Raw genomic sequence first — 56455 nt, 5'->3', positions numbered from 1 at the left:
CGAAGGTCCAGGAAACCGTCAAGCAGCTGTTCGGCAAGGAGCCGCACAAGGGCGTCAACCCGGATGAGGTGGTCGCCATGGGTGCCGCGATCCAGGCCGGCGTTCTGCAAGGCGACGTCAAGGACGTTCTGCTTCTCGACGTGACTCCGCTGTCGCTCGGCATCGAAACGCTCGGTGGCGTCTTCACCCGCCTGATCGAACGCAACACGACGATCCCGACCAAGAAGTCGCAAACCTTCTCGACGGCTGACGACAACCAGTCTGCTGTGACGATCCGCGTCTCGCAGGGCGAGCGTGAAATGGCGGCCGACAACAAGCTGCTCGGCCAGTTCGACCTCGTCGGCATCCCGCCGGCGCCGCGCGGCGTGCCGCAGATCGAAGTCACCTTCGACATCGACGCCAACGGCATCGTGCAGGTTTCCGCCAAGGACAAGGGCACCGGCAAGGAACACCAGATCCGCATCCAGGCATCCGGTGGTCTCTCCGATGCCGACATCGAGAAGATGGTCAAGGACGCCGAAGCCAATGCCGAGGCCGACAAGAAGCGCCGCGAGACCGTCGAAGCCCGGAACCAGGCGGAGAGCCTGATCCATTCTTCGGAGAAGTCGCTGAAGGAATACGGCGATAAGGTTTCGGAAACCGACCGCAAGGCAATCAGCGACGCGATCGCTGCCCTGAAGGCCGCAACCGAGGTTTCCGAGCCCGACGCCGAGGACATCAAGGCCAAGACCAATACGCTCATGGAAGTTTCCATGAAGCTCGGTCAGGCGATCTATGAGGCACAGCAGGCCGAAGCCGCCCATGCGGATGCCGCAGCGGACGCCGCCCGCGACGACGACGTCGTCGACGCCGACTTCGAAGAGGTCAAGGACGAAGACGGCCGCAAGCGGTCGGCATAAGGCATCTTTCGATCGTGACATCACAGGAGCCCGGGAGCGATCCCGGGCTTTTTTGATGCCCGATCGACCGCCGGCATGCGGTCGATCAGATGCCGGCGACGACGCAACAGGCCGCACCAGCGCCTTTTTCGACAAAAAACCACGCGTACCCCGAGTTGGCTATGGTATCGCGCTTCAAGGTTTACTAAATCCTGTGGCAAGATAATCAGGCAGCCGCCGGATCCCCGCGCTGGCACGCCTTGTCAATGGGACATTCTTTGAAGCATGAAACGTGATCTTTACGAAACGCTCGGCGTTGCAAGAAGTGCGGATGAGAAGGAGCTGAAAAGCGCCTTCCGCAAACTGGCGATGAAATATCATCCGGACAAGAACCCGGGCGACGCTGAAGCGGAAAAGTCTTTCAAAGAGATCAACGAAGCCTATGAGACGCTGAAGGACCCGCAGAAGCGCGCGGCCTATGACCGCTACGGTCACGCTGCATTCGAGCAGGGCGGCATGGGCGGCGGCTTCGGCAACGGATTTGCGGGCGGCGGTGCCGGGGGCTTCTCCGACATCTTCGAGGACATCTTCGGCGAGATGATGGGCGGCGGCCGCCAGCGGCGCTCCGCCGGCGGGCGCGAGCGCGGCGCCGATCTTCGCTACAACATGGAAATCTCGCTCGAAGAGGCCTATTCCGGCAAGACGGCGCAGATCCGCGTGCCAACGTCGATCACCTGTGACGTCTGCAGCGGCAGCGGCGCCAAGCCCGGCACGAGCCCGAAAACCTGCGCGACCTGTCAGGGCTCCGGCCGCGTACGCGCAGCGCAGGGCTTCTTCTCGATCGAGCGCACCTGCCCGACCTGCGGCGGCCGCGGCCAGACGATCACCGATCCCTGCACCAAATGTCACGGCCAGGGCCGGGTCATGGAGGAGCGTACGCTTTCGGTCAACATTCCGGCCGGTATCGAGGACGGGACGCGCATTCGCCTCTCGGGCGAAGGTGAAGCCGGCCTTCGCGGCGGCCCGGCGGGCGACCTCTATATTTTCCTCTCGGTCAAACCGCATGAATTCTACCAGCGCGACGGCGCCGACCTTTATTGCAGCGTGCCGATCTCGATGACGACGGCGGCGCTCGGCGGCAAATTCGACGTGGCAACGCTCGATGGTACCAAGTCCCGCGTCACCGTGCCGGAAGGCACGCAGGCCGGTAAGCAGTTCCGTCTAAAGGGCAAGGGCATGCCGGTGCTGCGCTCCAGCCAGAGCGGCGACCTCTACATCCAGATCCAGATCGAGACGCCGCAGAAGCTGACCAAGCGTCAGCGCGAGCTCTTGCAGGAGTTCGAGCAGATCTCGTCCAAGGAGAACAATCCGGAGTCGACGGGCTTCTTCGCCCGGATGAAGGATTTCTTCGACACGCTCAGCGACTGATATCGGTTCGAACACGACGCACCGCCGTCCCCCGACCTGAAAACCCTTGGGGCGTTTCGCAGTCTCGTTGAGACAGCGAAGCGCCCCACTCTTTTGAGCAGCCTCAATGCCGGGTGGAAAACTGTCACATGTCCTGGAGCCGATCAGCCGAACAGGCCTGCGGCGTAGTAGGAAAGCGCGGCAATCCCGGCAGCCGCCGGCATGGTGATCACCCAGGCGATGACGATGTTGCCGGCCAGACCCCAGCGCACGGCCGAGACGCGCCGTGCCGATCCGACGCCAATGATGGCGCCGGTGATCGTGTGGGTGGTCGAGACCGGAATGCCGAGCCAGGTGGCGCCGAACAGCGTGATGGCACCACCCGTTTCGGCGCAGAAGCCCTGCATCGGGTTGAGCTTGGTGATCTTCGATCCCATCGTGTGGACGATCCTCCAGCCGCCGAACAGCGTGCCAAGGGCGATCGCCGCCTGGCAGGTGATGACCACCCAGAAGGGCACGTAGAATTCAGACCCGAGATAGCCCTGGGAGAAGAGAAGCACGGCGATGATGCCCATGGTCTTCTGCGCGTCGTTGCCGCCGTGCCCCAGCGAATAAAGCGAGGCGGAAACGAACTGCAGCACCCGAAACGTGCTGTCGACGGCAAAAGGCGTCTGGCGCACGAAGAGCCAGGACACGATCAGGACGAGAAGCAGCGCCAGGAAGAACCCGATGGCAGGCGACATGACGATCGCCCCGGCAGTTTTGAGAAGGCCGTTCCACACGATGGAACTGAAGCCGGCCCTGGCGAGGCCCGCTCCGACGAGGCCGCCGACGAGTGCGTGCGAGGAACTCGACGGAATCCCGAACAGCCAGGTGACGATGTTCCAGACGATCGCGCCCATCAGCGCCGCGAAGATGACCTGCGGCGTAACTATCCCGGGATCGATGATGCCCTTCCCGAGCGTTTCGGCCACGTGTAGGCCGAAAAAGAGAAAAGCGATGAAGTTGAAGAAGGCTGCCCAGAGGACCGCATATTGCGGCCTCAGCACGCGGGTCGAGACGATGGTCGCGATCGAGTTGGCCGCGTCGTGCAGTCCGTTGAGGAAATCGAAGAACAGCGCGACGGCGATGAGCCCCACGAGCAGCGGGAAGGCGAGCGTCGCATCCATCAGACGTTCTCGATCACGATGCCGCTGATTTCGTTTGCCACATCCTCGAAGCGATCGACGACTTTCTCCAGTTCGCCGTAGATTTCGCTGCCGATGATGTAAGCCATGGGGTTGGTGGCGCCGTGGCGCTGGAACAGATCCTTGAGCCCCTGCTCGTGCAAGTCATCGGAGCGACCTTCGACACGGGTCACTTCCTCGGCAATGGTGCTGAGGCGATGGGCATTCGCACCGATCCGGTTGAGCAAGGGTATCGCCTCGGCAACGAGATGGGCCGCCTGTACCACTGCGGCACCCATTTCCTGCATGCCGGGATCGAAGCTTTTCTGCTCGTAGAGCCGGATTGTCTTCACCGTCTTGTGCATCATGTCGATCGCGTCATCCATCGACTGGATGAGATCCTTGATGTCGCCACGGTCGAAGGGGGTGATGAAACTCCGGCGAACCGCCAGCAAAACTTCGCGGGTGATCTCGTCGGCTTCATGCTCGAGTGCGACGATGCGATCGCAATGGCGATCGATGTCTGGTCCCCCGGCGAGCAAGGCATTCAGCGCTTCGGCTGCTCCCATGACTGTGCGCGAGTGCTGTGCGAAGAGATCAAAGAATCTATCCTCGCGGGGAAGAAGCTTGCGAAACAAAGCGATCATTATCGATGCATCCAACCGTCGATTGTCATAAAACTGTCATATTGTACCCGCGATCCCAAGGAAAGTTCCGGGGCGAAAGAAAACAAAGGCTTCCCCCAGGGGATTCAGGGCCGGGCTCGAACATCCTTTCGCCTTGCCTTGGCGTCGCTTTCATCCTACCTGACAGCAACGTCGAATCCGGACCCGAGATGCCGCACAAGGTCTTCGTCAACCGCCTGAAACTGACCGACTTTCGCAATTACGCGACGCTGGCGCTCGACCTCGACGCACGCCATGTCGTGCTGACCGGCGAGAACGGCACAGGCAAGACGAACCTTATGGAAGCGGTCTCGTTCCTCTCCCCCGGCCGCGGCCTGCGCCGTGCGGCCTATGCCGACATCGCGCGCGTTGGAGCGGCCGACGGCTTCTCGGTCTTTGCGGCAGTCGAGGGCATGGAAGGGCCCGTGGAAATCGGCACGGGCACCGCCGGCACCGAGGATGGCCAAGCGCGCCGCCTGCGGCTCAACGGCACGCCGGCCAGGACCGTGGATGAATTGACCGACCACCTGCGGGTGCTCTGGCTGACCCCGGCGATGGATGGCCTCTTCACCGGCCCGTCCGCCGATCGCCGGCGTTTTCTCGACCGGCTGGTGCTCTCGCTCGACCCCGAGCACGGTCGGCGCGCCAGCGAGTTCGAGCGCGCGATGCGCAGCCGCAATCGGCTGCTGACGGAGTTTCGGCCGGACCCTGCCTGGCTTTCGGCAATCGAGCGAGAAATGGCCGGGCTCGGGGTGTCCATGGCATTGGCGCGCCTTGAAATGCTGGGCCTGCTGACGGCGCTGGTCGAAAGAAGCCAGGTCGAGCGAAGTCAAAGCGAGGGTACATTTCCTTCCGCGACGCTGTCGCTCTCGGGCTTTCTCGACGATTTGCACGGCCTGCCGGCCTACGATCTCGAAGAGCGCTATCTGGCAATGCTGCTGGAAGGCCGCGGCCGCGATGCCGCGGCCGGCCGCACGCTTGATGGTCCGCATCGCAGCGATCTTCTCATTCGCCACCGGGAAAAGAACATGGAGGCCGAACGGTGTTCGACCGGCGAGCAGAAAGCGCTGCTGGTCGGCCTTGTGCTCGCCCATGCCCGTCTTGTCGGCGACATGACCGGCCATGCGCCCGTGCTGCTGCTCGACGAAATCGCTGCCCATCTCGACGAGGGGCGGCGGGCAGCACTCTTCGATCTCGTCGACGGCCTTGGTGGTCAGGCCTTCATGACCGGAACCGACCGGACCATGTTTGCAGCGCTTGGCGAACGCGGCCGCTTCCTGACCGTTGCCAACGGACAGGTTTCCGGGTGAGACTCGCGCTGCAAAGCATGCGGAGAAGAATCGGTCACGCCTGTGATTTTCGGTCGGTCCGTCCCTAAATCAACGTGATCCAACGGAAAGGTTCCCGAATGACGATCGACGCAAAGCTCGACACCGCGGAAATCGCCCGCTACGCGCGCCACATCGTCTTGCCGGAAGTGGGCGGCGCGGGACAGCAGAAGCTGAAGGCGGCGCGCGTTCTCGTCATCGGCGCGGGCGGCCTCGGCGCGCCCGTGCTCCAGTACCTCGCCGCGGCCGGTGTAGGAACACTCGGCGTCATCGACGACGATGTCGTGTCACTGTCGAACCTGCAGCGGCAGGTCATTCACGCAACCGCGGATATCGGTCGCCCTAAGGTCGAGAGCGCCGTGATGGCGATCAATGCGCTCAATCCCCACGTGACGGCCACGATGCATCACACCCGGCTCGAGGCCGGAAATGCCGAGGAAATCTTCCGCCACTACCATCTCGTCATCGATGGCTCTGATAATTTCGATACGCGTTATCTGGCGGCAGACACGGCCGAAGCGGTGCAGGTTCCGCTGGTCACCGGCGCCGTCGGCCGCTTCGACGGGTCGGTCACCGTGCTGAAGCCATTCGAAACCGATGTCGAGGGCCATCCGAACCCGTCCTATCGCGACCTCTTTCCCGCCCCTCCCCCGCCGGGCGTGGTTCCCTCCTGCGCCGAGGCCGGCGTGCTCGGCGCCTTGACCGGGGTTATCGGCACGCTGCAAGCAATGGAGGCGATCAAGCTCATTACCGGGATCGGCGTGCCTCTCGTTGGTCGGCTGCTGCTCTACGATGCGCTCGCGGCCGAGTTCAGCACGATCCGCTATCGTCGTGGCGCGGCTTGAGGACACCATGAAGGTGATTCGCATCAACAGTCGCTTCGATCGCATCGAAGAATTGCTGGCACTGATCCTCGCATCCTTCGCCTATATGGATGGACGGATCGAGCCCCCTTCTTCGGCGCATGCGCTGACGGCGGAAACGCTCCGTCGAAAGACCGAAGACGAGATTGCCTTTGTTGCCCTCGCCGAGCGCGATCTCGTCGGCTGCGTGTTCTGCAAGCCGGAAGCGGATTGCCTCTACATCGGCAAGCTCGCCGTCGCGCCCTCGGCACAGCGCAGGGGCGCGGGGCGGCTGCTTCTCGCCGTAGCGGAAGAAACGGCGCGCGAATTGAAACTTCCCGCGCTCCGGCTGCAGACACGCATCGAGCTTTCCGAGAATCACGCGACTTTCGCGGCTTGGGGTTTCGCCGAGACCGGCCGTTCGGCCCATCCCGGCTTCGCCCGTCCGACGTCGATCGAAATGCGGAAGGTGCTTTAAAGACCCGCAGCGAGCGAAGGAGCCATGCGGCAGCATTTCGACGCAAAACGAAGAGCCCCTCCCCGCCCCCGCCCCACAGGTGGGAGGGACTTACCCGCGGCAGCCTTCGCACTGAAATGAACCGTTGCCGCTTGTGGAGACGCAGCACTGGGCGCGAGCAAGCCCCTCCCCCTTGTGGGGAGGGGTTGGGGAGGGGTATCCGGACAGAAATGCCGCTCTAATCCCGCCCCGGCAGCACGCGGTCCGGCGGGCGGTGGCCGTCGAAGAAGGTGCGGATGTTGATCACGACCTTTTCACCCATGTCGATACGGCCTTCGAGCGTCGCGGAACTCATGTGGGGCAGAAGCACCACCTTGCCTTCGCCGGCGAGCTTGACGAGCTTGGGGCTGACCGCCGGCTCGTTTTCGAAAACATCGAGCCCGGCCCCGGCAATCTTGCCTTCCCTGATGCACTTGATCAGCGCCGTCTCGTCGATGATGCCGCCGCGCGCGGTGTTGACGATGTAGCTGTCCGGCCGCATCAGCGCGAGCCGGCGCGCCGACAGCAGATGGAAGGTCGCGGGCGTCGAGGGGCAGTTCACCGAGACGATATCGACGCGCGCGAGCATCTGGTCGAGGCTGTCCCAGTACGTCGCCTCGAGCATTTCCTCGGTCTCTGGCTTTACCCGGTGGCGGTTGTGGTAGTGGATCGACAGGCCGAAGGCCTTGGCGCGGCGGGCGACAGCGGTGCCGATCCGGCCCATGCCGACGATACCGATGCGTTTACCGGCGATACGGCGGCCAAGCATCCAGGTCGGCGACCAGCCCGCCCATTCTCCCTTGCGATCGGTCAGGATCTGCGCACCCTCGGCGAGCCGCCGCGGCACCGCAAGGATGAGCGCCATCGTCATGTCGGCCGTGTCTTCGGTAAGCACATTCGGGGTGTTGGTGACGGTAATGCCCCTTCGAGCGGCCGCGTCGACATCGATGTTGTCGACCCCGTTCGAGAAGGCGGCAATCAGCCGCAACTGCGGCCCCGCCTGCTCGATGAGCGCGGCATCGATGCGGTCCGTCACCGTCGGCACGAGCACATCGACCCGCTTGACCGCGGCAACCAGCTCCGGCTGCGTGCGCGGCATGTCGTCGACATTCAGCTCTGCGTCGAAGAGTTCGCGCATGCGGGTTTCGACGACATCCGGCAGTTTGCGGGTGATGTAGACCGTTGGCTTCTTCTTGCTTGTCATCGCTATGCGCGGGCCTCGTTCACGGGTCCTTAACCAAGTTGGGTGATAGTTTCTCCCTGTAGTCGCAATTTCTACCAGACCCGGTGGCGAAGACAATTGAAAGTCACTGCCTGACACCGGATTTGCACCCCAAGCCGACGGGCCAGATCAAAGTGCGCCTCCAAGGCTTCACTGCTATCGGAACATGAGCTTCGTCATGCGTGATGTCGTTTCCAGCTTCTCGACCGTGTTGGTAGCCGCCTGCATCGGGATTGCCGTGATGACCTCCGGCGCCTTTGCCCAGGCGGCGAAAGGCGCGAGCGGCCTGCCGCTGCCGCGCTTCGTCAGCCTGAAGTCGAAGAGCGTCAACTTGCGAATCGGTCCAAGCCTCGATTACGCGGTAGCCTTCCGCTACCTCAAATCGGGCGTGCCGGTGGAAATCATCCAGGAATATGACAACTGGCGCCGCATCCGCGACGCGGACGGGACGGAGGGCTGGGTGAACCAGGCGCTGCTTTCCGGCGACCGGACTGCGCTTGCCGCCCCGTGGATGCGCGGCAAGGGCGAAGGCATATTCGTCAACCTCCGCCGAGATCCGCAAAGCACCGCGCCGATCATCGCGCGGATGGAACCGGGCGTCATGCTGCAGATCGGCGAATGCAATGGCGACTGGTGCCATGCCGAGACGCAGGGCGTCGAAGGCTGGATCGCTCAAGGCGAGATCTGGGGCGCCTATCCGGGCGAAGCCTTCAAGTAAGCGGCGGCAAGCGAAAGCCCTCATCCGCCTGCCGGCACCTTCGCCCCGCCTGCGGGGCGAAGGGACTCGCAGCGCCCGCTCAGCCCCACTCCCGCATGCGTGGAGTGGGTTAGGGTGAGCGGCACGTCCCGTTTAAAACGGCCTGAATCCTTTAGACGAGAGCGGCTTGCCTGGCTGCATTGGCAAGCGAGACCATCGGGCGCGGACCGATCTGGCCGATTACGATGCCCGCGGCCAGGTTCCCGAGCCGGCTGCAATCTTCAAGCGAGCGACCGGCCGTATAGCCAAAGAGGAAGCCGGCGGCGTAGAGATCGCCGGCGCCGGTGGTGTCGACCACCTCCTCGATAACGCTCGCGCCGACGCGCACGCGCTCGGCGCCGCGCACGATGACGGAGCCTTCCTCGCTCAACGTGACGGCAGCCAATTTGCAGTCCCTCGCCAGGCTGTCGAGCGCGAGATCGAAATCCTCCGTCTCGTAAAGCGCCAAGGCCTCCTGCCTGTTGGCAAAGACGATGTCCACGGTGCCGGAACGCATGAGGTCCAGGAACTCGTCGCGATAGCGATGGACGCAGAAGCTGTCCGAGAGCGTCATGGCCACTTCGCGGCCGTTGGCATGGGCGATTCGAGCCGCCTCGCGGATCGCATCCTTGGCGCGCGGCGGGTCCCACAGATAACCTTCGAAATAGGTGACCTTGGCCTGCGCGACCACATCCGCCTCGACGTCTTCGGGGCCGAGTTCGACGCAGGCGCCAAGATAGGTGTTCATCGACCGCTCGCCGTCCTCTGTCACAAAGATCATCGAGCGTGCGGTCGGCGGCATAGTTTCGAGCGGCTTGGTCTGGAAATAGACGCCCTGCGCCCGGATATCGTGGGTGAAAATGTCACCGAGCTGGTCACTGGCGATCTTGCCAAAATAGGCCGCGCGCCCGCCAAAGCTCGCGACACCGGCCGCCGTGTTGCCGGCGCTGCCGCCGGATGCTTCAACCGCCGGGCCCATCCGCGAATAGAGCAGCTCGGCCCGATCCGCGTCGATGAGGTTCATCGCGCCCTTGATGATACCGTTCTCCACAAGAAAGCTGTCATCGCAGCGCGCAATGATATCGACGATCGCGTTGCCGATCGTCAGCACATCGTATTTTGTCATGAACTCCGTCCGGTTTCCTGAAATGACCGGTCTCCGTTAATACCGGTTTTCCGGCCATTTGGAAGCCACTAAGGCGCCGCGCGTCTTTTCAGACGCACAAAGCTCGCTGTAGAACTTCGGACGCGATATGTTCCGCCCTTAAATCGGCTTCGATTTTAGGCACAGGAGGCGAAAATGCATGCGATCAGGCCGGCAGCGCCCCGGCGTCATAGGCGGCAGCAAATTCCGCGCTCGGCGGAATGGGCTTGATGACATCGATCATGACGCCGTTTGGGTCGGCGGTGATGAAATGACGTTGGCCGAAGTCCTCGTCGCAAATCTGCTTGAGTATGGGAAGCCCTGCGGCCTGCGCCTCCGCATAGACCTGGTCGGGATCGTCCACCTCGAAGTTCAGGAGCAAGCCACGAACCGGCGCTCGCGACGCTTCCGGTATGGTTTCATGGCGATAGTCTAGAACGGCGAGGGTCACATGCTCGTCCTCTGTCGATTGGAGATGCATGTACCAGTCGCTCGTGAAAAGCGCCTTGAAGCGGAAGTGCCTCATATAGAAGTCCGATGTCGCCTGAACGTCGTTCGTCATGATGACCGGGTAATAGCTCGTCGTTTTCATGCTTTCCCTCCTCAACTCTTTTTCATACAATCTGTCTGTATCTAATTAACATACAGGCTGCATGTATGCAACAAACGCGACGCTCGAACCGAGATCGATCCGACGCCACGCGAACCGCAATTCTCGACGCGGCCCGCGAGCTCTTTGTCGTCCGCGGATACGCAGACACCGCAACACCTGACGTCGTTGCCGCAGCGGGGCTGACGCGCGGCGCGCTCTATCACCACTTCAAGGACAAGAAGGCGTTGTTTCGGGCTGTCGTCGAGCGGGAGGCACGGGAGGTCGCCGCGGCTATCGAACAATCCGGCGACACCCGTCTCTCGCCGCGCGACGCGCTCGTCTCCGGGGCCGGCGCCTATTTCGACGCGATGGCGATACCGGGCAGAGTGCGCCTGCTGCTGCTCGACGGCCCTGCCATTCTCGGAGCGAACGAGGCGGCGGCGATCGACGCGGCCCACGCGCGGCGCACGCTGGAGGACGGTCTGAAGGCCGCGATTGCGCCGCGCCGCGTCGACAGCGCGGTCCTGACCGCGACGGCAATCCTGCTTTCCGCTGCCTTCGATCGCGCCGCAGTCGAGATCGAGGGGGGCGCCGCCCGTGCGGTCTATATGAAAGCAATCACCGATCTGGTCGACAGTCTGATCGCGCCCTGAAATCTCTGCCCCGCCGCCGTGACATATCAGCCGGCGACAGGCACGACCTGCGGCGGCAGCTCGACCAGTGGGGCAGGTATATCGCACGTTTTTTCCGGAAACTTGCAGAGGTCCGCGATGACACAGCGCTCGCATTCCGGCCGGCGCGCCTTGCAGACGTAGCGGCCGTGCAGGATCAGCCAATGGTGCGCGTGGTAAAGGTAGGCCTCCGGGATAACGCGCGAGAGATGCGCTTCCACTTCGTCCGGCGTCCTGCCCGGTGCCAGGCGAATGCGATTGGCGATGCGGAAGATATGGGTGTCGACGGCGATCGTCGGTTGGCCGAAAGCCATCGACAGAACGACATTGGCGGTCTTGCGCCCGACGCCCGGCAGGGTCACCAGTTCTTCCCGCGTGCGGGGTACTTCACCGCCGAAATCGGCGATCAGTTTCTCCGAGAGCGCGATGACGTTTTTCGCCTTGTTGCGGTAGAGCCCGATCGTCTTGATATAGTCCCTGAGCTTTTCCTCCCCCAGCGCCAGCATCTTTTGCGGCGTATCGGCCACTGCAAAGAGCGCGCGTGTCGCCTTGTTGACGCCGGCATCGGTTGCCTGGGCCGAGAGCGCGACTGCCACCACCAGAGTGAACGGATTGACGTGTTCGAGTTCGCCCCTCGGTTCCGGGCGCTGCACGGAGAAACGGCGGAAAATCTCCTCGGCCTCGGCAGCGCTGTAGGCACTGCGCTGCCGCGCCGGGACCAGGCGGACCGTCGCAGCATTCGATTTTGACGATTGTTTCGGCGATTTCGGCTTCACGTTTTTCATGCCGCATCTATAGTCATTGGTTATGACCGAAGGCAACGCCGAGACCTCCATCAACGACCAGACGATCTTTGCCGCCGAGCTTACGCCCTACCGTTCGCTTGGTCTCAGGGGATTCAAGGTCCTTCTGATGATCGCGGGCGCGATGAGCCTCGTGCACATATTCGTCTTCCTGGTCATCGGTGCATGGCCAATCGTCTTCTTTTTCGGCCTGGACTTCGTCCTGCTCTTCGGCGCCTTCTGGCTCAACTACCGTTCCGCACAGGCCCGGGAAGAGGTGAGCGTCTCGCGAACCGACGTGTCTGTGAGGAAATTCACCCCATCGGGGAGAATGACCGAGCATCGCTTCAATCCCTTCTGGGCGCGGTTCAGCATCAAGCGGCACCAGGAGATCGGCATCGTCTCGATGTGGATCATCGGCGGCGGTCGCCAGACCGATATTGGCTCCTTCCTCAATCGCGACGACCGCGAAACCTTCGCGCTGGCCTTTGCCCGTGCGCTCGCGACTGTCCGCCGGCGCTGATTCTTGAAACGACCGATGCTCAACAAGAATCGGGTGGTTATCCGCTCGCTACAGGCTTACCTGTAGGCTGACAGGAGGCGATCATGAACGTTGTTACATCCATTCCGACCGACATCACTCCCGAAGGCACCGATTACGACACGGTCAGCCGCGTGATCGAGATGCTGACGGAGGATTACCGCGATCAGCCGTCGCTTGAAACCGTCGCCCGACGCCTCGGCCAGTCGCCAACGCAATTGCAGAAGACCTTCACCCGCTGGGCAGGACTTTCGCCCAAGGCCTTTCTCCAGGCGGTGACGCTCGATCACGCGAAACGCTTGCTGCGGCAGGAGGACATGCCGTTGCTGGAGACAAGCATCGAGGTGGGTCTGTCCGGTCCGAGCCGCCTGCACGATCTCTTCGTAACGCACGAGGCAATGTCGCCCGGCGAATGGAAGGCGCGCGGCGCCGGGTTGACCATTCGCTACGGCTTCCATCCCTCGCCGTTCGGAACCGCCCTCGTGATGGTCACCGAGCGGGGCCTTGCCGGACTTGCCTTTGCCGATTCCGGCGAGGAGCGGTCGAGCTTCGACGACATGGCCCGGCGCTGGCCGAAGGCGAGCTATGTCGAGGACAGTGCGGCAACGGCGCGCTATGCCGCCCGCATCTTCGATCCCGAGCGCTGGTGCGCGGAGGAGCCGCTGCAGATCTTCCTGATCGGCTCGGACTTCCAGATCCGGGTATGGCAGGCTCTCTTGAATATCCCCCTCGGAAAGGCGACCACCTATTCGAAGATCGCCGACGAGATCGGCCAGCCGACCGCGTCACGCGCCGTCGGCGCGGCCGTCGGACGCAACCCGATTTCCTTCGTCGTGCCCTGCCACCGCGCGCTCGGCAAGAGCGGCGATCTCACCGGCTACCACTGGGGCCTGACGCGCAAGCGGGCGATCCTCGGCTGGGAAGCGGGCAAGGGCTGACACAAAAAAGGGACGCCGCGGCGTCCCTTTTACCGATGCGAAGGCGCGTTAATGCGCGCTGGACATGTCACCCAGCACTTCCTTCGAAGCGACGGTGGAATCCGCATTCAGCTTGTAGACCATCGGAACACCGGTCGCGAGGTTGAGCTTGAGGATCTGTTCCTTGGTCAACTTGTCGAGCACCATGACGAGCGAGCGCAGCGAGTTGCCATGCGCGGCGATCAGCACCTTCTGGCCCGAAAGCACGCGCGGCAGGATGTCGGTAAGATAATAGGGCCAGACACGCGCGCCGGTGTCGCGCAGGCTCTCGCCGCCGGGCGGCGGGACGTCGTAGGAGCGGCGCCAGATATGCACTTGCTCTTCGCCCCATTTGGCACGCGCGTCGTCCTTGTTGAGCCCGGAAAGATCGCCGTAGTCACGCTCGTTCAGCGCCTGATCGCGAATGGTTTCAAGCGAGGACTGGCCGACGGCGTCGAGCACGAACTGGCAAGTGCGCTGGGCGCGGACAAGGGAAGAGGTAAAAGCAATGTCGAACTTGATGCCATACTCGGCGAGTGCCTTGCCGCCAGCCTTCGCTTCTTCGACGCCAAGTTCTGTCAGGTCCGGGTCGCGCCAGCCGGTGAACAGGTTCTTCAGGTTCCAATCGCTCTGGCCATGCCGAACGAGAACCAGGGTGCCGCTCATTTCAATTCCTCTTGAAAGATTTGAGTGTCAGTTGAGCCCGAGAACGTCGAGCATGGAATAGAAGCCGGGCTTCTGGCTGCGACCCCAAAGGGCGGCCGTGACCGCGCCACGCGCGAAGATCGAGCGATCCGTGGCGCTGTGGGAAAGGGTGATCTCTTCGCCCTCGCCCGCGATAATGACGGAATGTTCGCCGACGACGGAACCGCCGCGCAGCGTCGCAAAGCCAATCGCCCCTTCCGGGCGTGCCCCGGTGTGGCCGTCCCTCACCCGCACGGAATGGTCCGCAAGCGCGATGCCGCGGCCCCTGGCCGCCGCCTCTCCAAGCAGGAGCGCCGTGCCCGACGGCGCGTCGACCTTGTGCTTATGGTGCATTTCCAGGACTTCGATGTCCCAATCCGCCGCCTTGAGCGCGCGTGCAGCCTGCTGCACCAGCACGCCAAGAAGATTGACGCCCAGGCTCATATTGCCCGACTTGATGACCCGCGCGTGCCGCGCCGCAGCGCGGATCTTTGCCTCGTCGTCAGCCGAGCAGCCGGTGGTACCGATGACGTGGACGATGCGTGCCTGCGCTGCCAGGCCGGCGAATTCGACCGTACCCGCCGGCGACGTGAAATCGAGAACGCCTTCCGCCTCTACGAATGCCTCGAGCGGCTTGTCGGTGATGGCGACACCGATCGGCCCGAGCCCGGCGAGTTCGCCGGCGTCACGCCCGAGAAACGGCGAACCCGGCCGCTCCACCGCGGCGTGCAGGCGCACGCCGGCCATGCCGTGAACGAGCCGGATCAGTGTCTGGCCCATTCGGCCAGCCGCGCCGACCACCACGAGCTTCATGTCCGTTTCGCTCATCGTCGAATTCCCCTGATGCTATAGGATTGCGTCTTCCGCCGTCATGTCCGAGGCGCTGCCCTGAAGATTGTGCAGCCGAGCGTAGAGGCCGTCCGGACGCTGTGCAAGCTCCTCATGCGTGCCCTCTTCCACGACACCGCCGTCCTTCATGACGATGATCTTGTCGGCATTGACGACGGTCGAAAGCCGGTGCGCAATGACGATGACCGTGCGGCCGCTCATCGCTTGATCGAGTGCCTTCTGAACCGCAGCCTCGGACTCGGTGTCGAGGGCGGAGGTTGCTTCGTCGAGAAGGAGGATCGGCGCATTGCGCACAAGTGCGCGGGCAATCGACAGCCGCTGGCGCTGTCCGCCCGACAGTGTCACGCCGTTTTCGCCGACCGGCGTGTCGTAGCCCTGCGGCTGCGCCAGGATGAAATCATGGGCATAGGCGAGTCGTGCCGCCTCCTCGATTTCTGCGTCCGTGGCGTCCGGCCGCCCATAGCGAATGTTGTCGCGGATCGAGCCTTCGAAGAGGTACGGTTGCTGCGAGACATAGGCAAGGCCGTTGCGCAGCGACTGCTTGGTGACTCCGGCGATATCCTGCCCGTCGATGAGGATCTGCCCTGACTTGGGGTCGTAAAAGCGCGGGATCAGGCTGATGATGGTCGACTTTCCGGCACCCGAAGGGCCGACCAGCGCGGTCGTCTTGCCGCCCTCGGCGCGGAAGCTCACGCCTTTGAGGATCTCGTCGCCGCTGCTGTAGGCGAAGCGCACGTCACGCAGCTCGATCGTCGCTTCGCCGAACTTGATCTCGGTTGCATTGGGACGGTCGCGCTGATGCGGAACAGTGTCGAGAATCTCGTAGATCATGCGCGCGTTGACAGCCGCGCGCTCAAGCGAAACCTGCAGGCGCGCAAGACGCCGCGCCGGGTCATAGGCCATCAGAAGGGCGGTGACGAAGGCGAAGAAAGCGCCCGGCGGGACGTTACTGTAGATCGTGCGGAAGGCCGAGTAAGCGAGCACCGACGATATCGCCAGGCCGGCGAAGGTTTCCGTCATCGGCGCGGTGCGTTCGCTGAGCCGGGCGATGCGGTTTGCCCGGTTTTCCGCCCGGTCGATGATCGTCTCGACCTTGCGGCGCAGTTCGTTTTCCATCGTGAAAGCCTTGACGATGGAAATGCCCTGGATCGTTTCCTGCATGGCGCCAAGGACGCGGCTGTTGACCTCGACGGCCTCGCGCGTCGCCAGGCGCAGGCGCTTCGAGATATAACGCAGGCCGAGAAGCAGCGGCGGCGCGACGAAGAAGACGATGAGCGAGAGCAGCCAGTCCTTGCTGAACATGACGCCGATGAGCCCGATCAGGGTCAGAAAATCGCGCGCGATCGACGTCACCGTCATGTTGAGCACGTCGCGGATGCCGCTGACATTCTGGCTGATCTTGGCGGCAAGCTGCGCCGAGCGCATGTCATGGAAATAACCGACGCTCAGCGCCATCAGATGGGCGTAAAGCCGGCGCTGATAGCGGGCGACGATATTGTTGCCGATCTTCGAGAGCGCGACCGCCTGACCATAGGTCGCGAGACCGCGAAGCACGAAGGCCGCGAAGATGGCGGCACAGATCCACAGCACGATATCGGCGCGCCTGTTGGCAAAGGCCTCGTTGATCACGGATTCCATGATCCAGGCCGTGAAGCCGGTCGTCGCCGCCACGACCGCCAGGCAGGCGATGGCAAAGGCATAACCCCGGATGTGGTCGCGGCCGTTTTCGGCAATGACGCGCCTCAGGATTCCGGTAATCGTGTCGGAATCGACTGCGCGCTGTTTTCTATTCTTGGCGTCCAATAAGCCCGTCTTTCCTGAGCTCGCTCTAGATCACGACGATTTTAGGTCGAATCGACCTAGAACGTGATCGATTTCAATAAGTTAGAGCGGGATGCGGGCGGAAAACCGCGCACACTTTTCCTCATCCCGCTCTAGCATTCCGTGTACCGGCATCGCCCATCCGGGGCTCTATAGTGCCTTGATGCCGTTTTGGCGAGTCCTTGCGAACATGTGGCCGGTCAGCTTCTCCAGCGCCGTCCCTCCATTGCAACACCAAAATCTCTCGGCGTGCGCGCGAAGGCCGCGAGACCGGAAAGTGCCGCCATCGGATGGACGACGGCGAAAGTCGGGATCGTTCGCATCAATGCGGAATGCGGCGCCTTGTCCTCGAAGGCTGCGCGAAATTCCGGCCGCATCAAAGCCGGCAATATCTTCTGCGAGATGCCGCCCGCCAGGAACACGCCGCCGCGTGCCATGAAGATCAGCGCCATGTCGCCGGCAACCCGACCAAGATAGGTGCTGAAGAGCGATACCGTCTCAATGGCCACCGGATCCGAGCCGGAAAGCGCGCTGGTCGTCACCGCCGCCTGGTCGGCGAGCACCGGCTCCTCGCCATTGGCGGCGCAGACAGCGCGGTAAAGGTTCATGATGCCGCGGCCGCACAGGATCTGCTCGCCGGCCATGCGGCCTTCGATCGGCTCCAGGAACGGCCAGATCCGGAAATCGCGCTCGGTGCGTGGACCGATATCGACATGGCCACCCTCGCCGGGCACGGGAATCCAGGTGTGCTGCGCGAAAACGAGGCCGGCGACGCCGAGGCCCGTTCCGGGACCGAGCACGACGCGCGATGTCGACGGGCGGACGCTGCCGCCGCCGATCTGGACGAGATCCTCGTCAGCGGGTGTGGCGACCGCGAGCGCCTGCGCCTCGAAGTCGTTGATGATCAGCACGTCGGCGAGACCAAGGCTCGCCAGCATGTCCTTCGGCCGAATCACCCAGCCGGCATTCGTCAGCGGAATTTCGTCGCCCTTGATCGGGCCTGCGACCGCAAGGATCGCAGAGCGCGGCTGAACGGACGTCTTGTCGAGGATGCACTTCTGCATCGCCTCCTCGATCGTCGCGAAATCGCCCGTCTTGATCGGCGGCAGTTGCTTCGGTTCGGCATAGGTATCGATCAGCAGCGCGAAACGCGCGTTCGTTCCACCGATGTCGCCGATCAATATCGGAAAGGGAAAGCCGTGGTCACTCGCACTGAGCATTGCAAAATCCGTCCTGATCGCGGTCATGGAAACTTCGAGACTGTGTATCAGTTGCGCCGGAAGGCGATCAACTCTTCCGCCGTGGCGCGGTTCAGCGCCATCGGGATGTCGTAGACGATCGCCAGGCGCATCAGTGCCTTGACGTCGACATCATGCGGCATGGCGGTCAGCGGATCGACGAAAAAGATGAGGAAATCCACGTCGCCGGTGGCGATCATCGCTCCGATCTGCTGGTCGCCGCCGAGCGGTCCGCTCTTGAGGCGCGTGATATCGAGCCCGGGACAGGCCTCGAGAACGCGGCCTCCGGTCGTGCCGGTGGCGACGATCTTCCACTTGGACAACACCGTCTCGTTTGCCTTGGCAAAGGCGGCGAGATCATCCTTCTTCTGATCGTGGGCAATCAGGGCAAGACATTTGCGATCGGCCATGCAGCCTCCCCAGCGTCGATCTTAAATCGATTTGAACGCCCTATACATGAGCCTCGCGCAATTGGGAAGGCAGCAGGGCCGGCGGAAGCCGGCCTGTCGAGCGCGCGCCGCCGGAGGGTTATTGCAACGCCGGGCGCGGCAGGGGTACCGGAATGTTTCCCAATGGCGCCGCGGCCGCGGCACCGATGACGGCTTCGATGCTCGTCGCGGCGGCGGGAACAGCGGTCGCGGGAGTTGAAGCGGTGGTTGCGGAGCGGTACGCTGTGCCGTAAGTCACTTCCTGCTCGGAAGCCGGTGCAGGACCGTCGAGTACCAGGGCGCAGGCCTTCGGCAGATCCGAAAGCTTCGCAAATTTCGGCTTCACGGGCTTTTCCGGCTTCTTCTTCGGCTTTGCCCATGGCTCGTCGGTGAACCACCAGGCGAGCGACTTGTCGCAGCCGTCACCCGCCGGAACGCGCGCCTGGCCCTTGCAGCCGACGGAGCCCTCGGGGCACTTGATGCGAATGTGGAAATGATAATCATGACCGTAGATCGGCCGGACCTTGCCGAGCGCCGAACGATCGCCCTTCCAGGTGTCGCATAACTTCTTCTTGATCGCCGGATTGACGAAGACGCGCTCCACCTGGGGATAGCTTGCCGCCATCATGATCAACCGCGCGTGAGCGGGGGTCCATATGGACGGATCGACTGTCAGGAACTTGTTCTTCTGCAGCATTGAGGTCGCGGAAATCGATTCGCGCTCCTCAAGGCTCAGCGTCCTTTGCGGCATTGGTGTCAGCCAGATGTCGGCGTCGAGACCGATCTGGTGCGATGCGTGACCGGAGGTCATCGGGCCGCCGCGCGGCTGTGATATGTCGCCAAGCAAGAGGCCTGGCCAGCCGATCTTCTCCGCTGCATCGTGCGAGAAGCGCTCGATCAGCGCGATCATTTCCGGGTGGCCCCAGCGTCGATTGCGCGAAAGACGCATTGCCTGCCAGGTCGGTCCGTCCGTCGGGATCGCGACACCGCCCGCCAGGCAACCCTTCGCATAGAAGCCGAGGGACGAAGGCGCCATCGCCGCCGGCAATGCTTTGGCGCCAAAGAGTTCCTTCGCAGGCGTTCCATCAGCCGAAGCCGCGTCAGTGGCCAGAAGGCTCGCCCCCACGATCAAGCCTAAAATTGCCGAACCGCAGCGTCGAATGGCAGCAGCTATTTCAAATCCCATTCCAGTCCCCCGATCGGCGGCAGCACCGGTATCCCACGCGGTCTGCCTTCACCCCTATTCCGAATCACCGCACTCGCCGAGCCTACAGCCCCGCGCGTCCGACGCGCAAAGGTCGCTGTAGCGCTCTGAATTGCTGCATGATTTTTTCGTTAAATCGATCCCGATTTAAGGAATCATGCAGTAGCGGTTCACCCGGATGTGACTCAAAAATTTCGCCTGATTTTGGGCAAGTCCTGTCAATTGCCCCGATTTCGCCTATTCTGGCTCGAAAGATCATCGAACGATAAGGGACGCAACTGGATGCTGGAATTGAGCGGTATTGTGAAGACGAAACTGGCGACCGCACTTCTGGCAATGCCCCTACTCTTACCGCTCGGCTCGGTCGGCGCGCGTGCCCAGGAACAGCCCACCTGGCACCATGGCCTTTCGCTCGTTGGCGAGCTCAAATATCCGCCGGGCTTCGAACGTTTCGACTATGTGAACCCCGATGCGCCGAAAGGCGGCGACGTCCGGCTCTCGCAGACGGGAACCTTCGACACATTCAATCCGCTGCTCGAAAAAGGTGAGGCGGCCGTTGGCCTGTCGCTCGTCTTCGACACGCTGTTGAAGCCCGCCGATGATGAAATTTCAACCGCCTATGGCCTGATTGCCGAAAGCGTTTCGTTTCCGGACGACATCTCTTCCGCCACATTCCGCTTGAGAAAGGAAGCGAAGTGGTCGGACGGCAAACCGGTGACACCGGAAGACGTGATCTTCAGCTTCGAGAAGGGCAAGGAGCTCAATCCGCTTTACCAGAGCTATTACAAGCACGTCGTCGGAGCTGAAAAGACCGGCGAGCAGGAAGTCACATTCCGCTTCGACGAGAAGAACAATCGCGAACTGCCGCACATTCTCGGCCAGCTCCTGATTGTCCCGAAGCACTGGTGGGAAGCGCCCGGTCCGGACGGCAAGCCGCGCGACATCACGCGCACGACGCTGGAGCCGGTGATCGGCTCGGGGCCCTACCGAATCGCTTCGTTTTCGGCCGGATCGCAGATCCGTTACGAACGGAGGGATGACTATTGGGGTGCAAATCTCAACGTCAATGTCGGGCAGAACAATTTCGGCTCCATCACCTACACCTTCTTCGGTGACAGCGGCGTCGAATTCGAGGCCTTCCGGGCCGGCGACATCGATTTCTGGCGCGAGACCCAGGCGCGCCGGTGGGCGACCGGCTATGACTTTCCGGCCGTCAAGGAGGGACACGTAAAACGCGAGCAGGTGCCATTCAGGGCGACCGGCGTGATGCAGGCGCTGGTGCCGAACATCCGCCGCAAGCCGTTCGATGACGAGCGTGTGCGCGAGGCCCTCAACTATGCGCTCGACTTCGAGGAATTGAATCGCACCGTCTTCTTCGATCAATACACGCGTGTGAACAGCTATTTTTTCCTGACGGAACTGGCCTCCACCGGCCTGCCGGAGGGTCTCGAGCTCGAAATCCTGAACGAGGTCAAGGAGCAGGTTCCGCCCGAGGTCTTCACCACGCCCTATGCGAACCCGGTCGGCGGCACGCCGCAGAACGCGCGAGACAACCTGCGCAAGGCGATCGGGCTCCTGAAGGAGGCCGGCTTCGAGCTCAAAGGCAGCCGCATGGTCAATACGGCGACCGGCAGGCCGTTTTCCTTCGAGATTCTCTTGAGCAGTCCGATGCTGGAGCGGGTGGTGCTGCCCTACGCGCAGAACCTCAAGCGGATCGGCATCGAGGCGAGTGTGCGTACCGTCGACCCGTCTCAATATACCAACCGCGAGCGGGCCTTCGACTATGACATGACCTGGGAAGTCTGGGGGCAGACCTTGAGCCCGGGAAACGAACAGGAGGACTTCTGGGGGTCGAAATCGGCGTCACGCCAGGGTTCGAGAAATTATGCCGGTATCTCCGATCCGGGCGTCGACGCCCTGATCAATCGCGTCATATTCGCCAAGGACCGAGAGACGCTCGTTGCCGCCACGAAGGCGCTCGACCGGGTGCTGCTCGCCCACCATTATGTCGTGCCGCTCTACTACCCGAAGGCAGCAAATATCGCCTATCGCGATACGGTCGGCAGGCCGCCGGAATTGCCGAAATACGCGATCGGCTTTCCGGACATCTGGTGGTGGTCGGCCGCCGCCAACCAATGAAACCCTTGCGCTCGAGCTGGCTCTCGATTCCAAATGTAAAGAGCGAATCACTTAAATACGGCAGTGGCCGGGGCCGAAATGCACGGCAAGGAGTATCAGGCATTGAGACGAAATAGACGGCAACCCGAAGCACCGCGGATCGACGCGATCGGCGGCAATACAATGCCGAGGTTCGCCTGATGGGTGCCTATATCCTGCGTCGGCTGCTCCTGATGATCCCGACGATCGTCGGGATCATGGCCATCTCCTTCGCCGTCGTGCAGTTCGCGCCGGGCGGTCCGGTGGAGCAGGTAATTTCGGAGCTGACGAACGCGGCCGGATCGGACCGGCTCACCGGCGGCGGTGGCGATCTGCTCCAGGGTGGCGGCGACGAAGGCGGCCGATATCGCGGGGCGCAGGGCCTCGATCCCGAATTCATCGCAAAGCTCGAGAAGCAGTTCGGCTTCGACAAGCCGCCGCTCGAGCGCTTCCTGTCGATGATGTGGAACTATGCCCGCTTCGATTTCGGCGAAAGCTTCTTCCGCAATACGTCCGTCGTCGACCTCATCATCGACAAGATGCCGGTCTCCATCTCGCTCGGCCTCTGGATCCTCATCTTTTCCTATGCCATCTCGATCCCGCTCGGCATCAGGAAAGCCGTCACCGACGGGTCCACCTTCGATGTCTGGACATCCGGCATCATCATTGTCGGCTATGCCGTACCGGGTTTCCTGTTCGCCATCCTCCTGATCGTGGTTTTCGCCGGCGGATCCTTCTTCGACTGGTTCCCGCTGCGCGGCCTCGTCTCGGACAATTTTTATGAACTCCCCTGGTGGCAGAAGATCCTCGACTACTTCTGGCACATGACGCTGCCGCTCATCACGCTGCTGCTTTCGGCCTTCGCGACGACGACGCTGCTCACCAAGAACTCCTTCATCGACGAGATCAAGAAGCAGTATGTCACGACAGCGCGCGCCAAGGGCTTGAGCGAGCGGCGGGTGCTTTACGGTCACGTCTTCCGCAACGCCATGCTGATCGTCATCGCCGGCTTTCCCGGCGCGTTCATCTCCGCCTTCTTCACAGGCTCGCTGTTGATCGAATACATCTTCTCCCTCGATGGACTCGGCCGGCTCGGCTACGACGCCGTCGTCAAACGCGACTATCCGATCGTCTTTGCGACGCTCTACATCTTCTCGCTGATGGGCCTCTTCGTCGGTCTGATCTCCGACCTGATCTACACCTGGGTCGACCCGCGCATCGACTTCGAGCGGAGGGACGTCTGATGAGCATAATCTCGGCATATTCCGGCGCGCCGGAAAAGGGATGGTTGACGCCGATCGGCCGGCGGCGCTGGCAGAATTTCAAGGCCAACCGCCGCGGCTACTGGTCGTTATGGATCTTTCTCGTGCTCTTCGGCCTCAGCCTGTTTGCGGAATTCATCGCCAACGACAAACCGATCATCGCCTCTTACAAGGGCGAGATTCTGTTTCCGGTTGTGTTCAACTATCCCGAGGAGAAGTTCGGCGGATTTCTTGCCGAAACGGACTACCGATCGGACTTCATTCGAGACGAGATTCAGGCCAATGGCTGGATGATCTGGCCGCCGATCCGCTATTCTTACCAGACGGTCAACTCGAATATTCCCCATTCGGCGCCGACGCCGCCTTTCTGGCTGATGAGCAAGGAGGAGCGCTGCTCCGCCTATCCGCAAGGTGCCGCCGATCCGGGCTGCACGCTCGGCAACCTCAACTGGCTCGGCACCGACGACCAGGCGCGCGACGTGATGGCGCGGATGATCTACGGCTTCCGCATCTCCGTCCTCTTCGGTCTGCTGCTGACAATCGCGTCGGCCGTGATCGGAGTTTCGGCGGGGGCGATCCAAGGCTATTTCGGCGGATGGACCGACCTGCTTCTTCAGCGCTTCATCGAGATCTGGTCGTCGATGCCGGTGCTCTACATCCTGCTGATCATCGCCGCCATCCTGCCGCCCGGCTTCTTCATCCTGCTCGGCATCATGCTGCTCTTCTCCTGGGTCGGCTTCGTCGCCGTCGTGCGGGCCGAATTCCTGAGAGCCCGCAATTTCGAATATGTGAACGCCGCACGCGCGCTCGGCGTCGGCAACGGCACCATCATGTACCGGCACCTGCTTCCGAATGCGATGGTCGCCACCCTCACCTTCCTGCCCTTCATCCTTTCCGGCTCGATCACGACGCTGACCTCGCTCGATTTCCTGGGCTTCGGCATGCCGCCGGGTTCGCCCTCACTCGGCGAAATGATCGCACAGGGCAAATCCAACCTGCAGGCGCCGTGGCTGGGGCTGACGGCCTTCTCGGCCATGTCGGTCATGCTTTCGCTCTTGATCTTCGTCGGCGAAGCGACGCGCGACGCCTTCGATCCACGAAAGACGTTCCGGTGAGCGCGACGATGACAGAGCCCCTCCTTTCCGTGCGCGATCTCTCCGTCGCCTTCCATCAGGGCGGCGAGACATCGGTCGCGGTCGATCATATTTCCTTCGACATCAAGCGCGGCGAGACGGTCGCACTCGTCGGCGAATCGGGCTCGGGCAAGTCGGTGTCGGCAAATTCGATCCTGAAGCTGCTGCCCTACCCGGCCGCAAGCCACCCGAGCGGCGAGATCTTCTTCAACGGCAAGGATCTCCTGAAGGCGAGCGACGCGGAACTGAGGCATGTCCGCGGCAACGACATCACGATGATCTTCCAGGAGCCGATGACGTCGCTGAACCCGCTGCACACGATCGAGCAGCAGATCGGCGAGATCCTCGATCTGCACCAGGGCATCAAGGGCGCCGCCGCGCGGGCGAAGACGCTGGAGCTCCTGAACCAGGTGGGCATCCGCGAAGCGGAAAAGCGCCTCGGCGCTTATCCGCACCAGCTTTCCGGCGGCCAGCGCCAGCGCGTCATGATCGCCATGGCGCTCGCCAACCGGCCGGAACTCCTGATCGCCGACGAGCCGACGACGGCGCTCGACGTGACCGTGCAGGCGCAGATCCTGGAACTTCTGAAGTCGCTCAAGCATGAGCACGGCATGTCCATGCTCTTCATCACCCATGACCTCGTGATCGTCCGCAAGATCGCCGACCGGGTCTGCGTCATGACCAAGGGCAAGATCGTCGAGACCGGCCCGACGGCGGAAATATTCGCCAACCCGCAGCACGCCTATACGCGGCATCTGCTCGCCTCCGAGCCCAAGGGCGAGCCTCCGCCCTCTGACGCCTCGAAGCCGATCGTCATCGAGGCCAGGGACGTGAAGGTCTGGTTCCCGATCAAGGCAGGCTTCATGCGCCGTGTCGTCGATCATGTCAAAGCCGTGGACGGCGTCGACCTGACGCTTCGCGCCGGCCAGACGCTCGGCGTCGTCGGCGAGTCCGGCTCGGGCAAGACGACGCTGGGTCTCGCGCTGACGCGCCTCATCTCGTCCAAGGGGCGCATCGCCTTTGTCGGTAAGGACATCGACGCCTACAGCTTCAGCGAAATGCGGCCGCTCAGAAACCGGATGCAGGTGGTCTTCCAGGATCCCTATGGTTCGCTGAGCCCGCGCATGTCGATCGCCGACATCATCGGCGAAGGACTGAAGATCCACGAAAACGCCCTTTCCGGCGAGGAACGCGACGCGCGCGTCGCGGCCGCCCTTCAGGAGGTCGGGCTCGATCCGGCGACCCGCTGGCGCTATCCGCACGAATTTTCCGGCGGCCAGCGACAGCGCATCGCAATTGCCCGCGCCATGGTGCTGAAGCCGCAATTCGTCATGCTCGACGAGCCGACATCGGCGCTCGACATGAGCGTTCAGGCACAGGTGGTCGACCTGCTGCGCGATCTCCAGCGCAAGCACAATCTCGCCTACCTGTTCATCAGCCACGATCTCAAGGTCGTGCGCGCGCTTGCCAACGAGATGATCGTCATGCGGCTCGGCAAGGTGGTCGAACAGGGACCGGCCGAGCGCATCTTCGAGGCACCGGGCGAAGACTACACCAAGGCTTTGATGGCTGCCGCCTTCAATCTCGAAGCCGTCAATCTTTCCGCCATACGTCAATAGAGTTCTGAGAATGCCCGCCAAGAGTCCCGTCATCGTCGACCTGAAATTCATTCCTGAGGAAGTAGAGGCCGCTCTCGATGGCGCGTTTCCCGATCGCGAAGTGATCAATCGCGCGGATCCGGCGCAAAGGGATCGGGATCTCTCCGGTATCGACTACGCGGTGGTCTGGAAATCGGCGCCCGATCTCTTTTCGCGCGCGCCCGACCTGAAGGTGGTGTTTTCCGGCGGCGCTGGCGTCGACCACGTCCTGACGCTGCCGGGCTTGCCGAACGTCCCGCTCGTGCGCTTCGTCGACCGGACATTGACCACACGCATGAGCGAATGGGTGACGATGCAGTGCCTCCTGCACCTGCGCCAGCATCGCGTCTACGAGGCCCTGGCCCGGAAGCGGGAATGGCGAGACCTCATCCAGCCGGAGGCTGCCGATGTCACCGTCGGCATCATGGGCATGGGCGTGCTTGGCCAGGACGCGGCCCGCAAGCTCGCGGTGATGGGGTTCAAGGTCGTCGGCTGGTCGCGGACGAAGCGGGCGATGGAGGGCATGGACACCTACGGCGCCGCCGACCTCGACGCCTTCCTTGCCCGCACGGACTTTCTCGTCGGCCTGCTGCCGCTGACAGCGGAAACCAAAGGCATCTTCAACGCCGACCTGTTCGCAAAACTCAGCCGTAAGGGGCCGCTTGGCGCCCCGGTGTTCATCAATGCCGGACGCGGCGGCAGCCAGGTGGAGGCCGATATCCTGGAATGCCTCGATTCCGGCGTGCTTGCGGCGGCGTCGCTCGACGTCTTCGAGGAGGAGCCCCTCTCACCGGACAGCCGCTTCTGGACCATGCCCAACGTCTATGTGACACCGCATGTCGCCGCCTCCTCCGACGTCAGGGCACTCTTTGCCCATGTCGAAGAGCAGATCGCCCGGTTCGAACGCGGCCTGCCGCTCGAGCATGTCGTCGATAGATTAGCCGGCTACTGATAGGGCGCAGCGAGGGTTTGACGCTGCGGATTGCCCCTCATCCTAGCCATTCCCCGCAAGCGGGGCGAAGGGACTTGTCCCTGCTCGCCACGCCGACAGAGGAAGCCGAGGGAGTGCGGCATCGCCCTTCTCCCCGCCTTCGGGGAGAAGGTGCCGGTAGGCGGATGAGGGGCAACCAAGTTGTCAAAAACACCCGACGGTCCCGCTCTACGGCCGGCGGTAGCCGGTCGGCTGGTCGTAAAGCCAGCCAATGCGGCGGATAGCGTCTTCCAGTCCCTCGCGGGCGACCGTCATGGTATGGCCGTTGGCGTGAACCAGCGTCTTCTCGTCCTCCATGATCGCCACATGGCCCTTCCAGAAGACAAGGTCACCGCGAAGGAGCTCCTCGCGGCTGATAGCGCGGCCAAGCCCACGCGCCTGCATGTCGGAGTCGCGCGGCGCATCACTTCCCACCATCTGCATCGATAGCTGCACGAGGCCGGAGCAATCGATGCCGAAGCCGGACCGGCCGCCCCAGAGATAAGGGGTTTCGAGAAAGCGTGTCGCCACACTCACATAGTCGCCCGCGAGTGCCTCGTTGGCCGGGACGCAATGATCGGCGATGACGGCCAATCCGCCGTCCAAGAGGAAGTATCGCGTCCCGCGGGTTTCGGTTTCGCCGACAACATGCACGCGGCTCCCCATGGAAAGGGCGAAGGCCTGTGGAAAGCGCAGATCGGCGCCGCGATAGACGAATGTACGCGGCACCGCAACGAAGTGGGTCGCCGGCGCATTTGAAGAACTCAGCGCTGCCTCGGGCACATAGCCGACATAGCCGTCGAGATCGGCCTTGACCCATGCCCAGCCGCCCGCAACGTCCAACACACGCGCGGTCTCCCCGTAAAGCAATTCGGTGTCGGTCCCGCACGCGAGATCGGGCCTTCTCCGCAGCGGGGTCACGGAAACGGAGATGGTCGCGGGCGTGCCTTCGACATAGCGCGGCGCTTCGACAACGCCGCGCAGTCGCTCCTCTGCAAGATCCTCACGATAGGCATTGAGGCGGCGGTCAGGCAATTGCGACATGGGCAGACTCACAAGGACAATGTTCGACCCTGATTGATGATCAGATCGCCGAACTTTTCAAGATAAAGTGCACCTTCGACCGTCCGTTTGATGACAACGTTGCGGCGGTCGCGCTCGTCGCGTACCCGGTCGACGAGGCCGAGCGCGCCCATGGTATCGAGCGCGCGGGTGATAACCGGCTTCGTCACACCGAGCGTCGCGGCAAGGCCTCTGACCGTGTGCGGCGGCGGAACGAGATAGACCTGCAAGAGGATCGCCATCTGACGCAGCGTCAGGTCGCGGCTATCGACCCGGACCTGTTCAAGCGTCACCGAATGCCAAAGCCCCAAAGCTTGGGAGGGCGTAAGCTCGACCGGCAAGGGAAACTCCTGCTTAAACCACGTTCCGGGAAAATAGCCGTTCGATCGTTACGCAAGCGTTTCTTTTGTCGCGTGATTGTGGGGGCCCTCATCCGCCTGCCGCAACCTTCTCCCATTTTGATGGAGAGAAGGTTGCGGCAGCGGGACGAGGGGCAGAGACTGATGAGAGGCTACCCTGCGATGCGGCCGATATGATGATAAAGCGCCCGGATCGCCTGTGCCTCGCCGCCGATGGGGGAATGGGGGCGCTCGGCCTGTGCCCAGCCGAAAATGTCGAAGTGCACCCAGCTCTTCGCGCTCGTCACGAAGCGCTTGAGGAAGAGTGCCGCCGTGATCGATCCGGCCATGCCGCCCGCGGGTGCGTTGGTGAGATCGGCGATGCGGGCGGAGACATCCTTGTCGTAGCCCATATGGAGCGGCATCCGCCACATCGGATCATCGACCGCAAGGCTTGCCTCGGCGAGATCATTGGCAAGCGTGGCATCGTCGGTGAAGAACGGCGGCAGATCGGGACCGAGCGCCACGCGGGCAGCGCCCGTCAGCGTCGCCATGTCGATGATGAGGTCGGTCTGCTCCTCGTCGGCATAGGCGAGCGCATCGGCGAGAATCAGCCGGCCCTCGGCGTCGGTATTGTCGATCTGCACCGTCAGGCCCTTTCGGCTCCGGTAGATGTCGCCCGGACGGAAGGCGTTTGACGAAATCGAGTTTTCGACCACGGGAACGATGACGCGCAGATCGACCTTCAGCTTGGCGTCCATGATCATCAGCGCGAGGCCCATGACGTTGGCGGCACCGCCCATGTCCTTCTTCATGAGCAGCATCGAGGAGGCCGGCTTGATGTCGAGCCCCCCGGTGTCGAAGCAGACGCCCTTGCCGACAAGCGTCACGCGCCGGTGACCCTTCTTGCCCCAACGCATCTCGAGAAGCCGCGGCGCCTCGGCGCTGGCCCGGCCGACCGTGTGGACCAGCGGGAAATTCTGCGCCAGGAGCGCCTCGCCCGATATCACCGAGACGTCGGCCTTGTAGTGGCTGGCAAGCGCCCGGAAGGCTGCTTCCAGCGCCTCCGGCCCCATGTCGTTGGTCGGCGTGTTGATGAGGTCGCGCGCCAGAAAGACCCCGGCGAGTTGCCGCTTGATATCGGTCGCATCGGCGTCGGCAGGGATGAGCAGTGTCGGCGCCTCCGCCTTGGCGGACTTGTAGCGCTCGAAGCGATAGGAACCGAGGCCGTAGCCGAGAGCCAGGCGGTTGGCGGTCAACGGCGCCGTTTCGATATGCCACTTGCCGGCAGGCAGCGCGCGGGCGAGCTTGCCCGTCAGGAACGGGGCTTCCGAGGGATTGGCGCCGAGGCCGAACAGCGCGCCGCCGAGATGACCGTCGGACGACGGAATGAGAAGAACGGCACCGGATTCCGCCTTGAACCCCGCCTTTTTCGCCCAGTCGAGCGCAATCGGATCGATGCTCCCCGTTTCGATATGCGCCGGCGTCACCGCGAAGATCGGCAGCGTCTTGCCGGTGCTGGTGTTGAACGGCGACGGCCGCTCGATGAACTGATAGGGAGCCATGGAAGTCCTCGACTGACAGAAACGGATTGCGCGATTAACGCTCCGTTAGGGTTAACAGATTATTGCTGGAGTGAAAGTTGCGCCGCTGATGTTGGGAGTTCCGGTGCGAACGCATGCTGGGGGCACCACTCATGACCGCTGAAGCCACTTCCCTACTCCCTCGTCTCGTTCAGGGTACAGCCGTCGCGCTTGTCGCGCTGTCGCTTGTCGGCTGCGCCGGCCAACAGAAGAAGGAGCTCACCACCGGCTCGATCCCGACGCTCTCGAAACCCGTGCAGTCGATGAACGCAACCGAACTGTCGCAGGCGGCAGAGAGCATAGGACAGGCCTATGAGCGCAATCCCAAGGATCGCGAGGCGGGCCTCAACTACGCCAACCTGTTGCGCATGACCGGCCGCAACGAGCAGGCACTTGCCGTCATGCAGCAGGTGGCGATCAACCATCCTTCGGACCGCGAGGTTCTGGGTGCCTACGGCAAGGCGCAGGCAGCAGCCGGTCAGCTCGAACAGGCATTGGCGACGATCAGCCGGGCGCAAACGCCGGACCGTCCGGATTGGAAGCTGAAATCCGCGGAGGGTGCCGTCCTCGACCAGCTCGGCCGGTCGTCGGAAGCGCGCCTCAGGTACCGCGAGGCCCTCGATCTTCGCCCCAACGAGCCCTCCGTGCTCTCCAATCTCGGCATGTCCTATCTGCTGACAAAGGATCTGAAGACCGCCGAGACCTATCTCAAATCGGCCGCCGATCAGCCCGGCGCCGACAGCAGCGTGCGGCAGAACCTCGCGCTCGCTGTCGGCCTCCAAGGGCGCTTCCAGGAAGCCGAAGCGATCGCCCGGCAGGAATTGACAGCAGAGCAAGCCGAAGCGAACGTCGCCTATCTGAGATCCATGCTGTCACAGCAGGGCGCCTGGAAGCAGCTCGCCAAGGCGGACGACGGGAATACCAATTAGCGCGGTCTTTTCACGCCTCGCGGCCACTTCCCACCGTCATCCTTGGGCTTGACCCGCGGATCCATGCGCAAGCCTCCCAAGGCGTTACGGCGATGTCATGAAACCGACGCGCCCTAAAACTTGTCCGCAACCTGTATCCCCGCCGGGCCCAAAATGACGGCGACGAGGACCGGCAGGAAGAAGAGGATCATCGGGACGGTGAGCTTCGGCGGCAGTGCCGCTGCCTTCTTTTCCGCCGCATTCATGCGCTGGTCACGGCTTTCCTGCGCCAGCACGCGCAGGGCCTGCGCCACGGGGGTGCCGTAACGATCGGCCTGGATCAGCGCCTGGGTCACCGACTTTACATCCTCGATGCCGGTGCGCAGGCCGAGATTTTCGAGTGCGACGCGCCGATCCGGCAGGAACGAAAGCTCGGCGGTCGTCAGCACCAGCTCTTCGGCGAGCGGCGGCGATTGCGCCGCGATCTCGTCGGCAACGCGACGCATGGCCAGTTCCATGGAGACGCCCGATTCGACGCAGATCAGCAGAAGGTCCAGCGCGTCGGGCCAGGCACGGCGGATCGAGTGCTGGCGCTTGGAGACGGCATTGGCGATGAAGATATTCGGCGCGTAGAAACCGAGATAGGCGAAGCCCACGGCGAAGAGCAGCCTGAGCATCAATGGTTTGTCGGCAAAATTCCCCAGCACGAAGATGTAGACGACGGCAATGATCAGAAACAGGAAAGGCAGGCAGAAGCGGGCAAAGAGAAAGGTATTGAGCGCGTTCTGTGATCGATAGCCTGCCGTCTTCAGGCGGTTGACCGTGTTGTCATCCACCAGCGCCTGCTTCAGGTTCAGCCGCTCGACGATCTGCCGCACCGAGGTGTTGTTCTGCGCCCTGAGGCTCGCCTTGCCGCTGGCAGCCTCGGCGTTCAGGCGTACGCGCTCGCGGGCGCGAATCTGTTCGCGTTCGGTCGCCACCGCTTTCATCCGCTTCGTCAGATCGCCTTGCTCGAAGAAGGGAACCACAAGCGAATAAAACGTCGCCAGCACCGCCATCGAGACCAGGACGGCAATGACGATGTTCGGATCTGTCAGCGTTTTTACCCAGGCATCCACCGAAGCATCCTCAAATGTCGAAATTGATCATGTTGCGCATCACGAAGATGCCTATGCTCATCCAGACGGCGGATACCCCCATGATGAGGTGGCCGCGCGGGTCGGTGAAGAGGACCAACATGTATTCGGGCGACGTAAGATAGACGAGCGTCGCAACGATGACAGGCAGCGCGCCGATGATGCAGGCGGATGCCTTGGCCTCCATGGACAAGGCATTCACCTTCGCCTTCATCTTCTTGCGCTCGCGCAGGACCTTGGAGAGATTGCCGAGCGCTTCCGAAAGGTTGCCGCCCGCCTGTGCCTGAATGGCGATCACGATCGCAAAGAAATTCACCTCCGGGAGGGGAATGCTCTGGATCATGCGACCGCAGGCTTCCGGCACAGTGAGGCCCACCTGCTGGGAATCCACGACCCGACGGAATTCCGTCTTGACCGGCTCCTGTCCGTCGCTGGCAATCAGCCTCAGCGCGTCGTTCAGCGGCAGACCGGACTTGATCGAGCGCACCATGACATCGAGTGCATTCGGGAACTCGTCCAGGAACTTCTTGCAGCGCCGCTTGATCATGAAGCCGACGATCCAGCGCGGCAAGCCGGCAGCGGCGATCAGCGCGACGCCGACGGCAATCAGCAATTTGCCGCTGGCGACGAATGTCAACAGAAAGGCAAACAGGCCAAAAATGGCACTGAACACATAAAACTGCGGCACCGACATCGAGAGGTTGGCCTGCGCCAAGCGCATCTTCATCGACGGAGCGGCCTTCGCCGACTTTTCCTGCTGCTTCTTTTCGAGCTCCTTCAGCGAATCCTGGACGGATTTGCGCCGTTTCGACATCTCGGTGACGCGATCGCGTGCCGCCTTGATCTTGGTCCGGTCCGTCTCTGCAGCGCTGACCCGGCGGAAGCGGCCTTCGGCCTTCTTCTCGCTCTCGATGCGCGAGAAGAGCACACCGTAGGCGAGTCCAGCCGCCGCGACCGCGACGAGGCCAGCCAATGCCAGAACGGTGATGTCTATGCCGAACATCGTCGAACCTGTTCCTTTGCTCTAGCGGGGCGATGCGAAGTCCTTCTTCGCCTGTCCCGCTCTAGATCATTTCATTGTTTCCTTAAAACAGTGAAATGATCTAACTCTTTGAAATTAAGCGATTCCAGACGGAAAACCGCTACACGCTTTTCCTGGAATTGCTCTAGTTCTTTTCCATCGCGTCGAGCGTCGCGGCGAGCCGCTTGTCCTCGTTGAAATAGCGCGCGCGGTCCCAGAAATGCGGCCGGCCGATGCCGGTTGAAACGTGCCGGCCGATGATCCGGCCGTTGGCGTCCTCGCCGTCCATCTCGTAGCGCATCAGGTCCTGCGTGATGATCACGTCGCCTTCCATGCCGACCACTTCGGTGATGTGCGTGATCCGGCGGGATCCGTCGCGCAGGCGCGAAGCCTGGATGATAACGTCGATCGAGCCCGCGATGATTTCCCGAACCGTCTTGGCCGGCAGCGTATAGCCGCCCATGGCAATCATCGATTCCATGCGGCTCAGGCACTCGCGCGGCGTGTTGGCGTGGATCGTGCCCATCGAACCGTCGTGACCGGTGTTCATCGCCTGAAGCAAGTCGAAGACCTCTGGTCCGCGCACTTCGCCGACGATAATGCGCTCGGGGCGCATGCGCAGGCAGTTCTTGATCAGGTCGCGCATGGTGATCTCGCCCTCGCCCTCGATGTTCGGCGGGCGGGTTTCGAGGCGCACCACATGCGGTTGCTGCAGCTGCAGTTCAGCCGAATCCTCGCAGGTGATGACCCGCTCGTCGCTGTCGATGTAGCGCGTGAGACAATTGAGCAGCGTCGTCTTGCCCGAACCGGTACCGCCGGAAATGACGATGTTGCAGCGGACGCGGCCGATAATCTGCAGGAGGACAGCGCCCTCCGGCGTGATCGATCCGAAGCGCACCAATTGTTCGAGCGTCAGCTTGTCTTTCTTGAACTTGCGGATCGTCAGCGCCGTGCCATCGATCGCCAAAGGTGGGGCGATAACGTTGACGCGCGATCCGTCGGGCAGGCGCGCGTCGCAGATCGGGCTCGATTCGTCGACGCGGCGGCCCACCTGGCTCACGATGCGCTGGCAGATCGATAGCAATTGCGCGTTGTCGCGAAAGCGGATTTCCGATTCCTGCACCTTGCCGCCGACTTCGATGAAGGTCTGGCCAGCGCCATTGACCATAATGTCGGCGATATCGTCGCGCGCAAGCAGCGGCTCCAGCGGCCCATATCCGAGTACGTCGTTGCAGATGTCGTCGAGCAGTTCCTCCTGCTCGGCGATCGACATCGCGAAATTCTTGATGGTGATGATATCGTTGACGATATCGCGAATTTCTTCGCGCGCGCTCTCGGTGTCGAGCTTTGAGAGCTGCGAGAGGTCGATCGTGTCGATCAGCGCAGAAAAGACCTGCGATTTGGTGTCGTAATAGTCTTCGTCCCTGGTCGCGCGCCGGCGCGCCGGCGGAGCCGCCGGTTGCGGACGGACCGGGGCGACAACGGCTTCGGCGATAACCGGCGCCACCGGTCGCTCCACAGCAATCGGCTGTGCGGCCGGCATGGGCGGCGGAACCACGGGGCTCGTTACACCAGCCTTGCCAAAACCTTCATTTCCGCGTTTGCCAAACATCACTTCAATCCGGTTGCTTCATTGCCTACCGCCCGCGGAGCCGGGCCAGCACCTTGCCGAGTCCCCCCTTGCGTGCCTTCTTGATCGTCGCGCGCCCGGTCAGGAGATGCGCCATCTGCGAGAAGGTCTCTGCGACCGGAGATTTCTTGTCGATTTCCGCGATCATGCGTCCGCTGTTGGAGGCGTTGCCGAAAAGAACCGCATCGAAGGGGATGATGGCGGCGGCTTCTAGCTCGAGCGACTCGCAGAACTCGTTCGGTGCGATTTCCGGCCGCTTCGGCATGCCCACCTGGTTGAGGATGAGGTGTGGCGCCTTGTCGTTCGGACGGATTTTCTTCAGCGCGTCGAAGAGGTTCTTGGTGTTTCTGAGGCTGGCGAGGTCCGGAACGGCCGTGACGACCACTTCGTCGGCCTCGGCCAGAACCGAGCGTGTCCAATCGGACCAGATATGCGGCACGTCAAGGACCGAGACAGGCGCGCTGCGCTGCAGAATTTCGAGGATCGGATGGAAGGCGCCTGCCTCGAAATCGTAAGCGCGATCGAGCATTGAAGGCGCGGCAAGCAGGGACAAATGCTCGGAACATTTCGTCAGAAGGCGGTCGAGGAAGACCTCGTCCAGTCTGTCCGGTGCAAACACCGCTTCCGAAATGCCCTGCGGCGGATCCTGGTCGAAATCGATGTTCGCCGTGCCATATGGCAGGTCGAGATCGGCGAGGATGGTCTCCGTCGAAAACAGATTGGAAATGCCCCAGGCGCAATTGTGGGCGATGATCGACGAGCCGCAGCCGCCCTTCGCGCCGATGAAGGCAAGGCTGCGACCCAGAGGCTCGGCCTCGGGGTCGACGAAGATCGCCGAAACCGCCGTCAGGACATCCGCCATCGACACCGGGGCAACCATGTATTCTGAAATGCCGTGGCGGATCAGATCACGATAGAGCGCGATGTCGTTGTGGCGGCCGATAATGATCACCTTGGTGCTCGGATCGCAAACTTCCGCCAAGGGCGCGAGCTCGGCAAGCAACGAGCGCGGTTCGGTGCCGGCTTCCAGGATGATCAGGTTCGGGGTCGATACGCTGGCGAACATGTTTGCGGCGGCGGCGATGCTGCCGCCGGTGATCCGAAGGCTGACCTTCGCCATGCGGCGATCCTGGCCGCAACGCTCCATGAGCCGCTGCACCGTCTCGCTCTCGCAGAACGCATGAATCGAAATGCGCGGCAGCGGCCTCAACTGGTCGAGGTCGCCCGGGCGCGCCGCGTCGGCGGAAAAGTCCGCCGCTCCGCCGCTGTCGATGCTGTATTCAATGGCGCTCATCGCTTTTCCCCGGGCCCCGTCAATTGAAGATGATTGTCGTGCCGCCGTTGTCGGTGTCCGTGCCACGCCAGGAGTTGATTACTTCGCCACGCTGCTCGGCATCGATCGGCGACATCTGGCGCGGGCCAATGAGATCCGTCGGATTGGATATCTGGGCGGCGAGATTGGACTGCGTGGCGCAACCGAAGTTGTAGTAGTTGCGGTTTTGGAGCGTGTTGAGCGTCAGATCCTCCGGCCACTCGCCGCAGGGTGCGGTCTGCGCGGCGATCGCGACATAGCTCAGGCGAATGGGCGCCGCATCGCCGGTTGCACCAGCTTCATATCCGGTTTCGATCACTCTTTTCGCCGGTATCCCGACCGCTGCCAACTGACGGCGGATATCCCTGCGGACGACTTGGGCGGCATGGCTATTGGCCGATCCGCGCGGCAGCACGATCTGGATGACGCCGGTCGACACATTGCGGTATTCCGCGGCAAACCCGCGGACGACGTCGCGCGTACCCTGGGAGAGCCGCGTATCGCCGGATGCGACGGGAATGTCGATGGTCTGCTCGGCCTCGGCGATGACGATCGGGTGCCGTGTGCGATAATCGTCGGGGAGCGCGCCGGTCGCGAGCTTGTCCTTGGTGCCGCAGCCCGCAAGCAGCCCGGCGGCAATGGCGAGCGCGAGCATGGGAAGACGGCTTCGGTCGAGGAACATCCGGGTCTGCCTTTCGGGACTGTTCTGCGTTGCGTTTCGCTTGTTCATGACCCGACCTATTTGTAGATGAAGCCGACATTGCCGTGATAGCGACCGACAGGCGCCGGCGCCTCCGGACGTCCGTAGATCCGGTTGACGCGGCCGAGGAAGAAGCTGTCGAGATCGTTGGCCGGATTGAAATTATCGTCGGGACGCGAAATCGCGCTGCGGGCGACCGGACGCACCAGATAGGGCGTCGCGATGATGACGAGCTCCGTCTCGTTGCGCTGGAAATCCTTGCTGCGGAACAGCGTGCCGAGGATCGGGATTTTAGCAGCGCCCGGCAGGCCCGACATCGCCTGGCGAATATTGTCCTGGACCAGACCGGCGATGACGATGGAGCCGCCGGAGGGCAGTTCGACGCTCGTCGAAGCCTCGCGCCGGCGGATGCCAAGGAAAGTATTGCCGGGTATGGCGTTTGCGCCGTTGCCCGTCACGACCGAGCCCTCATAGGTCGGCTCGGACACATCCGTCTCGATCGCCAGGCTTATGCGACCGGGACCGAGAACGACGGGTTTGAAGTTCAATCGAATTCCATATTCGACATCGTTCACCTCGCGCGTAACCGTCGGTTCGCCCGTTGCGTCATCCTTCTTTACTTCCTGCACACCCGACAGGCGGAATTCTCCGCCGACATAGAACTTGGCCTCCTGCCCGGAAATAGCGGTCAGACTGGGCTCGGCAAGCGTCCGCATGACGCCTGCCTGTTCCATGGCGTTGATGTAGCTCGAAATGGTCGTTGGACCGATCGATCCCTTGATGAGGGCATTGGCCCCCACACTGATAGCGTCACCAAGGTTGGCAGGATTGCGGAAACCGATACCGCTCTCGCCGTCCCCGACGCTGCCGTTGAAGCCGAGTTGCTTCAGCACCTGCCTGCTGACTTCGGCGACGGTCACCTTCAACGTCACCTGGTCGTCACCCTCGATCGTCAGCAAATTGACGATCTGGGAGGTTTGCCGGTCTTCGGCGAAGATATCCGCGTCGCCGTTGTTTCCCTGTGCGGTGATGTTGCGCGTCGTCGCCTCACCGCCTTTGAGGAAGGCCTGCGCTAAATCGACTGCCTTGGTGGAGTCGAGCGGCGTGCGGACGGTGCCGGTGAGGACGACGTTGTCCGAAACGATTTCGACGTTGATGTCCGCATCCGGAATGAAGCGGCGGAGATTCGCTTCGAGGCCGGCGACATCACGCTCGACCGCAATCTCAAGACTGACGATTTCCTCGCCGTTCGGCCCGAAGACGAAAATATTCGTCTGACCGACGGCCTTGCCGAACAAATAGATGCGCCGGGAGGTGCGGGTGACCGCATCGGCGAGCGACGGATCGGCGACCAGGATGTCGTGGGCATCCGTTGGGAGATCGACGACGACGGCCTTGTTGAGGCCGAGGCTGATTGTTTTTTTGACGCCCGGACCGCTGTTTGCGATTCTTACGACCGACGATGCGGCCGCCTCGGCCGCAGGCACGACCGGCAGTGCCATGCCCGAGAACGTCAGGCAGAACGACAGACCCGCTGCGATCGACGTCCGAAATATGTTTCCGTTCCGCTTCACCTTGCGCCCCGCTCGATCTTCATTTCTCGTTCTGGCCAGTGGCACCGTCGCTTTTGACGATGGAGCCCGATTTGATGAGCTGAATGCTCGGCTGGCCGTCACCGCTCAAAAGATAGTCTGCAGCGTTGGTATCGGCCTCCTGCGCATCGGCGACGCTGCGAAGCGCCAGCGAAATGCGCTCGGCCATCTGCTGTGCAACCGTCATGACCTTGGATTGATCGGGCGTCAGTTCCAGCGTCGCGGTGGTACCGACCACCGATTTCGAGCCGTCGTCCTTCTCTTCGACCTGCTGATCGATCGCCAGTACCCGGACGTTGCTCAGCACCGTCTCGGTCAGATAGACGCCGTCGTTCTCGGACTTGCGCACCATGATGACGTCGACGCGGTCGTTCGGCAGGATGAAGCCGCCCGCGCCCGTGGCAACGGTGATTTCTGTCGCAACCGCCCGCTTTCCCGCAGGCAACAGCGACGACATGATGCGGCTCGAGGAATCGGCGATTTTTTCCTGGCGAACCGGCTCGCCGGTAAAGATCGGCAGACGCACGACGGCGCCTGAAAGGTCTTCGATTGCACCCGGACGGTTTTCCTCGGTAATCAGTCCTTCGACGATGCCGTCTTTCGGCCAGGCCATCCAATGGATCGCGTCGGCTCCAAGTCGCGAGCCGACCGGCAGGCTCTTGCTGGCGACCAGCACATTGACTGTCGGCGCCTGCTCGATGACCGGCTCGGCTGTTTGCGGCGCGGGACCACGGGTCAGCTTCATCGCGAGCAGCCCGGCCATGGCAGCCGAGGTCACGGCTACCGCCAGAATGATGATGCGCACCGGTTTCATGATCGTCCCCAAGCCCCAAGAATGCCCCTGGGCCAGATTGATCAGGAATTGGTGTAATTATGGTTAACGAGCCCGATACGGACGTGGTTAACGAATGCTTGCGTGGATCGGCCTCACCAGCTGCGGGCGAGCATTTATGAAAGCTGCGCGAATGCAGCCTGCATCAGTGGCGATGAGGGATAGGCCGCAAAGCCACCAAGCGCGATGGCAACGCCGTACGGGATCTTCTTGGCAGTCAGAAGCAGGGCCGGTACCGGGATGCCGCTGGCGAGGATCGTGTTCTCCTGCTTGCGCAGGAACAGAACGGCGAGCGTCAGGATGCCGCCAAAAATGGATACGTAAACAAGGAACGCGACGAGCGAGACGTTGAGGCCGAACCAAATGGCGCTTGCGGTCAGGAGCTTGGCGTCACCTCCGCCCATGACGTTAAGCGCGAACAGGCAGAAGCAGACAGCAAAAACAGCGATAGCCGCCAAGACGTGAAGGCCGATCTGTCCAATGTCGAGCCCGGCGAAGGGTGCGACGACAATGAACGCGCCTAGCAGGATGACCGACACCCGGTTCGGAATTGTCATCGTGAGAAGATCGGTGAAAGCCGCAAGGGTAAGGCAGAGCGGAAAAATGACCAAAATACAGGCAATTATCATGACGTCATCTACCGGTGTTATGTCATTCACCATCGGCGGCGCGGCTACGATAGCGCGTCCTTCCTAAAGAGGAGAGCCGCTTCAGCGGAAGCGGCTCTCCTCATTTGGAACTGATTGCCACGTTTTAGAACGCGCTTTCAGCCGTGGTCATCTTGTTACCAAGATCGACAAAGAGTGTGTTCAGCGTTCCGCCAAGCGACGTCGCGCCGGTGATCAGGGCAACCGAGATCAGAGCTGCGATCAAGCCGTATTCGATGGCAGTCGCACCGGTTTCGTCCTTCAGCAGGCGAGCGAAAATCGTCTTCATAGTGATTTTCTCCTGGTTCACTTGTTGTTCAGCACTTCCACCAACTGTCTGCCGTTGACGTGGCGTCATTCGAGACGAGGTGTCTCTCGGCATTCGCAGCGGCTGCGACTTAGAACTTGCCTTCAGCCGTGGTCATCTTGTTGCCGAGATCGACAAAAAGCGTGTTCAGCGTGCCGCCAAGCGACGTTGCGCCGGTGATCAGGGCGACAGAGATCAGGGCTGCGATCAGGCCGTATTCGATTGCCGTCGCACCGGACTCGTCCTTCATAAGGCGAGCGAAAATGGTCTTCATGGTGATTCTCCTACTTCACGTGTTTGTTGTTCAGCACTTCCGCCAACTGTTGCCGTTGATCGGATGAAAGGACGCTACAAGGGGCGAATTGCCATCGGCTTAAGGAAACCAGTTACCGTGAAGTTAAGCGGCCATCCCGCTTTCTTGGGTAAATGTGCAAGAAAGGGATGCCTTAAATTGCCGCGCATCCGGGTAACGGTTCATTCACCAAAAGAGGCGAAGATGCGCCGGACATCTCAGCAGGAAGCACCATGGACACGTTCCTCCCGCACAAGTGGATCGCCAGGCTCACATTCGGCGCAGCGCTCGTCGGCATGTTCGCGCCGTTCGCCACGCATGCGCAGGAACAGATGATGCGCGTGTATATGGATCACGCGCGCGTACTGAAGCTCGACCGGCCGGTCAGCAAGGTGATCATTGGTAATTCGGAAGTCGCCGATGCGACGGTCGCGGATTCGAAGACGATTGTGCTGACGGGGCGTAACTTCGGCACGACCAATCTCGTAATCCTTGACCAGGACGGAAACGCCATCGTCGATGAACGCATTCTGGTGTCGATCGACGAAGGCAATACAGTGCGTGTCTACAAGCAGACTTCGCGCACGGTCCTTTCCTGCACGCCCAACTGCGAGCGCCACGCCGAGCGCCAGGCATCGGCTGCAGGCGCCAACTGACACACCTGAAAAGAATTCAAGATCGCTAAAATTCTTCCGGTCATCGCAAACGAAAATTCAACGATCCGCATTTATTTTTGACGGATCGGACGTGCATGACGGAACGGCGCAATGGCGACTGAGCGAAAGACATCATCTCTGCGGAACTGTGCGCTCCGCGGCCTGCTTCGGCGCTTTTTCGGCGATCGAAAGGGCGCGACGGCGATAGAGTTCGCGCTCCTGGCTCTTCCCTTCTTTGTGATTGTCTTCGCATCGATCGAAACCTTCGTCGCCTTTGCGGGCGAGCAACTGCTCGCCAACGCGACGGACACGCTGGCACGGAAAATCCGCACCGGGGAGATTACCTTCGAGGACAGCAGCAAGCCCGGCTTCAAGACGAAAGAGCAGTTCCGCCAGGCCTTTTGCGACGAGATCGCGATCCTGATGCCCTGCTCGGCGACCGAAGTAAACGAGCCCAACAAGCTCTATCTCGATGTTCGAAATATCACGGATCTCACGCAGTTTCCGACCGCGGTTCCAAGGATTGGTTCCTCCTCGTCCTCCGATCTGGACACGAGCGGCTTTCAGTTCACGCCGGGAGGGGCCGGAGCGTTCACGATGGTGCGCGCCTACTATCGTTGGGAAGTGATAACCGACCTTGTCCGGCCCTATGTCACGAATCTCCGCCCTGCAGGCAGCAGCATGCCCCGGGATTTCCTAATGGTCGCAACTGCGACCTTCCGCAACGAAAATTACTGAGGTCGCCATGAGACGCTCGCCTGCATTTTCGTTTGCGCGGGGCATCTCGGGGTCGCTGACGGCGCTTGCTCGGGACCGGCGCGGCGTCGGTGCGGTGGAGTTTGCCATCATCGCGCCATTGTTACTCATGCTCTACATCGGCGCCTTCGAGATTTCTCTTGGTTTCACTGTGGCCCGCAAGGTCGCGCGCGCATCGAGCGCCGTTGCCGACATCGTCTCCCGGCAGACCGACGTCAACAAAGCGCTGCTGGACAACATGAAGTATGTTGCCCTGAGCATCACGGCGCCGTACGACAGCACGGGCTATTCGCTGAAGATCACCGGCATACAGGTCACCGGCACCACCAGCGGGAAGGTCGTCTGGTCGCGGGACCAGAACGGCGCAACGCCCTATACCGTCGGCTCGACCGCCACCGTCCCGGCCGAACTCGACGCCGTGAACGCCTTCGTCGTACGCACGGAGCTTGTCGTGCCACACGACCTCCTGCTCTTTGCCCCGGGGCTCGAAGACAGCACGTTGAAGACGATCGATCTCTCCAAGACGTCATATTATCGCCAGCGCTTTGGCGACACGATCAAATGCACGGACTGCTGACGACCGCTTCACGGCGTCAATTGCAATGCGCGCTTCCCCGCGCTATTCCTCCCGGATTGCGCGGACCGCTCCCCGCGCGGCAAGCAACACCGGATCGCGGCTCTTCCTGACGCGCTCCGGATAACCGGGTGTCTCATGGCGCGTGCATTCCTTTTCGTACTCGATTCCTTCGGCATCGGCGGCGCGCCGGATGCCGACGCCTTTGGCGACCTTGGGGCCGATACGCTCGGGCATATCGCCGAGTTCTGCGCGGCCGGCGCCGGTGATCGCGCGGGGCTGCGCGAAGGGCCGCTGCAATTGCCGAACATGTCCGCGCTCGGGCTGATGCACGCGGCGAAGCTTGCAACCGGGCGCCTGCCCGCCGGCATGCCGCTGCCGGAGCGGGTCTATGGCGTCTATGGCGCCGCCAGCGAAACCTCGCGCGGCAAGGACACGCCATCGGGCCATTGGGAAATTGCCGGCACGCCGGTGATGTTCGACTGGGGCTATTTCCCTGCGGAGGGAGACGCCTTTCCCGACGAGCTCGTCAAGGCGATCTGCCGCGAGGGCGATATTCCCGGCATCCTCGGCAACTGCCATGCCTCCGGCACCGAAATCATCGCCCGGTTCGGCGAGGAGCATAGGCAGAGCGGAAAACCGATCTGTTACACCTCGTCCGATTCCGTCTTCCAGATCGCCGCGCACGAGCAGAGCTTCGGGCTCGATCGGTTGCTTGAACTTTGTCAGGTGGTCCGCCGGCTCGTGGACGATTACAATATCGGCCGCGTCATCGCCCGCCCGTTCGTCGGCGATAATGCGCAGAACTTCACGCGCACCGGCAACCGCCGCGATTACTCGGTGCTGCCACCGGAGCCGACGGTTCTCGACCGCCTGAAGGAGGCCGGACGCAAGGTACATGCCGTCGGCAAGATCGGCGATATCTTCGCCCATCAGGGCGTGACGAAGCTCACCAAAGCCAATGGCAACATGGCGCTCTTCGATGCCAGCCTCGCGGCGATCGACGAGGCCGAGGACGGCGATCTCGTTTTCACCAACTTCGTTGATTTCGACATGCTCTATGGTCATCGCCGTGATGTGCCGGGATACGCCGCCGCACTCGAAGCTTTCGACCAGCGCCTACCCGACCTCGACCGGCGCCTCAAGCCGGGCGATATCGTCATCCTGACCGCCGATCATGGTTGCGATCCGACATGGCGGGGAACCGACCACACGCGCGAGCGTGTGCCGGTGCTGATGTTTGGTCCCTCGTTGCGCAGCCGCTCCTTCGGCGTCGCAACCACATTCGCGCATATCGGCGAGACGGTTGCCAGGCACCTTGGCATCGCGCCGGGCCCGCATGGGAGAAGCCTCATTTGACCCTTCATCTGAAGAAAGCCGAACTGCATTGCCACATCGAGGGCGCGACGCCGCCGGAGCTCGCGCTGAGGCAGGCAAGGAAATACGGGGTCGATACCAGCGCGATCATCCGCGACAAGGCCTATGTTTGGGACGATTTCACCAGTTTCCTGAAGTGCTACGACAGCGTCGCGTCGCTGTTTCGAACTGAAGGCGACTACGCGCTTCTGGCTGAGGCCTATCTGACCGAGCTCGCCGAAGCGGGCACGATCTACAGCGAGATCATCGTTTCTCCGGACCATGGCAATACGGTCGGCCTCGGCGCGGACGCGTACATCGAAGGCCTTGCTGCCGGCATGGATGCGGCCAAGGCGAAGACCGGCATCGAATCACGCATGCTGATCACCGGTATCCGCCACCTCGGACCGGAGGCCGTGATCAGGACCGCTGAATATGCAGCCAGGTTGCGGCATCCCCTCGTTACCGGCTTCAATCTGGCAGGCGAGGAACGGATGCACAGCGTCGCCGAATTTTCCCGCGCCTTCGATATCGTCCGCGACGCGGACCTCGGGCTGACGATCCACGCCGGCGAACTTTCCGGCGCTTTCAGCGTGCGCGATGCATTGGATCACGTGCGGCCAACGCGGATCAGCCACGGCGTGCGGGCGATCGAGGACGAAGACCTTGTGAAACGGCTGGCGGACGAAGGCGTCGTTCTTGAAGTCTGCCCCGGCTCCAACGTTTCGCTACAGGTCTTCCCGGACTTCGCATCGCATCCTCTCAAGGCGTTGTACACAGCCGGTGTGCGCGTCACGCTCAACTCCGACGATCCGCCCTTCTTCCACACGTCGCTGGCGCAGGAATACGACATCGTGTCGACGGTCATGGGTTTCGAGGACAGCGAGATAAACGGGATGACGAGAACGGCGATCGAGGCCGCCTTCGTCGACGAGGCGACAAGGCAGAGATTGTTCGCCGCCCTCTAGACGGTCCCGGTCGGCGAAGGCTGGAAAGAGCGATACAATCACTTGCAGCTTCCGCTCTTTCCGTGGAAAAGAGGCCCATGTCCAAGTTATTAGGGGAAGAGCCATGGACGGCGTGACAGTCATCGATCATCCGCTTGTGCAGCACAAGCTGACCATCATGCGCAAGAAGGAAACGTCGACGGCAGGCTTTCGCAGGCTGCTTAGGGAAATATCGACGCTGCTCTGCTACGAGGTGACGCGCGACCTCGAACTCACCATGGAACGCATCGAAACGCCGATGATGGAGACCGACGCGCCCATTCTCGAGGGCAAGAAGCTTGTCTTCGCGTCGATCCTGCGCGCCGGCAACGGCCTGCTCGAAGGCATGCTCGAACTCGTGCCTTCAGCGCGCGTCTCGCATATCGGCGTCTATCGCGATCACGAGACGCTGCAGCCGGTCGAATATTATTTCAAGGCGCCGGAAAGCCTGTCGGAGCGCCTCGTCATCGTCGTCGACCCTATGCTCGCCACCGGCAACTCCTCGATCGCGGCGATCGACAAGCTCAAGGAACGCGGTGCGAAGAACATCCGTTTCCTCTGCCTGCTCGCGGCGCCGGAAGGCATCCAGAACTTTCAGTCTACCCATCCGGATGTGCCGATCTTCACGGCCGCGATCGACAGTCACCTTAATGAAAAGGGCTACATTATGCCCGGCCTGGGCGATGCGGGCGACCGCATGTACGGAACCAAATAGTTTTCCTTTCTTAACCACATCATAAGACTTGCGTGCAGCCGCCGGATTCCCGGCGGCTTTTTTGCATCCCGTTAGCGATCTTCTGTTCAGATGGAGAAGCGCGTGTGGTCGCCTGCGACACCGACTACAGAATCGATGCCGGAGAGCTGAGCAATGTTTACACGTCTACTCGTCTTTGCCGGCGGCCTTGCTCTTGTCGCATTGGTCGTTCCCGACCTCGCGTCAAGCTATCTCGAACGACAGAACGCAGCGACGGCTGAAGACGCTCAGCGCACCGCGCCCGCTACCGCCGCCAAATATGCGAGCGGCAAGAGCATCGTCCTTGAAGCCGATCCAACCGGTCATTTCTTCGGCACGTTCCGCATCAATGGACGAGCGGAACGGGGTCTCGTCGACACCGGCGCAAGCACCATTGCCATCAACGCTTCGGCTGCCCGTCGATTCGGCATTTCCGTCGGCAGCCTCGCCTTCAGTGCGCGGGCGCAGACGGCCAACGGCATCGTCGAGGCAGCCTATGTCAGTCTGGATCGCGTCGAGATCGGCGGCATCACGCTCAAGGACGTCGATGCCATGGTCCTTCCCGACAAGGCGCTTTCCGGCATGCTCGTCGGCATGAGCTTCCTGAGCCGGCTATCGTCCTATCGTGTCGAGAACGGAGCGCTGTATCTCGTCAGGTGATGCGGGCGACAATGATCGGGCGCGGATCCGGCCTTCGGTCGGCGATCGTGTAGAGCGCCGCGACCCTTTTCGCTATGTCCTCGGCCGTGTTGCGATCGGCCGCATGGACGAATGCGATCGGCTCGCCCTTGCTCACTTTCGTCCCGAGCGGCTGCAGGCCCGAGAGGCCGACGCTGTGATCGATCCGGTCGTCTGGACGGGTTCGCCCGCCGCCGAGCGCAATCACCGCCATGCCGAGCTCGCGCGTCTCGCAGCTCGCAAGATAGCCGTCCCGGCTCGCCTCCACGGCCACCGCCACCGGCGCCCTTCTCAGATAGGCCTGCGGCCGGTCGACAAAGTCGGCCGGTCCTCCGAGCAGATGGACCATGCCGCCGAAACGCTCCATCGCGGCACCGCTTTCAAGCGCGTGACGCGCCATCGCTTCTCCCTGATCTGGATCGGGCGCCAGACCAGCGGCGACGAGCATCTCCGCGGCAAACGCCATGACGACTGTGTCAAGACGCGTGCCTTTTTTCTCGCCGCGCAGATAAGCAAGGCAGTTGTCGATTTCGAGCGCATTTCCCGCCGCGTCCGCGAGCGGCTCGTTCATGTCGGTGACCAGGGCCGACGTGCGAACGCCAGCACCGTTCGCGACATCGACGAGCGAGCGCGCGAGGATCTCGGTCTCGTCGGCATCGGTCAGGAACGAGCCGTTGCCGAGCTTAACGTCGAGCACAAGCGATTGGAGCCCTGCGGCAAGCTTCTTCGACAGAATGGAAGCGGTGATCAGCGGCACCGAATCGACCGTCGCGGTCACGTCGCGAACTGCGTAAAGGCGCTTGTCCGCGGGCGCGAGATTCGCGGTCTGACCGATGATGGCGCAACCGACTTCGTCGACCACTTTTCGAAAAAGCGCCGGGTCAGGCTGAATGTTGTAACCCGGAATCGATTCAAGCTTGTCGAGCGTGCCACCGGTATGACCGAGGCCCCGACCGGATATCATCGGCACCGCGGCACCGCAGCCGGCGACGATGGGTGCCAGCATCAGCGAAACATTGTCGCCGACGCCGCCGGTCGAATGCTTGTCGACGATCGGGCGACCGAGAGCACTCCAGTCAAGCGTGTCGCCGGAATCGCGCATCGCCAGCGTCAGCGCCACGCATTCGTCGCGGCTCATGCCGGAGAACCACACCGCCATCGCGAAGGCGGCAACCTGGCCTTCCGAGATGGAACCGTCGGCAATGCCCTTGACGAAGCCGGCGATCTCGGCCGCTTCGAGCTGGCCACCGTTTCTCTTCTGTCGGATGACTTCCTGTGGGAGCATGGTCAGGCCGCCGTTCAGGCTTCGCTCGCAATCATCTCTTTCAGGATCGCGGCCAGCCGCTTGCCGCCGACCGGCGCCATATCCTTCGTCTCGTGGTGGCTGAGTTCCGCGCCGGTCATGCCCGCGCCGAAATTGGTGATCACCGAGGCAGCAGCAACCCGCAATCCGAAGAACCGCGCCAGGATGACTTCGGGAACGGTGGACATGCCGACGGCGTCCGCCCCGAGAATGCGCGCCATCCTGATTTCGGCCGGCGTCTCGAAACTCGGGCCTGAGAACCACATGTACACGCCGCTCTGGAGCGGAATGCCAAGCCGGGCCGCAGCCTTCTGCATCCGCTCGGCAAGCTCGGCGTCATAGGCATTCGTCATCCCGACGAAGCGAGCGTCGCCCTCAACGCCGATCAGCGGGTTGGAGCCGGAAAAGCCGATATGATCGGCGATGCGCATCACCGAGCCCGGGGGCATATCCTCCCGCAGCGATCCGGCCGAATTGGTCAGGATGAGGCTTTCGATGCCGAGCCGCTTCAGCGTCTCGATCGGCGCGCGCATCGCATTGGCGTCGCCCCGCTCGTAATAATGCGCGCGGCCGGAGAGCATCACGACGGGCACGCCACCGAGCTTGCCCGCCACCAGTTCGCCGGCATGGCCGGAGACGCCGCCTGCCGGAAACCCCGGGATCTCTGCATAGGGGATGCGAACCGGCTTCTCGACGGCCTCGACCAGCGCACCTAACCCGGAGCCGAGCACAATCCCGTAGCGCGGCGCAAGGCCGCTAAGCTTTGTCTTCAGGAATTCCGCCGCTTCGCTCATCCGAGGATCTCTGTCTCAAAGCTGTGCGGAAGGAGATCGGAGAGCGCCAGCGTCTTCTTCACGCCCGTCTCGTCGCAGAGATAGATGCGTGTGCTTGCGCCGGAGAATTCCGCCAACCGCTGCCGGCAGCCGCCGCAGGGCGGACAGAGCGCAAGCTTTTCGGCGATGACGGCAACTTCCATGATCTTGCGCTGACCGGCCATGACCATGTGGCTGATTGCCGTCGTCTCGGCGCACCAGCCTTCCGGGAACGACAGGTTTTCGATATTCGCGCCGGTATAGATCTTGCCGTCCTCCGCCCGGATGGCGGCACCTACCGGGAACTTGGAATAGGGCGCATGCGCCTTTGCCATGGCTTCACGCGCAGCGAGGAACAGATCGTTCTCCATCATTAGCGCTCCTTCACGTAAGGCACGCCACCCGCCTTGGGCGGAATGGCCTTGCCGATAAAGCCCGCAAGCAGGATGACCGTCAGAATGTAAGGCAGCGCCTGCATCAACTGCACCGGAACCTGGCCGACAAGCGGCAGAGGCGTGCCCTGCAAACGGATGGCAAGGGCATCGAGGAAACCGAAGAGCAGGCAGGCGAGCATGACGTTCTTGGGCCGCCACTTGGCGAAGATCAAGGCCGCAAGCGCGATGTAGCCCTTGCCCGCGGTCATGCCCTTGACGAAACCGGCCGTCATCGCCAGCGACAGGTAGGCGCCGGCGAAGCCGCAGAGAATGCCGCAGCAGATGACCGCGCGGTAACGCAGCCAGATCACCGATATGCCAGCCGTATCGACCGCTCCCGGATTCTCACCGACGGCGCGCAGCCTCAGGCCGAAACGCGTGCGATAGAGGATCCACCAGCTTACCGGCACCATGGCGAAGGCAAGGTAAGTGAGCAGGAAATGCCCGGAAAGCAGATCCGCATAGATCGGCCCGAGGATCGGCACCTCCCGGATCGCGTCCGCCCCGGGGAAATTGATGATCTGGAATCTTGCGCCTTCGGCAAGCGCGGGCGTGCGGCCGCCCTGGCGGAACCAGGCCTCGCCGAGGATGACCGTGGAACCGGCGACGATGAAGTTGATCGCGACGCCCGAGACGATCTGGTTGCCGCGCTGGGTGATCGAGGCATAGCCGTGGACGAGCGACAGGAGCACCGAGATCAGGATCGCGGCGATGAGGCCGATCCAGACCGATTGGGTTACGGCGGCGACGGCGCCGGCCGCAAAGGCGGCACCCAACATCTTGCCTTCGAGGCCGATATCGAACACGCCGGCCCGCTCGGTGAAGAGCCCGGCGAGCGCCGCAAAGACCAGCGGCACGGAGACCCGGATCGTCGATTCCAGGAGCACGACGAGGACGTGGAAGAAATCCATGGCTTCAGGCTCCCTTGGTCTGGACGACGGCGGCCGCGCGCTGGCCCCGCATCGCGAAGACACGGGTAATCGCGGGGCGGAACATGTTTTCGAGCGCGCCGGCAAAGAGGATGACGAGGCCCTGGATGATGACGATCATGTCGCGTGAGATCGACGGCATTTCGAACGCGATCTCGGCACCGCCCTGGTAAAGCACGCCGAAGAGGATCGCGGCAGGAATGATGCCGCCCGGATGAGAGCGGCCCATCAGCGCGACCGCGATACCGACGAAGCCTGCGCCCTGGACGAAATCGAGCTGCATGCGGAACTGTTCGCCCATGATCGGGTTCAGCGCCATCATGCCGGCAAGCCCGCCCGAGATCATCATGGCGATGACGGTGATGCGGCTTTCGCGGATGCCGGCATAACGCGCGGCGGAGGGGCTGTGGCCCATGGTCCGCATCTCGTAGCCGAGTTTGGTGCGCCAGATCAGCACCCAGACGGCAAAGGCGGCGGCCAGCGCCAGCAGGAAGGAGATGTTGAACGGCGCCGTCCCGATGTTCAGACCGAAGATCGACAGCAGCCAGTCGAGTTTCGGCAGTTGCCCGCCCTCGGCAAAGGTGCGCGTCTGCGGCGCCATCGACCCGAGCGGCTTGAGGACCCGCGTCAACAGGTAGACCATCAGGCTCGAGGCAATGAAGTTGAACATGATGGTGGTGATGACGATATGGCTGCCGCGCTTTGCCTGCAACCAGCCGGGCAGGAACGCCCAGAGCGCGCCAAAGAAGGCCGAACCGATGATCGCGATCGGGAAGACCACATACCAGGGCATGGTCTGGTCCAGCCAGAGGCAGGCGAGCGCCACCCCGATGCCGCCGACATAGGCCTGCCCTTCACCGCCAATATTGAAGAGCCCACAGTGGAACGCCACGGCGACGGAAAGACCGGTAAAGATGAAGGTCGTCGCATAGTAGAGCGTGAAGCCGATATATTCGCCACGACCGAAGGCGCCGTTGATCAGGTGATAGGCGGCCTCGAATGGATTTTCGCCGACGAGCAGGACGACAAGTCCGGCGACGATGAAGGCGACGGCAAGATTGATCAGCGGGACCAGACCGTACTCGACCCAGCCCGGAAGCTTTGCATAAGGCGTGCTCATTCCGCGGCCTCCTTGCGGCCTTCGACACCGGCCATCAGGAGACCGAGTTCGCCCTCGGTCGCATCGGGGCTGCGCTCGCCGACGACACGTCCGGCAAACATCACGAGAATGCGGTCGGAAAGCGCGCGGATCTCATCGAGTTCGACGGAGACGAGCAGGACGGCCTTGCCCTGGTCGCGCATTTCGATGATCCGCTTGTGTATGAACTCGATGGCGCCGACGTCGACGCCGCGGGTCGGCTGGCCGATGATCAGCACGTCCGGTCCGCGCTCCATCTCGCGTGCAAGCACGATCTTCTGCTGGTTGCCACCGGAGAAATTGGCCGTCTTCAACCGGGCGTTCGGCGGGCGGATGTCGTATTTGGCGATCTTCTCCTCGGCATCCTCGCGGATCGCGTCGATGTTCAGGAAGACGCCGTTCAGGTAGCGCGGATCGTTGTGATAGCCGAGGATGGCGTTCTCGCTCTCTTCGAACTTCAGGACGAGGCCGACATGATGGCGATCCTCCGGCACATGCGCCAGCCCGCGAGCCCTGAGCGCGGCAGGATCTCTATGGCCGGTCACATCGACGGACTCGCCGTTGAGCAGCACCGTTCCGGAGGTCCCCTTGCGAATGCCGGCGATCGCTTCGAGCAGTTCCGATTGGCCATTGCCAGCCACACCGGCAATGCCGACGATCTCGCCGGCCCGCACCTCGAAGGAGACGTCGTCGACCATGGTGACGCCGCGGCTGTCCTTGACGGTAAGCCCCTGCACCGAAAGTTTCACATCGCCCGGGGAGCTCTCCCCCTTCTCCACCCGGAGCAGCACCCGGCGGCCGACCATCAGCTCGGCAAGCTCCTCGACAGAGGTCTCGCGGGTATTGCGGGTCGCGACCATCTCGCCGCGCCGCATTACCGAAACCTCGTCGGTGATCGCCATGATTTCACGAAGCTTGTGCGTGATGAGGATGATCGTCTTTCCCTGGGCCTTGAGCTGCCCGAGGATGCGGAAGAGATGATCGGCTTCGGCCGGCGTCAGCACGCCGGTCGGCTCGTCGAGGATCAGGATATCGGCCTTGCGGTAGAGCGCCTTCAGGATTTCCACGCGCTGCTGGAGACCGACCGGCAGCTCCTCGATCAGCGCATCGGGATTGACCTCGAGCGCGTATTCCTTCTCCAGCCGCTTCAGTTCTTGCCGCGCCTTGGCGATGCCCTTGTTGAGAACCTGGCTGTCCTCGGCACCGAGCATGACGTTTTCGAGCACGGTGAAATTCTCGACCAGCATGAAATGCTGGTGCACCATGCCGATGCCGGCCGAGATCGCCGCATTCGGGTCGCGGATCGAAACCGGCCGACCATTCACGACGATCTCACCGCTATCGGCCTGATAGAAGCCATAGAGGATCGACATCAAGGTCGACTTGCCGGCGCCGTTCTCTCCGATAATGCCGTGGATCGTGCCTTTGCGAACCTTGAGATTGATATTCTTATTGGCGTGGACGGGGCCGAAACTCTTATCGATCCCACGCAATTCGATGGCAATATTGTCCATATTGGCCCTGCGATCCCCAATCTCGCCCTGCTTCGGTCTTCGTCCCAAACCGTGCCGGCAATTTTTTACCATTTGGTATAAGTTTATCATCGATTTTCGGGCGCGAAAGCCCTCAATCGCGATCTCCTTATACTCTCACCGGATCGCTGGTGAGAGTCCAGCGTGAATATACACAGCCGTATCAGGCAATTGTCGCTGTAAAACGGCGACGGGCCGATTCTTCACGCCAAGGCCGGCGGCCGCAAGAGCCGCAAGGCGTTCATGGTCACCAGAACGGTGGCGCCGGTATCCGCCAGGATCGCCGGCCAGAGACCGGTGACGCCGGCGATGGTGGTGACGAGGAAGACGGCTTTCAAGCCCAGCGCCATGCCGATGTTCTGGTAGATATTGCGCATCGTCGCCCGCGAAAGCCTGACCATGGCGGCGATGTCGGAAACGCGCGCATGCAACGAGGCGGCGTCGGCGGTTTCGAGGGCAACATCCGTTCCACCGCCCATGGCAATACCGACATCGGCTGCTGCGAGCGCCGGCGCGTCATTGATGCCATCGCCTATCTTGGCAACGTGCAGCCCCTCGGTTTTCAGCGTGGCAACGATGCGCTGCTTATCCTCCGGCAGGAGCCCGGCACGGACCTCCATTCCAAGCGGGCGGCCGATCACCTCGGCCGTGCGGCGGTTGTCGCCCGTCAGCATGACGACGCGGATACCGGCGTCGCTCAGCGCTTTCACGCCCTTCGCTGCGTCGGCACGGGGCTCGTCGCGCATTGCCAGCGCCCCCGCGGCGCGGCCATCGACGACCAGCACGGAAACGGTTTTTCCCTCATCGTGAAGGCTCGCGATCCGCAGCTTCTCAGCCGCGGAGAGTGGCACGCGCTCCTCGGCTGCCTGTGGCGAACCGAGGAAAAGCATAACCCCGTCGACTGAGCCCTCGATTCCTTTGCCGCCGATCGACCTGGCGCTTGCGACCGGGGACAGCAGCAACCCGTCGGCATCGACGCGGTTGCGGATAGCCAGTGCAAGCGGATGCCTGGAACCCTGTTCAAGCGCGGCCGCATACCGAAGGATTTCCGCTTCCGCCAGGCCGAAGCCGACGACATCGGTGACCTTCGGCTTGCCTTCGGTAAGCGTGCCGGTCTTGTCGAAGGCGGCGGCGGTGATCCGGCCGATGCTTTCGAGGACGGCCCCGCCCTTCATCAACAGACCGCGTCGCGCACCGGCCGAGAGGCTCGCGGCGATCGCCGCCGGCGTCGATATCACCAGTGCGCAGGGGCAACCGATGAGCAGGATCGCGAGTCCCTTGTAGATCCAATCGCTCCAGGCCGCACCCCAGAGCAGTGGCGGCATCACCGCAACCAACGCGGCGACGATGACGACTGCCGGCGTGTAGTAGCGGGAGAAGCGGTCGATGAAACGCTCCGTCGGCGCCTTCATCTCCTGCGCTTCCTCAACCAGCCGGATGACGCGTGCAATGGTGTTGTCGGCGGAAGCGGCAGTGACGCGCACACGCAGCGCGCCGTCGCCATTGACAGTGCCGGCGAATACGCTGTCGCCCTCTTCCTTGCGAACGGGCGTGCTTTCCCCGGTCACCGGCGCTTCGTCCACCATGCTTTCGCCGGAAACAATCGCGCCGTCGGCCGGAATTCTGTCGCCCGGCCGCACGAGGATCGTCGCCCCGACCGGCAAGCTCTCGGCCGGGACCTCGCTTGTCCGGCCGTCAATCTCGATGAGTGCCGATTTCGGCACGAGCGCAGTCAGCGACTGGATGCTCGCGCGAGCCTTGCTGGCGGCGACGCCTTCCAGAAGCTCGCCAATCAGGAAGAGGAAAACGACCATCGCCGCTTCCTCGGTGGCGCCTATGAAGACCGCCCCGACGGCGGCAACGGTCATCAGCGTCTCGATCGAGAAGGGCGTGCCGGCAAGTGCTGCCATCAGCGCGCGTCTTGCAATCGGCACGAGGCCGACGAGCATGGCGAGCGTGAAAATCCAGGGCTCGGTCGCCGGTAGAAACTTGCCGGCACCATAGGCGACAGCGAGCGCGAGGCCGCAGGCAACGACAAGCTGTCCCTTGGCCGTCCTCCACCAGGGGCCGGCGGCAAAGGATCCACGGTCATGACTTTCGCTGAACACAGGGCGAGCCGTGCCGGAATGCCGATGGGGCGGTTCGCCCGCTGACGGATGGTGGTCGTGCCCGTGCGCGTGGTCGCAGCAGCCATGGTCGCCAGCGCCGGATGGCTTGCCGACCGTCGCGCCGGCGAGCGGCAGGAGCCGGTAGCCGAGGCCGCCGACCTTGCGCACGATCGCCGGGCCGACTTCGTGCCCGTCCGCATGACGAACGGTCATTGTGCCTGCGCTCACCGACACGCTGACATCCTGCACACCGCCCACGCGCCGCACGGCGGTATCGATCTTGGCCGCGCAGGACGCGCAATCCATACCCTCGATGCGATATCTGCTTTCCTGAACGTTGCCCGCCATTCCTTGCTCCTTGTGAAACCTGGAAGCAGGCTACGACCTCTAGTGGCTAGAGGTTCAAGAGCAAAAAACGCGCGTTGGCGTCCTTGGGTTGCAAGGGTGAGCAGTCGCGCTCGATTCTAGTTTTCGAGCTCTATTCGAACTCCAGAAGAAAATAGGTGGTCGGCCCGTCGGGCGCATCGTTCGAAAGGCGGAACGAGATCGGCCCTGCACCGCTTTCAACCGGCGAATGAACGGTGCCGTCGAGGCCGATGGGTGACAGTTTCCATTTCACTGCGCTTCTCGACAGGGACAAGTCGACTTCACCCTTTCGGATCAGGACCGGCAATCTGCCGAAATCCGTGATGACCTTTTCTTCGCTGTCACGAAAGATCATGCCGGTGTTCTGGGCATCGGTCGCAAAGATCAACAGAAAACGCCGGCTATTGGCGAGGGTTGCGGGCGTGTCGAGCGCCGACAGCGCGACAAGCCCGTTCCCATCTGACCGTTCTATCCGCAGAATACCGAGGTCGATCGGCTCACGAAGGGAGGAAAATGCGGCGGCTTCGGTCGAAGGCGTCGCGACTCGCAATTGCCCGGTGGCGCGCTGCAGCACGATCTCTCCCGTGTCGCTCTCATAGAGCCCTCTTTCGATGTCCGTGGCATTGCCGGCTGGAAGGATGCCGATGTCGCGGAACTCGGCGAGAATGTCCGCACTCGCCTGGTTCCGCGGTTGCGCGACGCCGATCTCGAGTCGCGACGGGTCCGAGCGCTTCAAGCCTATGCGGCCGACTAAAGCCAGATCGGTCAATTGCTCCGGCTCGCGCGCCTGCATGTCCTCGCCAAGATCGTCCTCGCCGCGCACCGCAAAGGGGATCGTGATGCCCGAGGTCGCCACGTCTCCCCGCCGGTAGACGAGCGCCGCAAGCGTTTCACCCGCCCGGGCGACCGGATCGAGGGCGATCGCATAGGGAAGCATCGCCTTCTTGTGAGGATAGGGCTCACCGTAGGCGAGCGCGATCGGCCCATGGCCATGCCTGCAGAGCACATCCCAACCCTGCAGCGCCGCATAGGCCGGCATCACGAGTCCCGCTTCGTAACGATAGCGGTTCCAGAAAAGATGATCGTATTCGCTGACGACGAAGGGTTTTCCGAACCAGCGCGCGGCGGCGACCATCCGCACATAGTTGGCGCTGTCCGCGATCGAGCTTGCCTGCAGGAGTGAGCTCCCCGGAGAATAACCGCCGACCCAATCGTGATAGGTATTCATCGTCACGGCCTCGAGGTCGCGCCTGCTCAAGCCCGTCTGCACTGTCGGCCAGTTGTTGTAGGTGCTGATCAGCCCCTTGTATCCGAGGTCGCGCAGGGTCTTGCTCATCCGCGCCGCCGATGATCGCTCTACCTCCACGATGAAGGCCTGGAGGTCGCGCAAGCGGGGAGTGTCGGCGTAACGATCGGCGGGCAATTTCACGGAGGCTGCTTCGAGCCGTTCGTCGTCCTCAAGATCGCCCCAGGCTTTCGCGAGCGCCTCGGTCGACGCGTAGCGTTTCTGAAGCCACCGGTTGAAGGGCAAGGCCAGAGCCGGATCATAGGGCGGCTTGCCGGGGCGATCATGCACGACGCCGTCGAACTCGATGCCGTTCTCGTTGGCGAGGATCACCAGCGCCAGAGCCTCGTCACGGATCGGCGCCACGCCCGTATAGGGATTGATCCGCGCCAGGAATTTCTCCTGCAGCGTCCTCCAATGGGCGAAAGCTTCCTCATCGAAATGAAGCTGGAGCTTCAGGTTTCCGCTAGCGTCCCAGCGATCGTCGTAGCCGCCGTAGGCACCGCGCGGCGACGACAGGCCGTCCATGATCCAATGGATGCCGTTGCGCTTGAGCGCGGCAAGGAGGTAGTGGATGCGGTCGACCGTCTCCGGATCGAAGTCGAAATCCTCCTGCCGGCCGAACATCAGGCTCGCATCG

Annotated in this window: 55 protein-coding genes (2 of these 55 running past the window's edge); 22 read left to right on the top strand and 33 right to left on the bottom strand. The window is 62.5% G+C overall.

From position 1 onward, the window contains the following. Together dnaK and dnaJ are read left to right on the top strand one after the other, a co-directional pair. Positions 1 to 899 carry the 3' end of a molecular chaperone DnaK gene (gene dnaK, locus QA637_RS17605; protein WP_153441161.1) on the top strand. The gene continues 1024 nt to the left of window position 1, outside the view, so 899 of the gene's 1923 nt are visible here — the last part of the coding sequence; its start codon lies beyond the left edge, outside the window; it ends in the stop codon at positions 897 to 899. 264 nt (positions 900 to 1163) lie between these two features. Further along, positions 1164 to 2306: a molecular chaperone DnaJ gene (gene dnaJ / locus QA637_RS17600; protein WP_153441160.1), complete on the top strand. Its 1143-nt coding sequence runs from the start codon at positions 1164 to 1166 to the stop codon at positions 2304 to 2306. 143 nt (positions 2307 to 2449) lie between these two features. On the opposite strand, the gene QA637_RS17595 is transcribed toward dnaJ, so the two are convergent. Together QA637_RS17595 and QA637_RS17590 are read right to left on the bottom strand one after the other, a co-directional pair. Continuing rightward, positions 2450 to 3454 carry an inorganic phosphate transporter gene (locus QA637_RS17595; RefSeq protein WP_153441159.1) on the bottom strand — a complete coding sequence of 335 codons (1005 nt, stop codon included), beginning with the start codon at positions 3452 to 3454 and terminating at the stop codon, positions 2450 to 2452. Then, positions 3454 to 4098, bottom strand: a complete 645-nt coding sequence (locus QA637_RS17590) for a DUF47 domain-containing protein (RefSeq protein WP_153441158.1) — start codon at positions 4096 to 4098, stop codon at positions 3454 to 3456. Before QA637_RS17590 ends, QA637_RS17595 begins: the two co-directional genes overlap by 1 nt. Positions 4099 to 4286: 188 nt before the next feature. Here QA637_RS17590 and recF point away from each other — a divergent pair, with 188 nt between their 5' ends. The 3 genes from recF to QA637_RS17575 all read left to right on the top strand — a co-directional run bounded on the left by recF (position 4287) and on the right by QA637_RS17575 (position 6764). Beyond that, entirely contained in the window at positions 4287 to 5426 is a 1140-nt protein-coding gene (gene recF, locus QA637_RS17585; RefSeq protein WP_283062527.1) for a DNA replication/repair protein RecF, read from the top strand. Between the two features lie 98 nt (positions 5427 to 5524). Continuing rightward, on the top strand, positions 5525 to 6289 hold the full coding sequence (locus QA637_RS17580) for a molybdopterin-synthase adenylyltransferase MoeB (protein ID WP_153441156.1): 765 nt from the start codon (positions 5525 to 5527) through the stop codon (positions 6287 to 6289). Between the two features lie 7 nt (positions 6290 to 6296). Continuing rightward, entirely contained in the window at positions 6297 to 6764 is a 468-nt protein-coding gene (locus QA637_RS17575) for a GNAT family N-acetyltransferase (protein ID WP_283062526.1), read from the top strand. 217 nt (positions 6765 to 6981) lie between these two features. Here the strand turns inward: QA637_RS17575 and QA637_RS17570 are convergent, their stop codons facing one another. Continuing rightward, positions 6982 to 7986, bottom strand: coding sequence for a 2-hydroxyacid dehydrogenase (locus tag QA637_RS17570; RefSeq protein WP_153441154.1), 1005 nt, complete (start codon positions 7984 to 7986; stop codon positions 6982 to 6984). Positions 7987 to 8170: 184 nt separating this feature from the next. Between QA637_RS17570 and QA637_RS17565 the strand changes: the two genes are divergently transcribed. Continuing rightward, on the top strand, positions 8171 to 8722 hold the full coding sequence (locus QA637_RS17565; protein WP_153441153.1) for an SH3 domain-containing protein: 552 nt from the start codon (positions 8171 to 8173) through the stop codon (positions 8720 to 8722). 151 nt (positions 8723 to 8873) lie between these two features. Here the strand turns inward: QA637_RS17565 and QA637_RS17560 are convergent, their stop codons facing one another. Together QA637_RS17560 and QA637_RS17555 are read right to left on the bottom strand one after the other, a co-directional pair. Then, positions 8874 to 9866, bottom strand: coding sequence for an adenosine kinase (locus QA637_RS17560; protein ID WP_153441152.1), 993 nt, complete (start codon positions 9864 to 9866; stop codon positions 8874 to 8876). A gap of 184 nt (positions 9867 to 10050) precedes the next feature. Beyond that, positions 10051 to 10476, bottom strand: coding sequence for a VOC family protein (locus tag QA637_RS17555; protein ID WP_283062525.1), 426 nt, complete (start codon positions 10474 to 10476; stop codon positions 10051 to 10053). Positions 10477 to 10541: 65 nt separating this feature from the next. Here QA637_RS17555 and QA637_RS17550 point away from each other — a divergent pair, with 65 nt between their 5' ends. Continuing rightward, positions 10542 to 11129: a TetR/AcrR family transcriptional regulator gene (locus QA637_RS17550; RefSeq protein WP_283062523.1), complete on the top strand. Its 588-nt coding sequence runs from the start codon at positions 10542 to 10544 to the stop codon at positions 11127 to 11129. A gap of 26 nt (positions 11130 to 11155) precedes the next feature. On the opposite strand, the gene nth is transcribed toward QA637_RS17550, so the two are convergent. Continuing rightward, positions 11156 to 11932 carry an endonuclease III gene (nth, locus tag QA637_RS17545; protein ID WP_283062522.1) on the bottom strand — a complete coding sequence of 259 codons (777 nt, stop codon included), beginning with the start codon at positions 11930 to 11932 and terminating at the stop codon, positions 11156 to 11158. 22 nt (positions 11933 to 11954) lie between these two features. Between nth and QA637_RS17540 the strand changes: the two genes are divergently transcribed. Next, complete coding sequence (locus QA637_RS17540; protein ID WP_283062521.1) at positions 11955 to 12452, top strand: DUF2244 domain-containing protein; 498 nt, start codon at positions 11955 to 11957, stop codon at positions 12450 to 12452. A gap of 83 nt (positions 12453 to 12535) precedes the next feature. Beyond that, entirely contained in the window at positions 12536 to 13408 is an 873-nt protein-coding gene (locus QA637_RS17535) for a methylated-DNA--[protein]-cysteine S-methyltransferase (RefSeq protein WP_153441147.1), read from the top strand. Positions 13409 to 13456: 48 nt separating this feature from the next. On the opposite strand, the gene QA637_RS17530 is transcribed toward QA637_RS17535, so the two are convergent. The 6 genes from QA637_RS17530 to mepA all read right to left on the bottom strand — a co-directional run bounded on the left by QA637_RS17530 (position 13457) and on the right by mepA (position 19632). Further along, entirely contained in the window at positions 13457 to 14092 is a 636-nt protein-coding gene (locus tag QA637_RS17530) for a 2,3-bisphosphoglycerate-dependent phosphoglycerate mutase (protein ID WP_153441146.1), read from the bottom strand. 27 nt (positions 14093 to 14119) lie between these two features. Beyond that, positions 14120 to 14938 carry a 4-hydroxy-tetrahydrodipicolinate reductase gene (gene dapB / locus QA637_RS17525; protein ID WP_283062518.1) on the bottom strand — a complete coding sequence of 273 codons (819 nt, stop codon included), beginning with the start codon at positions 14936 to 14938 and terminating at the stop codon, positions 14120 to 14122. 18 nt (positions 14939 to 14956) lie between these two features. Next, complete coding sequence (locus tag QA637_RS17520; protein ID WP_283062517.1) at positions 14957 to 16762, bottom strand: ABC transporter ATP-binding protein; 1806 nt, start codon at positions 16760 to 16762, stop codon at positions 14957 to 14959. Between the two features lie 218 nt (positions 16763 to 16980). Next, positions 16981 to 18000, bottom strand: coding sequence for a glucokinase (locus tag QA637_RS17515; RefSeq protein WP_153441206.1), 1020 nt, complete (start codon positions 17998 to 18000; stop codon positions 16981 to 16983). A 47-nt stretch (positions 18001 to 18047) separates the two neighbouring features. Next, positions 18048 to 18428: a methylglyoxal synthase gene (locus QA637_RS17510; RefSeq protein WP_153441143.1), complete on the bottom strand. Its 381-nt coding sequence runs from the start codon at positions 18426 to 18428 to the stop codon at positions 18048 to 18050. Positions 18429 to 18546: 118 nt separating this feature from the next. Then, positions 18547 to 19632 (bottom strand): penicillin-insensitive murein endopeptidase, encoded by a 1086-nt coding sequence (gene mepA / locus QA637_RS17505; RefSeq protein WP_283062516.1) that lies wholly within the window; start codon positions 19630 to 19632, stop codon positions 18547 to 18549. A gap of 300 nt (positions 19633 to 19932) precedes the next feature. Here mepA and QA637_RS17500 point away from each other — a divergent pair, with 300 nt between their 5' ends. The 5 genes from QA637_RS17500 (at position 19933) to QA637_RS17480 (ending at position 26791) form a co-directional block, all read left to right on the top strand. Further along, complete coding sequence (locus QA637_RS17500) at positions 19933 to 21789, top strand: extracellular solute-binding protein (RefSeq protein WP_283062515.1); 1857 nt, start codon at positions 19933 to 19935, stop codon at positions 21787 to 21789. Positions 21790 to 21968: 179 nt separating this feature from the next. Then, positions 21969 to 23051 carry a microcin C ABC transporter permease YejB gene (locus QA637_RS17495; RefSeq protein WP_153441140.1) on the top strand — a complete coding sequence of 361 codons (1083 nt, stop codon included), beginning with the start codon at positions 21969 to 21971 and terminating at the stop codon, positions 23049 to 23051. Continuing rightward, entirely contained in the window at positions 23051 to 24184 is a 1134-nt protein-coding gene (locus QA637_RS17490; RefSeq protein ID WP_283062514.1) for an ABC transporter permease, read from the top strand. Before QA637_RS17495 ends, QA637_RS17490 begins: the two co-directional genes overlap by 1 nt. Positions 24185 to 24192: 8 nt before the next feature. Continuing rightward, positions 24193 to 25821, top strand: coding sequence for an ABC transporter ATP-binding protein (locus QA637_RS17485; protein WP_283062513.1), 1629 nt, complete (start codon positions 24193 to 24195; stop codon positions 25819 to 25821). 10 nt (positions 25822 to 25831) lie between these two features. Next, on the top strand, positions 25832 to 26791 hold the full coding sequence (locus QA637_RS17480; RefSeq protein WP_283062511.1) for a 2-hydroxyacid dehydrogenase: 960 nt from the start codon (positions 25832 to 25834) through the stop codon (positions 26789 to 26791). A gap of 207 nt (positions 26792 to 26998) precedes the next feature. On the opposite strand, the gene QA637_RS17475 is transcribed toward QA637_RS17480, so the two are convergent. From QA637_RS17475 to QA637_RS17465, 3 genes are all read right to left on the bottom strand, one after another. Continuing rightward, positions 26999 to 27853, bottom strand: a complete 855-nt coding sequence (locus QA637_RS17475) for a C40 family peptidase (RefSeq protein WP_283062509.1) — start codon at positions 27851 to 27853, stop codon at positions 26999 to 27001. A gap of 8 nt (positions 27854 to 27861) precedes the next feature. Next, positions 27862 to 28212 carry a MarR family transcriptional regulator gene (locus tag QA637_RS17470; protein ID WP_283062507.1) on the bottom strand — a complete coding sequence of 117 codons (351 nt, stop codon included), beginning with the start codon at positions 28210 to 28212 and terminating at the stop codon, positions 27862 to 27864. Positions 28213 to 28382: 170 nt separating this feature from the next. Then, positions 28383 to 29774: a leucyl aminopeptidase family protein gene (locus QA637_RS17465; RefSeq protein WP_283062505.1), complete on the bottom strand. Its 1392-nt coding sequence runs from the start codon at positions 29772 to 29774 to the stop codon at positions 28383 to 28385. 131 nt (positions 29775 to 29905) lie between these two features. Between QA637_RS17465 and QA637_RS17460 the strand changes: the two genes are divergently transcribed. Then, positions 29906 to 30721, top strand: coding sequence for a tetratricopeptide repeat protein (locus QA637_RS17460; RefSeq protein ID WP_283062503.1), 816 nt, complete (start codon positions 29906 to 29908; stop codon positions 30719 to 30721). 113 nt (positions 30722 to 30834) lie between these two features. Here the strand turns inward: QA637_RS17460 and QA637_RS17455 are convergent, their stop codons facing one another. The 10 genes from QA637_RS17455 to QA637_RS17410 all read right to left on the bottom strand — a co-directional run bounded on the left by QA637_RS17455 (position 30835) and on the right by QA637_RS17410 (position 40151). Further along, positions 30835 to 31758 carry a type II secretion system F family protein gene (locus QA637_RS17455; RefSeq protein WP_428843135.1) on the bottom strand — a complete coding sequence of 308 codons (924 nt, stop codon included), beginning with the start codon at positions 31756 to 31758 and terminating at the stop codon, positions 30835 to 30837. A 70-nt stretch (positions 31759 to 31828) separates the two neighbouring features. Next, complete coding sequence (locus QA637_RS17450) at positions 31829 to 32839, bottom strand: type II secretion system F family protein (RefSeq protein ID WP_283062499.1); 1011 nt, start codon at positions 32837 to 32839, stop codon at positions 31829 to 31831. A 163-nt stretch (positions 32840 to 33002) separates the two neighbouring features. Beyond that, positions 33003 to 34469 carry a TadA family conjugal transfer-associated ATPase gene (locus tag QA637_RS17445; RefSeq protein ID WP_167528320.1) on the bottom strand — a complete coding sequence of 489 codons (1467 nt, stop codon included), beginning with the start codon at positions 34467 to 34469 and terminating at the stop codon, positions 33003 to 33005. Between the two features lie 25 nt (positions 34470 to 34494). Further along, the gene (locus QA637_RS17440) at positions 34495 to 35781 is read right to left on the bottom strand and encodes a CpaE/TadZ family protein (protein ID WP_283062497.1); all 1287 of its coding nucleotides are present in this window, start codon (positions 35779 to 35781) and stop codon (positions 34495 to 34497) included. A 19-nt stretch (positions 35782 to 35800) separates the two neighbouring features. After that, entirely contained in the window at positions 35801 to 36481 is a 681-nt protein-coding gene (locus QA637_RS17435) for a CpaD family pilus assembly protein (protein ID WP_283064994.1), read from the bottom strand. Between the two features lie 56 nt (positions 36482 to 36537). Then, positions 36538 to 38001, bottom strand: a complete 1464-nt coding sequence (locus QA637_RS17430) for a type II and III secretion system protein family protein (protein ID WP_234886990.1) — start codon at positions 37999 to 38001, stop codon at positions 36538 to 36540. Between the two features lie 91 nt (positions 38002 to 38092). Further along, the gene (cpaB, locus tag QA637_RS17425; protein WP_283062495.1) at positions 38093 to 38905 is read right to left on the bottom strand and encodes a Flp pilus assembly protein CpaB; all 813 of its coding nucleotides are present in this window, start codon (positions 38903 to 38905) and stop codon (positions 38093 to 38095) included. A gap of 134 nt (positions 38906 to 39039) precedes the next feature. After that, a complete protein-coding gene (locus QA637_RS17420) occupies positions 39040 to 39552 on the bottom strand; it encodes an A24 family peptidase (RefSeq protein ID WP_283062493.1) in 513 nt (170 codons plus the stop codon). A gap of 124 nt (positions 39553 to 39676) precedes the next feature. Further along, positions 39677 to 39859 carry a Flp family type IVb pilin gene (locus tag QA637_RS17415; RefSeq protein ID WP_153441127.1) on the bottom strand — a complete coding sequence of 61 codons (183 nt, stop codon included), beginning with the start codon at positions 39857 to 39859 and terminating at the stop codon, positions 39677 to 39679. 109 nt (positions 39860 to 39968) lie between these two features. Then, positions 39969 to 40151: a Flp family type IVb pilin gene (locus tag QA637_RS17410; protein ID WP_153441126.1), complete on the bottom strand. Its 183-nt coding sequence runs from the start codon at positions 40149 to 40151 to the stop codon at positions 39969 to 39971. Positions 40152 to 40465: 314 nt separating this feature from the next. Here QA637_RS17410 and QA637_RS17405 point away from each other — a divergent pair, with 314 nt between their 5' ends. The 7 genes from QA637_RS17405 to QA637_RS17375 all read left to right on the top strand — a co-directional run bounded on the left by QA637_RS17405 (position 40466) and on the right by QA637_RS17375 (position 45890). After that, positions 40466 to 40825: a pilus assembly protein N-terminal domain-containing protein gene (locus tag QA637_RS17405; protein WP_234886989.1), complete on the top strand. Its 360-nt coding sequence runs from the start codon at positions 40466 to 40468 to the stop codon at positions 40823 to 40825. Between the two features lie 111 nt (positions 40826 to 40936). Further along, positions 40937 to 41563: a TadE/TadG family type IV pilus assembly protein gene (locus QA637_RS17400; protein ID WP_283062491.1), complete on the top strand. Its 627-nt coding sequence runs from the start codon at positions 40937 to 40939 to the stop codon at positions 41561 to 41563. A gap of 7 nt (positions 41564 to 41570) precedes the next feature. Next, a complete protein-coding gene (locus QA637_RS17395; protein WP_153441123.1) occupies positions 41571 to 42158 on the top strand; it encodes a TadE/TadG family type IV pilus assembly protein in 588 nt (195 codons plus the stop codon). A 135-nt stretch (positions 42159 to 42293) separates the two neighbouring features. After that, positions 42294 to 43514: a phosphopentomutase gene (locus tag QA637_RS17390; protein ID WP_283062490.1), complete on the top strand. Its 1221-nt coding sequence runs from the start codon at positions 42294 to 42296 to the stop codon at positions 43512 to 43514. Continuing rightward, a complete protein-coding gene (locus QA637_RS17385) occupies positions 43511 to 44479 on the top strand; it encodes an adenosine deaminase (RefSeq protein WP_283062488.1) in 969 nt (322 codons plus the stop codon). Before QA637_RS17390 ends, QA637_RS17385 begins: the two co-directional genes overlap by 4 nt. Positions 44480 to 44582: 103 nt before the next feature. Beyond that, on the top strand, positions 44583 to 45212 hold the full coding sequence (upp, locus tag QA637_RS17380) for a uracil phosphoribosyltransferase (RefSeq protein ID WP_283062486.1): 630 nt from the start codon (positions 44583 to 44585) through the stop codon (positions 45210 to 45212). A gap of 153 nt (positions 45213 to 45365) precedes the next feature. Then, positions 45366 to 45890: a retropepsin-like aspartic protease family protein gene (locus QA637_RS17375; RefSeq protein WP_283062484.1), complete on the top strand. Its 525-nt coding sequence runs from the start codon at positions 45366 to 45368 to the stop codon at positions 45888 to 45890. On the opposite strand, the gene deoA is transcribed toward QA637_RS17375, so the two are convergent. From deoA to QA637_RS17335, 8 genes are all read right to left on the bottom strand, one after another. After that, positions 45883 to 47199: a thymidine phosphorylase gene (deoA, locus tag QA637_RS17370; RefSeq protein WP_283064993.1), complete on the bottom strand. Its 1317-nt coding sequence runs from the start codon at positions 47197 to 47199 to the stop codon at positions 45883 to 45885. The two genes, QA637_RS17375 and deoA, sit on opposite strands and share 8 nt — an antisense overlap. Positions 47200 to 47207: 8 nt before the next feature. After that, entirely contained in the window at positions 47208 to 48005 is a 798-nt protein-coding gene (locus tag QA637_RS17365; protein ID WP_283062483.1) for a purine-nucleoside phosphorylase, read from the bottom strand. Beyond that, positions 48002 to 48394 carry a cytidine deaminase gene (locus QA637_RS17360; RefSeq protein WP_184108395.1) on the bottom strand — a complete coding sequence of 131 codons (393 nt, stop codon included), beginning with the start codon at positions 48392 to 48394 and terminating at the stop codon, positions 48002 to 48004. The genes QA637_RS17365 and QA637_RS17360 overlap by 4 nt, the downstream gene beginning before the upstream one ends. 2 nt (positions 48395 to 48396) lie before the next feature. Beyond that, positions 48397 to 49368 (bottom strand): ABC transporter permease, encoded by a 972-nt coding sequence (locus QA637_RS17355; RefSeq protein WP_283062480.1) that lies wholly within the window; start codon positions 49366 to 49368, stop codon positions 48397 to 48399. 4 nt (positions 49369 to 49372) lie between these two features. Beyond that, positions 49373 to 50506, bottom strand: coding sequence for an ABC transporter permease (locus tag QA637_RS17350; RefSeq protein WP_153441115.1), 1134 nt, complete (start codon positions 50504 to 50506; stop codon positions 49373 to 49375). Beyond that, entirely contained in the window at positions 50503 to 52038 is a 1536-nt protein-coding gene (locus QA637_RS17345; RefSeq protein ID WP_153441114.1) for an ABC transporter ATP-binding protein, read from the bottom strand. Before QA637_RS17345 ends, QA637_RS17350 begins: the two co-directional genes overlap by 4 nt. A 221-nt stretch (positions 52039 to 52259) precedes the next feature. Beyond that, entirely contained in the window at positions 52260 to 54512 is a 2253-nt protein-coding gene (locus QA637_RS17340; protein ID WP_153441113.1) for a heavy metal translocating P-type ATPase, read from the bottom strand. A gap of 130 nt (positions 54513 to 54642) precedes the next feature. After that, positions 54643 to 56455, bottom strand: partial view of a glycoside hydrolase gene (locus tag QA637_RS17335; protein WP_153441201.1) — the 3' portion only. It continues 350 nt past the right edge of the window; only the last 1813 of its 2163 coding nucleotides appear in the window; the start codon falls outside the window, past its right edge — the gene reads right to left on this strand; the stop codon is at positions 54643 to 54645.

The organism is Sinorhizobium terangae (assembly GCF_029714365.1).
GTDB lineage: Bacteria > Pseudomonadota > Alphaproteobacteria > Rhizobiales > Rhizobiaceae > Sinorhizobium > Sinorhizobium terangae.
Note: the sequence above shows the minus strand (reverse complement) of the source record. Positions and strands in the feature narration are given on the sequence as shown.

What these genes read in the sequence shown, in the direction of transcription:
- QA637_RS17485 (WP_283062513.1), top strand. Translation starts at nt 24,193, where the DNA reads ATGACAGAGCCCCTCCTTTCCGTGCGCGATCTCTCCGTCGCCTTCCAT.
- QA637_RS17535 (WP_153441147.1), top strand. Translation starts at nt 12,536, where the DNA reads ATGAACGTTGTTACATCCATTCCGACCGACATCACTCCCGAAGGCACC.
- QA637_RS17350 (WP_153441115.1), bottom strand. Translation starts at nt 50,506, where the DNA reads ATGAGCACGCCTTATGCAAAGCTTCCGGGCTGGGTCGAGTACGGTCTG.
- QA637_RS17550 (WP_283062523.1), top strand. Translation starts at nt 10,542, where the DNA reads ATGCAACAAACGCGACGCTCGAACCGAGATCGATCCGACGCCACGCGA.
- QA637_RS17450 (WP_283062499.1), bottom strand. Translation starts at nt 32,839, where the DNA reads ATGTTCGGCATAGACATCACCGTTCTGGCATTGGCTGGCCTCGTCGCG.
- QA637_RS17430 (WP_234886990.1), bottom strand. Translation starts at nt 38,001, where the DNA reads ATGGCACTGCCGGTCGTGCCTGCGGCCGAGGCGGCCGCATCGTCGGTC.
- QA637_RS17395 (WP_153441123.1), top strand. Translation starts at nt 41,571, where the DNA reads ATGAGACGCTCGCCTGCATTTTCGTTTGCGCGGGGCATCTCGGGGTCG.
- QA637_RS17475 (WP_283062509.1), bottom strand. Translation starts at nt 27,853, where the DNA reads ATGTCGCAATTGCCTGACCGCCGCCTCAATGCCTATCGTGAGGATCTT.
- mepA (WP_283062516.1), bottom strand. Translation starts at nt 19,632, where the DNA reads ATGGGATTTGAAATAGCTGCTGCCATTCGACGCTGCGGTTCGGCAATT.
- QA637_RS17420 (WP_283062493.1), bottom strand. Translation starts at nt 39,552, where the DNA reads ATGATAATTGCCTGTATTTTGGTCATTTTTCCGCTCTGCCTTACCCTT.
- QA637_RS17560 (WP_153441152.1), bottom strand. Translation starts at nt 9,866, where the DNA reads ATGACAAAATACGATGTGCTGACGATCGGCAACGCGATCGTCGATATC.
- nth (WP_283062522.1), bottom strand. Translation starts at nt 11,932, where the DNA reads ATGAAAAACGTGAAGCCGAAATCGCCGAAACAATCGTCAAAATCGAAT.
- QA637_RS17580 (WP_153441156.1), top strand. Translation starts at nt 5,525, where the DNA reads ATGACGATCGACGCAAAGCTCGACACCGCGGAAATCGCCCGCTACGCG.
- QA637_RS17435 (WP_283064994.1), bottom strand. Translation starts at nt 36,481, where the DNA reads ATGTTCCTCGACCGAAGCCGTCTTCCCATGCTCGCGCTCGCCATTGCC.
- dapB (WP_283062518.1), bottom strand. Translation starts at nt 14,938, where the DNA reads ATGAGCGAAACGGACATGAAGCTCGTGGTGGTCGGCGCGGCTGGCCGA.
- QA637_RS17365 (WP_283062483.1), bottom strand. Translation starts at nt 48,005, where the DNA reads ATGAGCGAAGCGGCGGAATTCCTGAAGACAAAGCTTAGCGGCCTTGCG.
- QA637_RS17460 (WP_283062503.1), top strand. Translation starts at nt 29,906, where the DNA reads ATGACCGCTGAAGCCACTTCCCTACTCCCTCGTCTCGTTCAGGGTACA.
- QA637_RS17390 (WP_283062490.1), top strand. Translation starts at nt 42,294, where the DNA reads ATGGCGCGTGCATTCCTTTTCGTACTCGATTCCTTCGGCATCGGCGGC.
- QA637_RS17440 (WP_283062497.1), bottom strand. Translation starts at nt 35,781, where the DNA reads ATGAGCGCCATTGAATACAGCATCGACAGCGGCGGAGCGGCGGACTTT.
- QA637_RS17595 (WP_153441159.1), bottom strand. Translation starts at nt 3,454, where the DNA reads ATGGATGCGACGCTCGCCTTCCCGCTGCTCGTGGGGCTCATCGCCGTC.
- QA637_RS17465 (WP_283062505.1), bottom strand. Translation starts at nt 29,774, where the DNA reads ATGGCTCCCTATCAGTTCATCGAGCGGCCGTCGCCGTTCAACACCAGC.
- QA637_RS17375 (WP_283062484.1), top strand. Translation starts at nt 45,366, where the DNA reads ATGTTTACACGTCTACTCGTCTTTGCCGGCGGCCTTGCTCTTGTCGCA.
- QA637_RS17510 (WP_153441143.1), bottom strand. Translation starts at nt 18,428, where the DNA reads ATGGCCGATCGCAAATGTCTTGCCCTGATTGCCCACGATCAGAAGAAG.
- QA637_RS17540 (WP_283062521.1), top strand. Translation starts at nt 11,955, where the DNA reads ATGACCGAAGGCAACGCCGAGACCTCCATCAACGACCAGACGATCTTT.
- QA637_RS17530 (WP_153441146.1), bottom strand. Translation starts at nt 14,092, where the DNA reads ATGAGCGGCACCCTGGTTCTCGTTCGGCATGGCCAGAGCGATTGGAAC.
- QA637_RS17445 (WP_167528320.1), bottom strand. Translation starts at nt 34,469, where the DNA reads ATGTTTGGCAAACGCGGAAATGAAGGTTTTGGCAAGGCTGGTGTAACG.
- QA637_RS17565 (WP_153441153.1), top strand. Translation starts at nt 8,171, where the DNA reads ATGAGCTTCGTCATGCGTGATGTCGTTTCCAGCTTCTCGACCGTGTTG.
- QA637_RS17415 (WP_153441127.1), bottom strand. Translation starts at nt 39,859, where the DNA reads ATGAAGACGATTTTCGCTCGCCTGCTGAAGGACGAAACCGGTGCGACT.
- QA637_RS17515 (WP_153441206.1), bottom strand. Translation starts at nt 18,000, where the DNA reads ATGCTCAGTGCGAGTGACCACGGCTTTCCCTTTCCGATATTGATCGGC.
- QA637_RS17490 (WP_283062514.1), top strand. Translation starts at nt 23,051, where the DNA reads ATGAGCATAATCTCGGCATATTCCGGCGCGCCGGAAAAGGGATGGTTG.
- QA637_RS17480 (WP_283062511.1), top strand. Translation starts at nt 25,832, where the DNA reads ATGCCCGCCAAGAGTCCCGTCATCGTCGACCTGAAATTCATTCCTGAG.
- QA637_RS17340 (WP_153441113.1), bottom strand. Translation starts at nt 54,512, where the DNA reads ATGGCGGGCAACGTTCAGGAAAGCAGATATCGCATCGAGGGTATGGAT.
- recF (WP_283062527.1), top strand. Translation starts at nt 4,287, where the DNA reads ATGCCGCACAAGGTCTTCGTCAACCGCCTGAAACTGACCGACTTTCGC.
- QA637_RS17410 (WP_153441126.1), bottom strand. Translation starts at nt 40,151, where the DNA reads ATGAAGACCATTTTCGCTCGCCTTATGAAGGACGAGTCCGGTGCGACG.
- dnaJ (WP_153441160.1), top strand. Translation starts at nt 1,164, where the DNA reads ATGAAACGTGATCTTTACGAAACGCTCGGCGTTGCAAGAAGTGCGGAT.
- upp (WP_283062486.1), top strand. Translation starts at nt 44,583, where the DNA reads ATGGACGGCGTGACAGTCATCGATCATCCGCTTGTGCAGCACAAGCTG.
- QA637_RS17360 (WP_184108395.1), bottom strand. Translation starts at nt 48,394, where the DNA reads ATGGAGAACGATCTGTTCCTCGCTGCGCGTGAAGCCATGGCAAAGGCG.
- QA637_RS17575 (WP_283062526.1), top strand. Translation starts at nt 6,297, where the DNA reads ATGAAGGTGATTCGCATCAACAGTCGCTTCGATCGCATCGAAGAATTG.
- QA637_RS17355 (WP_283062480.1), bottom strand. Translation starts at nt 49,368, where the DNA reads ATGGATTTCTTCCACGTCCTCGTCGTGCTCCTGGAATCGACGATCCGG.
- QA637_RS17400 (WP_283062491.1), top strand. Translation starts at nt 40,937, where the DNA reads ATGGCGACTGAGCGAAAGACATCATCTCTGCGGAACTGTGCGCTCCGC.
- cpaB (WP_283062495.1), bottom strand. Translation starts at nt 38,905, where the DNA reads ATGAAACCGGTGCGCATCATCATTCTGGCGGTAGCCGTGACCTCGGCT.
- QA637_RS17500 (WP_283062515.1), top strand. Translation starts at nt 19,933, where the DNA reads ATGCTGGAATTGAGCGGTATTGTGAAGACGAAACTGGCGACCGCACTT.
- QA637_RS17570 (WP_153441154.1), bottom strand. Translation starts at nt 7,986, where the DNA reads ATGACAAGCAAGAAGAAGCCAACGGTCTACATCACCCGCAAACTGCCG.
- QA637_RS17555 (WP_283062525.1), bottom strand. Translation starts at nt 10,476, where the DNA reads ATGAAAACGACGAGCTATTACCCGGTCATCATGACGAACGACGTTCAG.
- QA637_RS17455 (WP_428843135.1), bottom strand. Translation starts at nt 31,758, where the DNA reads ATGGCGGTGCTGGCGACGTTTTATTCGCTTGTGGTTCCCTTCTTCGAG.
- QA637_RS17495 (WP_153441140.1), top strand. Translation starts at nt 21,969, where the DNA reads ATGGGTGCCTATATCCTGCGTCGGCTGCTCCTGATGATCCCGACGATC.
- QA637_RS17345 (WP_153441114.1), bottom strand. Translation starts at nt 52,038, where the DNA reads ATGGACAATATTGCCATCGAATTGCGTGGGATCGATAAGAGTTTCGGC.
- QA637_RS17405 (WP_234886989.1), top strand. Translation starts at nt 40,466, where the DNA reads ATGTTCGCGCCGTTCGCCACGCATGCGCAGGAACAGATGATGCGCGTG.
- QA637_RS17590 (WP_153441158.1), bottom strand. Translation starts at nt 4,098, where the DNA reads ATGATCGCTTTGTTTCGCAAGCTTCTTCCCCGCGAGGATAGATTCTTT.